Source organism: Paenibacillus sp. MAH-35 (assembly GCF_058135425.1).
Genome location: NZ_JBYUPU010000003.1, coordinates 1 through 57,671, shown reverse-complemented (window position 1 = coordinate 57,671; position 57,671 = coordinate 1). Strand labels below are relative to the sequence as shown.

The 57,671-nt window shown below is 56.0% G+C and carries 43 protein-coding genes, 1 pseudogene and 2 other annotated features; of the genes and pseudogenes, 40 read left to right on the top strand and 4 right to left on the bottom strand.

Annotated elements, in window-relative coordinates:
• Window positions 1-478 precede the first annotated feature (478 nt).
• The 5 genes from AC3Y2E_RS03805 (at window position 479) to leuS (ending at window position 12,016) form a co-directional block, all read left to right on the top strand.
• Window positions 479-1,828 carry an ABC transporter substrate-binding protein gene (locus AC3Y2E_RS03805; RefSeq protein WP_379207315.1) on the top strand — a complete coding sequence of 450 codons (1,350 nt, stop codon included), beginning with the start codon at window positions 479-481 and terminating at the stop codon, window positions 1,826-1,828.
• A gap of 111 nt (window positions 1,829-1,939) precedes the next feature.
• Window positions 1,940-7,201 (top strand): OmpL47-type beta-barrel domain-containing protein, encoded by a 5,262-nt coding sequence (locus AC3Y2E_RS03800; protein ID WP_379207313.1) that lies wholly within the window; start codon window positions 1,940-1,942, stop codon window positions 7,199-7,201.
• 313 nt (window positions 7,202-7,514) lie between these two features.
• Complete coding sequence (locus AC3Y2E_RS03795) at window positions 7,515-8,261, top strand: hypothetical protein (RefSeq protein ID WP_379207311.1); 747 nt, start codon at window positions 7,515-7,517, stop codon at window positions 8,259-8,261.
• Window positions 8,262-8,555: 294 nt separating this feature from the next.
• Complete coding sequence (locus tag AC3Y2E_RS03790; RefSeq protein ID WP_379207309.1) at window positions 8,556-8,798, top strand: hypothetical protein; 243 nt, start codon at window positions 8,556-8,558, stop codon at window positions 8,796-8,798.
• A 354-nt stretch (window positions 8,799-9,152) separates the two neighbouring features.
• Window positions 9,153-9,417 (top strand) — a binding site (T-box leader).
• A gap of 136 nt (window positions 9,418-9,553) precedes the next feature.
• The gene (gene leuS, locus AC3Y2E_RS03785) at window positions 9,554-12,016 is read left to right on the top strand and encodes a leucine--tRNA ligase (protein WP_379207307.1); all 2,463 of its coding nucleotides are present in this window, start codon (window positions 9,554-9,556) and stop codon (window positions 12,014-12,016) included.
• An 86-nt stretch (window positions 12,017-12,102) separates the two neighbouring features.
• Here leuS and comER read toward each other — a convergent pair whose 3' ends face one another.
• Entirely contained in the window at window positions 12,103-12,936 is an 834-nt protein-coding gene (gene comER / locus AC3Y2E_RS03780) for a late competence protein ComER (RefSeq protein ID WP_379207304.1), read from the bottom strand.
• A 209-nt stretch (window positions 12,937-13,145) separates the two neighbouring features.
• Between comER and AC3Y2E_RS03775 the strand changes: the two genes are divergently transcribed.
• The 9 genes from AC3Y2E_RS03775 to holA all read left to right on the top strand — a co-directional run bounded on the left by AC3Y2E_RS03775 (window position 13,146) and on the right by holA (window position 26,754).
• Window positions 13,146-13,706 carry a ComEA family DNA-binding protein gene (locus AC3Y2E_RS03775; RefSeq protein WP_379207302.1) on the top strand — a complete coding sequence of 187 codons (561 nt, stop codon included), beginning with the start codon at window positions 13,146-13,148 and terminating at the stop codon, window positions 13,704-13,706.
• A 272-nt stretch (window positions 13,707-13,978) separates the two neighbouring features.
• Complete coding sequence (locus AC3Y2E_RS03770; protein WP_379207300.1) at window positions 13,979-15,271, top strand: homocysteine synthase; 1,293 nt, start codon at window positions 13,979-13,981, stop codon at window positions 15,269-15,271.
• A 16-nt stretch (window positions 15,272-15,287) separates the two neighbouring features.
• Entirely contained in the window at window positions 15,288-15,800 is a 513-nt protein-coding gene (locus AC3Y2E_RS03765) for a deoxycytidylate deaminase (protein ID WP_190929499.1), read from the top strand.
• A gap of 104 nt (window positions 15,801-15,904) precedes the next feature.
• On the top strand, window positions 15,905-18,520 hold the full coding sequence (locus AC3Y2E_RS03760) for a DNA internalization-related competence protein ComEC/Rec2 (protein ID WP_379207297.1): 2,616 nt from the start codon (window positions 15,905-15,907) through the stop codon (window positions 18,518-18,520).
• A gap of 1,007 nt (window positions 18,521-19,527) precedes the next feature.
• Window positions 19,528-19,759: a binding site (T-box leader), on the top strand.
• A 116-nt stretch (window positions 19,760-19,875) separates the two neighbouring features.
• Window positions 19,876-21,147: a tyrosine--tRNA ligase gene (gene tyrS / locus AC3Y2E_RS03755; RefSeq protein WP_379207760.1), complete on the top strand. Its 1,272-nt coding sequence runs from the start codon at window positions 19,876-19,878 to the stop codon at window positions 21,145-21,147.
• Between the two features lie 423 nt (window positions 21,148-21,570).
• Window positions 21,571-22,653: a VanZ family protein gene (locus AC3Y2E_RS03750; protein WP_379207295.1), complete on the top strand. Its 1,083-nt coding sequence runs from the start codon at window positions 21,571-21,573 to the stop codon at window positions 22,651-22,653.
• Between the two features lie 973 nt (window positions 22,654-23,626).
• Window positions 23,627-24,175 carry an RNA polymerase sigma factor gene (locus tag AC3Y2E_RS03745; protein WP_190929503.1) on the top strand — a complete coding sequence of 183 codons (549 nt, stop codon included), beginning with the start codon at window positions 23,627-23,629 and terminating at the stop codon, window positions 24,173-24,175.
• Window positions 24,172-25,470 (top strand): zf-HC2 domain-containing protein, encoded by a 1,299-nt coding sequence (locus AC3Y2E_RS03740; protein WP_379207292.1) that lies wholly within the window; start codon window positions 24,172-24,174, stop codon window positions 25,468-25,470. Before AC3Y2E_RS03745 ends, AC3Y2E_RS03740 begins: the two co-directional genes overlap by 4 nt.
• A gap of 270 nt (window positions 25,471-25,740) precedes the next feature.
• Window positions 25,741-26,754, top strand: coding sequence for a DNA polymerase III subunit delta (gene holA, locus AC3Y2E_RS03735; RefSeq protein ID WP_379207290.1), 1,014 nt, complete (start codon window positions 25,741-25,743; stop codon window positions 26,752-26,754).
• An 84-nt stretch (window positions 26,755-26,838) separates the two neighbouring features.
• Here holA and rpsT read toward each other — a convergent pair whose 3' ends face one another.
• A complete protein-coding gene (gene rpsT, locus AC3Y2E_RS03730; protein ID WP_190929506.1) occupies window positions 26,839-27,111 on the bottom strand; it encodes a 30S ribosomal protein S20 in 273 nt (90 codons plus the stop codon).
• A 277-nt stretch (window positions 27,112-27,388) separates the two neighbouring features.
• Between rpsT and gpr the strand changes: the two genes are divergently transcribed.
• Window positions 27,389-28,390: a GPR endopeptidase gene (gene gpr, locus AC3Y2E_RS03725; RefSeq protein WP_379207287.1), complete on the top strand. Its 1,002-nt coding sequence runs from the start codon at window positions 27,389-27,391 to the stop codon at window positions 28,388-28,390.
• Window positions 28,391-28,621: 231 nt separating this feature from the next.
• Here the strand turns inward: gpr and AC3Y2E_RS03720 are convergent, their stop codons facing one another.
• Window positions 28,622-29,482, bottom strand: coding sequence for an AraC family transcriptional regulator (locus AC3Y2E_RS03720; RefSeq protein ID WP_379207285.1), 861 nt, complete (start codon window positions 29,480-29,482; stop codon window positions 28,622-28,624).
• Window positions 29,483-29,703: 221 nt separating this feature from the next.
• Here AC3Y2E_RS03720 and AC3Y2E_RS03715 point away from each other — a divergent pair, with 221 nt between their 5' ends.
• The 4 genes from AC3Y2E_RS03715 to AC3Y2E_RS03700 all read left to right on the top strand — a co-directional run bounded on the left by AC3Y2E_RS03715 (window position 29,704) and on the right by AC3Y2E_RS03700 (window position 33,324).
• Window positions 29,704-30,990: a Gfo/Idh/MocA family oxidoreductase gene (locus tag AC3Y2E_RS03715; protein ID WP_379207283.1), complete on the top strand. Its 1,287-nt coding sequence runs from the start codon at window positions 29,704-29,706 to the stop codon at window positions 30,988-30,990.
• A gap of 155 nt (window positions 30,991-31,145) precedes the next feature.
• Window positions 31,146-31,880 carry an SDR family NAD(P)-dependent oxidoreductase gene (locus tag AC3Y2E_RS03710; RefSeq protein WP_379207281.1) on the top strand — a complete coding sequence of 245 codons (735 nt, stop codon included), beginning with the start codon at window positions 31,146-31,148 and terminating at the stop codon, window positions 31,878-31,880.
• Window positions 31,881-31,976: 96 nt separating this feature from the next.
• Window positions 31,977-32,888 (top strand): phosphotransferase family protein, encoded by a 912-nt coding sequence (locus AC3Y2E_RS03705; protein ID WP_379207279.1) that lies wholly within the window; start codon window positions 31,977-31,979, stop codon window positions 32,886-32,888.
• A gap of 70 nt (window positions 32,889-32,958) precedes the next feature.
• Complete coding sequence (locus tag AC3Y2E_RS03700; protein ID WP_379207277.1) at window positions 32,959-33,324, top strand: VOC family protein; 366 nt, start codon at window positions 32,959-32,961, stop codon at window positions 33,322-33,324.
• Window positions 33,325-33,410: 86 nt separating this feature from the next.
• Here the strand turns inward: AC3Y2E_RS03700 and AC3Y2E_RS03695 are convergent, their stop codons facing one another.
• On the bottom strand, window positions 33,411-34,175 hold the full coding sequence (locus AC3Y2E_RS03695; protein ID WP_379207275.1) for a polysaccharide deacetylase family protein: 765 nt from the start codon (window positions 34,173-34,175) through the stop codon (window positions 33,411-33,413).
• Window positions 34,176-34,311: 136 nt separating this feature from the next.
• Here AC3Y2E_RS03695 and AC3Y2E_RS03690 point away from each other — a divergent pair, with 136 nt between their 5' ends.
• The 21 genes and pseudogenes from AC3Y2E_RS03690 to AC3Y2E_RS03590 all read left to right on the top strand — a co-directional run.
• Window positions 34,312-35,481, top strand: coding sequence for a hypothetical protein (locus AC3Y2E_RS03690; RefSeq protein ID WP_379207273.1), 1,170 nt, complete (start codon window positions 34,312-34,314; stop codon window positions 35,479-35,481).
• 152 nt (window positions 35,482-35,633) lie between these two features.
• Window positions 35,634-36,764: a glycosyltransferase family 4 protein gene (locus AC3Y2E_RS03685; protein ID WP_379207271.1), complete on the top strand. Its 1,131-nt coding sequence runs from the start codon at window positions 35,634-35,636 to the stop codon at window positions 36,762-36,764.
• A gap of 4 nt (window positions 36,765-36,768) precedes the next feature.
• Window positions 36,769-37,533, top strand: a complete 765-nt coding sequence (locus tag AC3Y2E_RS03680) for a YheC/YheD family protein (protein WP_190929514.1) — start codon at window positions 36,769-36,771, stop codon at window positions 37,531-37,533.
• A gap of 242 nt (window positions 37,534-37,775) precedes the next feature.
• Complete coding sequence (gene spoIIP, locus AC3Y2E_RS03675) at window positions 37,776-39,017, top strand: stage II sporulation protein P (protein WP_379207269.1); 1,242 nt, start codon at window positions 37,776-37,778, stop codon at window positions 39,015-39,017.
• Window positions 39,014-40,315 (top strand): stage II sporulation protein P, encoded by a 1,302-nt coding sequence (gene spoIIP, locus AC3Y2E_RS03670; protein WP_379207267.1) that lies wholly within the window; start codon window positions 39,014-39,016, stop codon window positions 40,313-40,315. Before spoIIP (AC3Y2E_RS03675) ends, spoIIP (AC3Y2E_RS03670) begins: the two co-directional genes overlap by 4 nt.
• 40 nt (window positions 40,316-40,355) lie before the next feature.
• On the top strand, window positions 40,356-40,739 hold the full coding sequence (locus AC3Y2E_RS03665) for a DUF3679 domain-containing protein (protein WP_379207264.1): 384 nt from the start codon (window positions 40,356-40,358) through the stop codon (window positions 40,737-40,739).
• Window positions 40,740-41,024: 285 nt separating this feature from the next.
• The gene (locus AC3Y2E_RS03660; RefSeq protein ID WP_190929605.1) at window positions 41,025-41,549 is read left to right on the top strand and encodes an ADP-heptose synthase; all 525 of its coding nucleotides are present in this window, start codon (window positions 41,025-41,027) and stop codon (window positions 41,547-41,549) included.
• A 283-nt stretch (window positions 41,550-41,832) separates the two neighbouring features.
• The gene (locus AC3Y2E_RS03655; protein WP_379207262.1) at window positions 41,833-42,507 is read left to right on the top strand and encodes a response regulator transcription factor; all 675 of its coding nucleotides are present in this window, start codon (window positions 41,833-41,835) and stop codon (window positions 42,505-42,507) included.
• Window positions 42,504-43,874, top strand: coding sequence for a HAMP domain-containing sensor histidine kinase (locus tag AC3Y2E_RS03650; RefSeq protein ID WP_379207260.1), 1,371 nt, complete (start codon window positions 42,504-42,506; stop codon window positions 43,872-43,874). Before AC3Y2E_RS03655 ends, AC3Y2E_RS03650 begins: the two co-directional genes overlap by 4 nt.
• Window positions 43,875-43,933: 59 nt before the next feature.
• Complete coding sequence (locus tag AC3Y2E_RS03645; protein WP_379207258.1) at window positions 43,934-44,851, top strand: ABC transporter ATP-binding protein; 918 nt, start codon at window positions 43,934-43,936, stop codon at window positions 44,849-44,851.
• Window positions 44,848-45,546 carry an ABC transporter permease gene (locus AC3Y2E_RS03640; protein WP_379207256.1) on the top strand — a complete coding sequence of 233 codons (699 nt, stop codon included), beginning with the start codon at window positions 44,848-44,850 and terminating at the stop codon, window positions 45,544-45,546. Before AC3Y2E_RS03645 ends, AC3Y2E_RS03640 begins: the two co-directional genes overlap by 4 nt.
• 1 nt (window position 45,547) lies before the next feature.
• A complete protein-coding gene (locus AC3Y2E_RS03635) occupies window positions 45,548-46,282 on the top strand; it encodes an ABC transporter permease (RefSeq protein ID WP_379207254.1) in 735 nt (244 codons plus the stop codon).
• A 77-nt stretch (window positions 46,283-46,359) separates the two neighbouring features.
• Window positions 46,360-48,174 (top strand): translation elongation factor 4, encoded by a 1,815-nt coding sequence (gene lepA / locus AC3Y2E_RS03630; RefSeq protein WP_379207251.1) that lies wholly within the window; start codon window positions 46,360-46,362, stop codon window positions 48,172-48,174.
• Between the two features lie 308 nt (window positions 48,175-48,482).
• Window positions 48,483-49,730, top strand: a complete 1,248-nt coding sequence (gene hemW, locus AC3Y2E_RS03625) for a radical SAM family heme chaperone HemW (protein ID WP_379207249.1) — start codon at window positions 48,483-48,485, stop codon at window positions 49,728-49,730.
• A 106-nt stretch (window positions 49,731-49,836) separates the two neighbouring features.
• Entirely contained in the window at window positions 49,837-50,298 is a 462-nt protein-coding gene (locus AC3Y2E_RS03620; protein WP_190929520.1) for an N-acetyltransferase, read from the top strand.
• A gap of 105 nt (window positions 50,299-50,403) precedes the next feature.
• The gene (gene hrcA / locus AC3Y2E_RS03615) at window positions 50,404-51,429 is read left to right on the top strand and encodes a heat-inducible transcriptional repressor HrcA (protein ID WP_379207246.1); all 1,026 of its coding nucleotides are present in this window, start codon (window positions 50,404-50,406) and stop codon (window positions 51,427-51,429) included.
• Between the two features lie 46 nt (window positions 51,430-51,475).
• Window positions 51,476-53,002 (top strand): TCP-1/cpn60 chaperonin family protein, encoded by a 1,527-nt coding sequence (locus AC3Y2E_RS03610; protein ID WP_379207244.1) that lies wholly within the window; start codon window positions 51,476-51,478, stop codon window positions 53,000-53,002.
• Between the two features lie 27 nt (window positions 53,003-53,029).
• Window positions 53,030-53,626 carry a nucleotide exchange factor GrpE gene (gene grpE / locus AC3Y2E_RS03605; RefSeq protein ID WP_190929523.1) on the top strand — a complete coding sequence of 199 codons (597 nt, stop codon included), beginning with the start codon at window positions 53,030-53,032 and terminating at the stop codon, window positions 53,624-53,626.
• A gap of 60 nt (window positions 53,627-53,686) precedes the next feature.
• The gene (gene dnaK / locus AC3Y2E_RS03600) at window positions 53,687-55,534 is read left to right on the top strand and encodes a molecular chaperone DnaK (RefSeq protein ID WP_379207241.1); all 1,848 of its coding nucleotides are present in this window, start codon (window positions 53,687-53,689) and stop codon (window positions 55,532-55,534) included.
• A 128-nt stretch (window positions 55,535-55,662) separates the two neighbouring features.
• Window positions 55,663-56,784 (top strand): molecular chaperone DnaJ, encoded by a 1,122-nt coding sequence (gene dnaJ, locus AC3Y2E_RS03595; RefSeq protein ID WP_379207239.1) that lies wholly within the window; start codon window positions 55,663-55,665, stop codon window positions 56,782-56,784.
• A 688-nt stretch (window positions 56,785-57,472) separates the two neighbouring features.
• Window positions 57,473-57,671 (top strand): annotated as a pseudogene (locus AC3Y2E_RS03590) (hypothetical protein); the annotation flags it as partial.

The window sequence follows — 57,671 nt, the reverse complement described above, 5'->3', positions numbered from 1 at the left end:
TGGCATGAACCCGTAAACGCAGCTAGAGATCGGCATCATCGCTTTGGAACCGGCTTACTGTCGGGACCTTTACTACGCCTGCAACGCCGCTGGCAAGCTCTGCAAATGGGATGCTTATCCGCAGAAAGGCTATTTTTCAAGGAAATGACAACGCTTACATTGTGCGTGGTCTTGAGTTCGCAAGCCAATAAACGAACAACCGGCGAGAGCTCAAATAGGCCGTTCGGGAAGCGAGCGTTCCCCCCCAGAACAGCGGCGGAGAAAGTATGGAGAGGAGGTGAACGAACCCCGGCTCAGGTCATACAGGAAGCAAATGCCTGAACCCGCTTGGGCGGCGATTCAGGGCTTGCGCGGATCGGAAGTTGCGTTCTCTTATTAGACTCAGGGGGTTTTACCGCAGTAACGGATGCCGACTCTTACCGAGGGCGGCCCCTTATGAACAGAAAGCATATTATTCATACCGGGAGGGTTTTCGTTTATGTTCAAGCAGCGTGTTATATCAGGTCTTGCAGTTATTGTCGCCGTTTCTTCGCTGGCAGCGTGCGGAGGGCAGAGTGCTCCGGCCAATCCGGGCAATTCCGGAGACGTCAAGGAAAACGTGCAGCCCAAGCCGAAGGAGCCTGTCGAAATCTCGATCTTCCATTACAACGGAACGTGGACGGAAGAACAGACGGCGAAAGTGTTTGCCGAACCGGTCACGAAAAAATATCCGCATATTAAGGTGAAAGCGATCGGTTACAAAAACGGGAAGCAGCTCGAGGAGATGGTGGTGAGCGGGACGCTGCCGGATCTGATCATGACAACCCCGGGTCCGGGCTTTGAAACGACGATCCGGAAATACGAATCGCAATTTGATTTGACTCCGCTCATCAAACAATATAATTACGACCTGAATCAACTGGACCCGGCCGCACTCGGGGTTGTCCGCAGTCTGTCGACGAAAAACGAAATTTTCAGCCTTCCGATTTACATGGCGCCTAACGTGCTCTACTACAACAAAACGATTTTCGATAAATTCGGCGTCGCTTACCCGAAGGACGGGATGACGTGGGACGACTTGTACGAGATGTCCAAGAAGCTGACCCGCAACGATAACGGAGTCCAGTACCGCGGCTTTCTGGCTTCGTACGTCCATTTGATGAGATTGAATCAAGTTTCGCAGAAACTGTTCGACAACACGGGGGAGAAGGCTGCCTTCGATACGAGCGAATTTAAAAACTACCTGAAAGACATTTTCCGGATCTTCGAGCTCCCCGGCTACGGAAACGATCAGAAGGTGCATGATACCAGCGTGCAGCTGTTCCTCAAAGAGCAAACCGTCGCGATGCTTGAACCGGGCGGCACGCTGCTTGGCGAAGAAACGCTTGCGGGACTCGGCAACAACTGGGATTTTACATCGTTCCCGTCGATGAAAGAGAAGCCGGGCGTCGGCTCCCAGGCGTATCCGTTCATCATCTCGATGTTTAATACGAGCAAGCACAAGGAGGCGGCCTTCGAGGCGATGGCTTATCTGACCTCGGCGGAATTCCAGACGGCGGCCGCGAAGCAAGGGAGCCTGCTGCCGGTCCTTAGCGACAAATCGAGCGTGAAGCTGTTCGGACAGGATTCGGCGTTTTACAAAGGCAAAAACGTCGGCGCCCTGCTGCCGAAACAATTTTCGCCGGTACCGGCGGAGCCGTTCTCGGAATATACCGCCAGCGCCCAGAACGAGCTGTACAACATTTTCAGAAAAGTCGTAACGGGTAAAGCCGACATCAATACGGCGTTCCGCGAAGCGACCGAAGCGGCCAACAAAAAGATCGAAGAGCTGAAAGCGGCAAAAAAATAAGCCAGGACAGTAAAGCGGAAAACGGGACTCGAGGACAGGGGCTTATGTACAGTCGCCTGTCCTTTCTTCTGTATCGATGCCGGATCAAAAAATAGGAATTGAGGTGCCCGCATGTTCTCTACCCATTGGCGCAAAACGATCAGCCTGCTGATCATCGTCTTCCTCCTCGCGGAAATGCTGCCTGTAGTCACATCTGGCGGAAACGGAAACTCCGCCATGGCCGCGCCGCCGGAAGGAAGCGAATTACGGTTCGCCGACGACGGTTCCAGCCTGCAGGCTGCGGGATGGAGCCGAAGAATTCCGCCCGAAGCCGGCGTATACATCATCGACTCGTCCCATTCGCTGGGCAATCCGAACCAGACCCCGACGAAGCCGGTGCAACCGGGGCAATACCTCCTGTACGGCGATCAGACGGCAAGCGCTGCATCGCGGTACACGACGATATCCAAAAAGATGCCGATCGGTCCGGGCGCATGGACGCTGGAGTTCTCGGCCAAGTTCGTCGATCTGATGAAGCCGGGCCAATCCCCTGTCTACCGCGGGATCAGCTTCGAAATTTTCGCAGCCGGCAAAGAGTACAAAATTACATTTAACGATACGAACAAAATTCTCGCGATGACGAATGCGTCGGGCGCGTATCTCCAGCAAGAAGCGGCTATGCCGGAAGATGACGCCTTTCATGGATGGGAGATCGCATACGATGGAAACTATACGGTGACGGTAAAGCTGGACGGACAACCGGTGGCAAGCTTCCCCAATATCGGGTTTCCCGTATCGGGGCGCGAGGACGAACTCGTTATATTGAACGCTCCGCTGAACTGGTTATCCGGTACGAACGAGGTGTACATCGATTCCTTGAATATGTATTCGCACGGACAATCGGTTCCGACCGACCTGTTAATCAACGACGACGCATCGTCCCTGGGCACTGCCGGCTGGTCCAGATCGCTCGCTCCGCTCCAGGGTTTGTACATAACCGATGCCGGGAACTCGCTGGGCAACCCGAACGGTATACAAATGAAAGCGGTTCCTGAAGGGCAGTATTTGTTTTACGGGGATCAGCAAGCGAGCGTTCAAGGGAAATACGTGCGACTATTGAAAACGGTGCCGATCGGCCCCGGACCGTGGACGCTGGAGTTTTCCGCCCGGTTCGTCGATCTGATGAAGCCTTCCGCCAACCATGCGGACCGAGGCATCTATTTTGACATATATGCCGCCGAGAAAAGGTACAAGATTACGTTTAACGATACGGACAAAATTATGGCCAACGCCTCGACCCAGAAACAGGTGCAAATGCCGCAGGACGATGCGTTCCACAAATGGGAAATCGTCTTTAACGGTTCGGATACGGTGTATGTCAAGCTGGACGGAATGATAGTCGCGACCTTCGTGCAGCCTGCGACATCCGCTGCGGGAATCTCCGACCGGATTCAGATCGCCAACGTGCCGCTCAACTGGGTGTCGGGGACAAACGAAATGTATCTCGACTACGTGAAGCTGTACAAGATGGCGATCGGCGACCCCGATCTGCTGATCGAGGACGATGCGTCCGGATTTCCGGCGGCCGGCTGGACGGCCGATCCTCCCGCTGCCGGAGCGTATTTTACCGATCATGAACAAACGAACGGTTCGGTCGAAGGGATGGAACCCGTAGAAGAAGGACGGTATTTATCTTACGCCGATTCGTCCACAGCAGGCGAAGCCCGGTTGTCGCAGGAAGCCGATATCGGGGCGGGGCCGTGGGCGCTCGTATTCGACGCGAGGATCGCTTCGCTCGTCCAGCCGGATACACCGTCAGCCGAACCGGGATTTCAGGCCGAAGTCGTCGCCGGCGGGAAGATATACCGGCTAGTCTTCAACGGCGGCAACAATCTGTATGTAAGCAAAGGCGACGGAACGTATGACCGGATCCAGACGAATTTAGTGTCCGATACGTATTTTGACAACTGGGGGATCGCCTACGATTTGCACGGCCGATTGCTCGTGACGCGCAACGGAAGCAAGCTCGGGATCTGGACCGGTTCCGGCGTGCCCGCTCAAGGGCCGGACCGGGTATCGTTTGTCAATCGGGCGTCGGAAGCCGCCGGGGAGACCACGGTATATCTCGACAGGATCAAGCTGAGCAAAAACAGGCTGCCGGTATGGGGTGAGTTTCAGCCGCTCATCGCAGGCGTGACGGTATTGCCGACATCGGATTCGGCGGAAATATCGGCTTCTGTCTCGATCTTCGACGCCGATCCGTTATGGTTTTCTACGAACAGGCTGACGGTTGAGGCCGAGCTGGTGCAGGACGGACAGGTCATGATGCAGACCGTGCAAGCTGTAAACGACCATACGGTGCCGCTTACGCTCGCAGCCGGCGGCCGGACCGGCTGGATGGATCTGGTGCTGAAACTCAAGGACGGCAACCAGGTGAAGAGTGAAGCTACGCAAAAGCTGGACGTATACTCGTCCGTCTCTCTGCTGCTGCCGGACGAGGAAGCGGAGGCGGTTCCCGGCGAAGTGTACGTATTCGACGATATAGACCAAGCCAAAGACGCGGCCGGTAAGTTCCCCTGGCAGGCCGGCTGGAAGCTGGCGAGTTACCAGTATGAGGGGCTCCCTAGCGGCGGACTGGCGATCGAGAGCACGAACGAAGCCGGGACGCTGGAGCTGCCGGTGAAGCTGAACGGCTGGTATGGCGTATACGTCGGCTATGTGACAGGAACGGAAGGATTGACCGTGTCGGTCGGCACCGGTTCCCGGCCGATCGTTCTGGACGGCGTTACGGCGGGAGAGCCATACGGCAGCAAAGCGATAGCGGAAGTGTTTGCACTTGCGTCGAACTTCAGCGGCGGTACGGTGTCGTTGTCTCCGATATCCGGCAAGCAGGCGAGAATTGCGTATGTGAAGCTGAAGGCGCTCACTCCGGAGGAGATCGCGCTGTATACGAAGCCTGATGAAGGAGCGGCGGGCAAACGTGTCATTTATAACAACGACGGCTACAGCGACTATTTTTCCGGCCAGTACGATACGGAGCAGAGCTTGCTGAACAATGCGGTCAATTTTTTCGAGGATCAGGACGTGAACTCCCTCTATTGGACGCTTGGCACGACGATGCTGATTTTGCGGGACAGCGAAGCGGCGGGCCGCCCGTATGCGAATCTGACTCCGCAGCAGGAGCAGACATTGATGCGCGACGGGGATAAGCGGGTCCGGGACGTCGTGCTCGGTTACATCGACGCGGGAAAAGATCCGCTTGCAATCGTGGCGAACCGGGCGGATGAACTCGGTATGGACGCGTTCGCTTCCTTACGGATGAGCGCTTTTTATAACCAGAATTCGTATCCATGGCTGAACGGGGCGCGGTACGACGAATTTGCCGGGAAAGGATATTTGCAGCGGAAAAGCGACGGCACGCCGGATATCCGGATGAGCTACGCGTACCCGGAGTTCAGGCAGTTCGTGATCGATGTGCTGAAGGAAGCCGCTTCGGTAACCGGCGGAGACGGCCGGAAGCTGGTGAAGGGCGTCGAGCTCGATTACAGCCGATATCCTTACGTGCTTGGCTTTGATCCCGTTCTGACCGATCCTTACTTCCAGCAATATGGCGTAAAACCGCAAGACGAGACGACGCCGGCCGGCCAGACCCGATGGAACCAGTTCAAGGCGGACGTGATGACCGGCTTTATGCGCGATGTGCGCCAGCAGCTGGCGGGCAGCCAAATATCGGTACGCATCCCTTATGACGTCTATTTCCAGTACGGTCTGGACATCGAGACTTGGGTTCAGGAAGATTTGATCGATCGTCTTGTCGTCAGCAATATCGGCCACGAGAACTTTTTTCCGGAGCTGGAGGCGTTCAGGCAGCTGACCGAGGGAACGGGGATCGAGCTGTACGGCAACATTAACGGAACGCTCTCCGGAAGCGATCTGACCCGGCAGCAGGAAGAGCTGATCAAACGCGGCATCCGGGTCGCGACCGGTCACGAGCAGGTGAGCAAGCAGCAGTATATGGAGCGGGCGCACCAATTATACGAGGCGGGTTACGACGGCGTCTATATATTCAACAATTGGAAAGGACGCGCGGCCGGCGGCCAATCGATACGGGGCGAGCTTGGGGACAAAGTGAAGGTGGAGAAATGGCATCAGCTCGCTTATCCCGCCGAGTGGATGCAAAACCTCGTCACCGTGATGCCCGCGGAGCCGCAAGACCGCATACCTCCGGAAATAACGGTTTCGCTGACAACGGGCGACGGCCGTCCCTACGCAAACGATACGTGGACGAACCAAAACGTCACCGCCCATGTGTATGCACAGGATGAGCTTAGCGGACTCGCTTCTCTGGAAGTTTCGCGGGACGGCGGGGTTACATGGAGCGTATACGGCGAGCCGGTCCGCTTCGATCCGAACGGGATTTTCGAGCTGGCCGTACGGGCGGCCGACGAAGCCGGGAATGTGGCGCTGGAGCGGCGGACGATCAAAATTTCCACGAACGGACTGGCGGTGCACGCGCTGCTCCGACAAGCCGACGGCACGCCGTACAACAGCGGCGAATGGACCCGTCATAGCGTAACGGCGGCCGTGTATGCGGAGCATCAGCAAGGACTGCGGGTAACGTCCGTCACTTATTCGCTCGATCAAGGGTTGTCGTGGCAGCCTTACACTGCTTCCAGCCCGCCGGTGTTCCATGAAGACGGGATTCATTCGATCCGGTTCCGGGCCGAGGACGAGGCGGGGAACAGGCTCGTGAATGAGCTGATCATCCGGATCGACCGTACGGCGCCGTCCGTCGAGCTGACCCCGAACGGCAGCGAGTTGTCCACCCGCCTTGCTTCCATAAAAGTGAATGTGACCGATCCGGGCAGCGGGTTGATGCCATCAAGCCTGTCTTACGCCTGGACACGGGACGAGAACGTTCCGGCTGCCGGGTGGAAGAAAGTGAACAACGGCAGGACGATTCGCAAGCTGTTACGGTCGGGCGACTGGTATCTTCATATCCGGGCAACAGACAAGCTGGGCAATCAGGCGGAGGTGCGCTCCAACCGGTTTCGTTTCTCCGAGCCTGTAAGCAGCAACGCGAATTTAAGCGGGATTCGGATTCTGGATAAAAAGGTGGCCGGGTTCAAACCGCAGGACACGAACTATACCGTCCACGTCGGGCGGCACGTCCAGCACATCACCCTAACGCCTGCGGCGCAATCCGGCGAAGCGGTCATCCGCGTGAAGGTCAACGACGGCGGCTACTCGGTCGTCCCGAGCGGAACCGCGAGTATGCCGGCTGCGTTGAAGAACGGGGCGAATCAAGTCACGATCCAGGTTACGGCCGAGGACGGCACGACCCTCAAAACGTACTCCGTGAAAGTGATCAAGGCGGGGCCTTATAGGCGGTGACGGAGCGGGTGTAACCTTAAAAAACTAGTAGGAATAGCAAAGGAGCTTCCCGTTCACAGGAAAGCTCTTTTGCTGCTTATTTAATTGTCTAGAAACCGTGGGGGAAGTTTGAAAAATAGGTCTGAAAACTAAGATGTCCATGCCCGCAGGGTGGCACGGTAGCAGGATGAAATGAACGGCGCTCGAAGTGAGTCAATGCGGCTACTGAAGGATAGTCGTGGCTCTTTGGAGTTTCATCCATCCGGATGCGAACACGGAAAATATAGACTAATTTATATTGTAGAAATAAAGAAATTCAGGGTTAAGTTTATTGTTGTTCGTAGTACTTATTGCATCTATCGTGGGATCAAGTGTTTATGCACAGAATCCAGATAACTCTGTAAAAGTTAATTTTTCTGATGGAAAAGCGATACATAATTACTTGAATGAAATAAGTCGAAATGTTACGTTGGATACAAGAAACATAGCAACTATAGATAAGAATGCAGCTAAAAAAGCAGGAGTATCAAATGAGGCGATTCTTGTCGCAGAAAAGTACTTCAATGCTCAAAATCAAATTATTATTAGAACTTTAAGCGGCGAGTCAATACTGGATATAGAAATTTCTGAAGAATTCAAAAACTATTTTCTCTCGCTGGCAACTGACAGAACCAACAATCAATCTGAATCTCTCGATTATAGCCCGAGAGGTGGAATTCTTACCTGTAGACCCGGAAATAACGAGGATCCTGACGATTGTCCAGCAAGAGAAGTCATGATTGCCAGCACAGATTTAACTTCAGCACAGAATTTTGCAACAAATAGCGGATATCATAGAACTGCTGCGTATGCGGGAGGAGGCGAAGCTGAAAATCCAGCTAGAGATTTTACAAAGTGTGTTGAATTTAAGGATTGTTTAAATTGTGTATTTAGAAATCAGATGGTAATTGCAACTAATACTGATGATACCTATAGGGTCATACGTCAAGAAAATGAGCCAAATCCTGAAATACATGCCTATTTCTGGCCGCATCCAGGTTGGGCTTTATATGTTGCCTGGTGGCATCAATACTATTGCTAATCAATCCCCCACCGAATCTGTGCGTGATACAAATTCCGCCCCCTTCGGTGGGGGAGTCCAACTATTTTAGAGGTGATCAGAATCTATCGGCTACTTGGGATTTTGCTAGTTTCCGTGCTGCTATTTGGCTGCACCGACTCCTCGCCACTAAAGTCGAAAACTGAACAAACATTGAATCGCGTCTTCCATACCCAGTTCGATTATTTGGATCTAGTTGAACTCTACAAAATTAACGATATTACTGGAGAAAGAGAGTTACGATACCAAACCACTGATTTGGAGAAGATTCAGAATATGATTGATGAACTGTCCATAGCTCAAGCAGATCCGAGCGATAAAGCAGAAATGCCAACGAAATATTGTCTAGTTTTTTTAACATCGGCAGAAGGGATGCCGTATAACAACAGGCAAAAGCGTGCGGAAATGAAAATACAGCAAGAAACAACGGAAGGAACAATCCTCGTTTACGAAAATAAAAGGTACTTATTGCCTGCAGATATAATGAAACGCATTATGACTATAATGGAGCCACGGTAACGATGCAGATTCAACAGGATTCGGAACGATCCTTCGGGGAGGCAGACGCGATATCCTACGTGTAAACTCAGTCTTAGTGTTTGAAGGTAAGTTGACGGCTTCTTTCTACTCGCAAGCCGAAGTTGCGTCACAACGAATGTTTCCTGCTAGCCGCTAGAGCCTCAATCGGACAACTCCAACCCTTTGTCCCAGTACTCTCTATTAGGGGAAAGTCAGTTAACCGATTGAAGCTGCAGATGATGTGTAGACATGCAACTGACCTTCGCGAGATGTTCATTCGGTAGGACAGTTCAAATTCGGCGCGCTTGACTTCCCGCACGTTTGCCTTTATAATATTTGAAAGTTCCATATCGATTACAGGCATGGAAGAGGAGCAGTAGTTTGATTCTCATTTTGCGCAGAGAGCCGGTGGTAGAGGTGCAAGCCGGTAAATGGGATGAACGAACTCGCCTCGGAGCCGACGGCATAACCCGGATCGCGCAGTTCCCCGTAACAAGGGTGCGGCGGGAAGGAAAGCCGGAACGTATCCCCGCGTTAAGGGGGAGAGTGGGCAACTGCCGAAGTACGGCAGAGGTCAACTAGGGTGGTACCACGGGAATTACAACCTCTCGTCCCTAGCGATAACGCTAGCGACGGGAGGTTTTTTGGTTTGTATAGGCCGGAGCGGGCAGTTCGGTACAGCAGAACGATCCTGCGTCGCCTACATAAGCGGCCCGGCAACGGTCACAATGAAGCATATCAAGGAGGAAGCGCTGATGACGCAAATCAACGAAACGTCCAATCAAACGCCAACCGGAACGCAAGGCTACAACCCGCTTGCGGTCGAACCGAAATGGCAGCAGTACTGGGATCGCAACAAAACGTTCAAGGTGCTCGAAAGTACGCAAAAGCCGAAGTTTTACGCGCTCGACATGTTCCCTTACCCGTCCGGGGCCGGGCTGCACGTCGGTCATCCGGAAGGGTATACGGCGACGGATATCGTCTCCCGCTACAAGCGGATGAGAGGGTACAACGTGCTCCATCCGATGGGCTGGGACGCGTTCGGTCTTCCTGCCGAGCAGCATGCGCTCGATACGGGCAAACACCCGCGCGACATTACGTTCGTTAATATCGACAACTTCCGCCGGCAGATTAAGTCGCTCGGCTTCTCGTACGACTGGGACCGCGAGCTCAGCACGACCGATCCGGATTATTACAAATGGACGCAGTGGATTTTCATACAATTGTACAAAAAAGGGCTTGCCTATGTAGCGGAAGTGCCGGTGAACTGGTGTCCGGCGCTCGGTACGGTGCTGGCGAACGAGGAAGTCATCGACGGGCTCAGCGAACGCGGCAACCATCCGGTCATCCGCAAGCCGATGCGCCAATGGGTGCTCAAAATTACCGAATACGCCGAACGGCTGCTCGAGGATCTCGAAGAGCTCGACTGGTCGGAAAGCATCAAGGATATGCAGCGCAACTGGATCGGCAAGTCGACCGGAGCCGAGGTAGTTTTCGAGATCGACGGTCATGCGGGCCGCAGCCTGACGGTGTTCACGACGCGTCCGGATACGCTGTTCGGAGCCACCTACTGTGTACTTGCTCCTGAGCATGAGCTGGTCGCTGCGATTATGACTGCGGATCAGTCTGCGGCGGTCAAAGCTTACCAGGACAAAGCGGCAACGAAGAGTGATCTGGAGCGCACCGATCTGGCGAAGGAAAAAACCGGCGTCTTCACGGGCGCGTATGCGATCAATCCGGTGAACGGAGCCAAGGTGCCGGTCTGGATCGCCGATTATGTGCTCGGCGGCTACGGTACCGGTGCGATTATGGCCGTTCCGGGACACGACCAGCGCGACTGGGAGTTCGCCAAGCAGTACGTGCTGCCGGTCATCGAGGTCGTGCAAGGCGGAGACGTATCGAAGGAAGCGTTCGCCGGCGACGGCGCGCATGTGAACTCCGGTCTGCTCGACGGCCTGGACAATGAACAGGCGATCGCCAAGATGATCGGATGGCTGGAAGCCGAAGGCAAAGGACAAGGCAAAGTGACGTACCGTCTGCGCGACTGGCTGTTCAGCCGTCAGCGTTACTGGGGCGAGCCGATTCCGATTCTGCATCTGGAAGACGGCACGATGAAGCCGGTGCCGGAAGATCAATTGCCGCTGCTGCTGCCGGAAGTGGATGAGATCCGTCCGTCCGGTACGGGAGAATCGCCGCTGGCGAACGTCACCGATTGGGTGAATACGGTCGATCCGGAGACGGGCAAACCGGCGAAGCGCGAGACGAACACGATGCCGCAATGGGCGGGAAGCTGCTGGTATTATTTGCGGTTTATCGACCCGCACAACAGCGAGCAGCTGTGTTCGCCGGAGAAGCAGAAGGAATGGCTGCCGGTCGATCTGTATATCGGCGGTGCGGAGCACGCGGTGCTTCATCTGCTGTACGCCCGCTTCTGGCATAAAGTATTGTACGACCTGGGCGTCGTCGCGACGAAGGAGCCGTTCTACAAGCTCGTTAACCAGGGGATGATCCTCGGCGAGAATATGGAGAAAATGAGCAAGTCGCGCGGCAACGTCGTCAATCCAGACGATATCGTCGGTCAATACGGCGCGGATACGCTCCGTCTGTATGAGATGTTCATGGGGCCGCTGGAAGCGACGAAGCCTTGGAACACGAACGGGGTGGAAGGCGCGTACCGGTTCCTGAACCGGATCTGGCGTTTGTTCGTAAACGAGGACGGCAGCCTGAATTCGAAAATCGGCGGTGCGGGAAGCGAGGCGTTCAACCGCACGTGGCACCGGACGATCAAGAAAGTAACCGAGGATTACGATGCGCTGCGCTTCAACACCGCGATCAGCCAGTTGATGATCTTCGTCAACGAAGCGTACAAAGCGGAGTCGCTGCCGGCGGAAGCGATGAACCACTTCGCGCAGATGCTGTCGCCGATCGCGCCGCATCTTGCGGAAGAGCTGTGGGAGCGTCTCGGCCATAACGAATCGATTACGTACGCCGAGTGGCCGGCTTACGACGAAGCGCTGACGGTCGACGACGAGGTCGAAATCGTCGTTCAAGTCAACGGCAAGATCGCCGACCGCGTCAAAATCGCGAGCGGTATCGACGAAGCGGCGATGCAGGAAATTGCATTTGGCCTGGATAAAGTAAAAGAAGCGACAAACGGCAAAACGGTACGCAAAGTGATTGCCGTGAAAGGCAAGCTCGTCAACATCGTTGTCGGCTAACCTCATAGCATAAGGACGGGATCGTGAAACGAACGGCCGGCCTTCGCCAGGGAACAAGCAGTTCCGTCAGGCGTTGGGCCGGCCGTTTAGTCTATGATGCTGCCGAAGAATAGTTGATCGATCTTCTCGACGTCTTCGTCGTATTTGGCATGGGTCGCTTGCAGCAGTCTGACGAAAGTCGTCTCCAGCTCCCGTTCCATCAGCTCGAGTCCCGCTTCGATGATGCCGCCGGGAACCGCTACCCGCTGCCTGAGCGATTCCGGCGTATAGCCGCCCTCGTTCAGCAGCTTGCCGGTGCCGAGCAGCGTCTCGGAGGCGAGCCGGGTCGCTTCTTCCCGGGGCATACCGGCGACCTGGACCGCGGCGTCGATCAGCTTTTGCACGAAATAGGCGAGAAAGGCCGGTCCGCAGCTGGAAATGTCCGAGGTGACGCGGGTATACGATTCGGCTACGCGAATCGGCTTGCTGATCGGGCTGAGCAGCCTTTCGAGAGAGGTGCGATCTTCTCCGTTCATCCGTTCCCCGTATATGCATAAGGCCGCTCCGCTTTGCACTTCATTCGTGATGCTGGGTATCACTTTGGCGACTTTGCAGGGCAGAGCGGATTCCAGATGCTTGAGCAGCACAGGGCTGGTGATGGAGATTACGATCTGGTCAGCCGTTATATAGGGTTTGATTTCGTCGATAACCGATTTGAAGGAGAGCGGCCTGACGCAGAGAAATACGAGATCGCAAGCTGCGGCGACCTCGCCGTTCGATCCGGCGGCCGTCAGTCCGGGGTAACGCGTGGCCAGCCGCACCGCTTTCTCGTGCGATCGGTTTGCCGCAACGACGGCAGACGGCCGGATCGCCCCGGATCGGATAAACGATTCGATTAGAACGGTTCCCATGCTGCCCGTTCCGATAAAACCAACCTTCATGGCGATATCCCTCCCGGAGAAGTAGACATTTCGGGTAAAAAGGCACGTTTCCGTAATAAAAACCGGGTTTCGGCATTTTTGCTTAAGAAGGCGGCCCGGCATACAGACATCTATACACGTTTTTCTATGTGTATGCGCGAGGTGTTGGCATTATGCGTCTCGTTCGGGACGATTTCGAATCCGTTTGAGATTGGAGAGGAGCTGTTTGCATGAACAAGCGTGCGACGAACAGAAACCAGTCGTTTTACGCCGTTGCGGTGGTATGGTCGATCCTGGCGCTGCTGCTGTGGACTGCGGATACGGTCGCGCAAGGACGCGGAATGCATGGAGCGGGCTGGACCGTACGCGGCGCGGAGCTGCTCGCTTTGTTTGCCGCGGTAGACGGAGAGCGGCAGCCCGCCGGAACGGCTCCGGAACCGGGGGGAGGAAAGGCGCAGGCAGGCGGAAGCGGCTCTGCGGCCGGGCACGCGGGCCAAGGCCCAGTCGCTGGCCCCGCCGCTCCGGGTGGGGCCGTTTCAGGCGGCGGGACTGAACCTGCGCCGCCGCCGGTTCCCGTATCCCCGCCCCCCGAGGGTGCGATCGACATCAACCGGGCTTCGGCTGCCGAGCTGCAGCAACTGCCCGGAATTGGTCCGTCCAAGGCGAAGGCGATCATCGACTACCGAACGGCCGGCGGCGGGTTCAAATCCCCGGAAGAACTGATGAAAGTAAAAGGAATCGGCGAGAAAACATTCGAACAGTTAAAGCCTCGTATTCATATAGGTAATTAATCCTGCATGTCCTTTCCATTTGACCAAAAATATGAGACAATATGGACGTTTACTATTAGGGCGAGTTCAAATAGTCCGGTTTTCAGCACCGAGAAGATGGGATGAAGCTAGGAAATGAGGAGCGGAGCGTAGTGAAGCTACGTGAGCACCGGAAGTTCCGGCTGAATTCCATATTCGATGTCGAGTAGGCTTCCTGTATCTGCTTCGTGATCAAAAGTGGACTTTTTGAACAACCTCTACAACCGGAAATCTAAAGGAGGAACCGTTTTCCCATGACTGAACAACGCAAGCTTGCTCTGGAAACGCTGGCCGTCCATGCCGGCCAGGAAATCGATCCGACGACACTATCCCGCGCGGTTCCGATTTATCAGACAACCTCGTACGGCTTCCGTGACACCGATCACGCGGCCAACCTGTTTGCCCTTAAAGAGTTCGGCAACATCTACACCCGTCTGATGAATCCGACTTCGGACGTATTCGAGAAGCGGATCGCAGCCTTGGAAGGCGGCGTCGGCGCCTTGTCGACTTCTTCCGGACAAGCCGCTATCACGTATGCGATTTTCAACATCGCCGGAGCGGGCGACGAGATCGTCTCCGCCAGCAGCCTGTATGGCGGCACGTACAACTTGTTCGCGATCACGCTGCCGAAGCTCGGCATTAACGTCAAGTTCGTCGATCCGAGCGATCCGGAAAACTTCCGCAAGGCGATCACGCCGAAGACGAAAGCGGTTTACGCCGAATCGATCGGCAATCCGAAAGGCGATATTCTCGACATCGAAGCAGTGGCGAAAGTGGCTCACGACAACGGCATTCCTCTTATCATAGACAATACGTTCCCGAGCCCGTACCTGCTTCGCCCGATCGAGCACGGAGCGGATATCGTCGTCCACTCGGCGACGAAGTTTATCGGCGGCCACGGCACATCGATCGGCGGCGTTATCGTCGACGGAGGCAATTTCAACTGGAAGGAAAGCGGCAAGTTCCCGGGCCTTACCGAGCCGGACCCGAGCTACCACGGCGTTGTTTATTGGGACGCGGTAGGACCGATTTCGTATATCATCAAAGCGCGCGTACAGCTGGCGCGGGATATCGGCGCCACAATCTCGCCGTTCAACTCGTTCCTGCTGCTGCAAGGGCTGGAGACGCTGCACCTGCGGATGGAGCGCCACAGCTCGAACGCGCTTGCGGTCGCCAAATTCCTGGAGACGCATCCGGCTGTCGACTGGGTCAGCTATACGGGCCTCGAGAGCCATCCGTCGTACGGCCTCGTATCCAAATATTTGCCGAAAGGCCAAGGCGCGATCCTGACGTTCGGCATCAAGGGCGGCGTGGAAGCCGGTCAGAAAGTCATCAACAACGTGAAGCTGTTCTCGCACCTGGCGAATGTCGGCGATTCCAAGTCGCTGATCATCCATCCGGCGAGCACGACTCACAGCCAGCTGGAAGGCGAAGAGCTGCTGTCGACCGGCGTTACTCCGGGCATGATCCGTCTGTCGGTCGGAACGGAAAATATCGACGACATCCTGTACGATCTGGATCAGGCGATTCGCGCCAGCCAAGCCTGATCGGAGGCGCCGGGCGATGAGCAGACGCAAAGACTGGGACACTTACTTCATGGATATCGCTTATATGGCATCCACCCGTTCGCAATGCAGCCGTAGACGCGTAGGCAGCGTGCTGGTCCAAGGCAAAAAGCTTCTCGGCTCCGCCTATAACGGCGCACCGATGGGAGTACCCGACTGCTCGGAAGCCGGCTGTATGCTGGTCGAAGAGTATGAAGTGAAGGTCGTTGACGGACGCGAGGAGATGGTGAAGAAGCAGCGGTGCATCCGGACGATTCACGCGGAGCAAAATCTGCTGCTGTTCACCGACCGGCACGACCGCGAAGGCTCGACGGTATACGTCACCGACCAGCCGTGCTGGACGTGCGCCAATATGCTCGCGAACAGCGGGATCGTCGAGATCGTGTATCACCGTCCATACCCGAAAGACCGGGAAAAAGTGACGGAGATGATGGTAACCAGAGGAATCCGCTTCCGGCAATTGGCCGACTATACGCCGCCGCCGGGCATTATCGACGAAGTGACGAATTAACGGATACGAATTGAGAGGAAGCACCTCCTTCGGTTTGACTGAGAAGGGGTGCTTTTTCTTATGTATGGAAGTCGAGTTGTTTCGCCTCTGCGGGCGGTGATCGTATGAATCGGCCGCTTACGCTAGTTGCGGTAATGGTAGTGACCGGCGCGGCGATCGGCAGCCGGATGCCGCCGGGAATGCTTTCCTGGAAATGGGCGGTCACCGCTGCCGCTCTGGCCGTTATGACGGTGCTGCTCGCCCTGCCGGGGCGCAGATGGATCGGGCTGCTGCTCGTCGCCGTGGCGGCTGCCGCTTATTATCAAGGCTACGATTCGCGCAATACGACGGCGTTGGCACTTCCTCAGGCCGTTCAAGAAAGCGGACAGACCGGAATGGGAATGGCAGCCGCCAAAGCCGAAGCCGAAGCGGAGTTGGCCGGTACGATCGCTTCCCCGGTCGCCGTCGACGGGGATAAGGTGTCCTTCGTACTTCTTGCGCACCGTGCTGCCGTCGGCGAGGCGGAAACGGTCCGCCTGCGCGAGAAGGTACAGGTGTCGATCCGCCTGCTCCACGCCGATGAGCAGGAGCGGGCGTCCGGATGGGGGCGAGGCGATCCGATCGTCTTGGCCGGGACGATCCAAAAGCCGGGGTCGGCGCGCAATTTCGGCGGATTCGATTACAGCGCCTATTTGTACCGGAAACAGATTCATTGGCAGTTGTCGGTGAAAGGCTTGGATCAGACTCGCACCGGTCCGGAGGCGGACGGGGAGCTGCGGGGCGGAGGCGGACAACCGGGCGGTGAAGCGGCAGAGGGCAGCGATGGACGGACGGGCGGGGGAGCAGACGCCGGCGACGGGGCGATCGCAAAGCTGCCGCTGCCCGACTGGAGCAAGGTGTACCGCTGGAACGACGATCTGCGGAGTTATCTGGGAGGCATTATGGATCGGGCGTTTCCGGACCGGATCGATGCGGGGTATATGAAAAGCCTGGTGCTCGGCTTAACCGACGATATGGACCCGGATACGTATCAGCAGTTTTCGCAGCTCGGCTTGACGCACATCCTGGCGATCTCCGGGCTGCATGTGGCCGTTTTCGTCGGAGGCTGTATGTGGCTGCTGCGGCTGTTCGGCCTTACGCGGGAGCGGATTCTGGTCATCACGATGGTGATCGTGCCCTTTTACGTCGCTCTGACTGGCGGCTCTCCCTCGGCTGTTCGCGCGGGCATTATGGCGATGATCGGGCTGTATGCGGCGAGGCGGGGGCTTTGGAAGGACGCGCTGAACATCATCAGCTTGGCTGCGGTCGCCATGCTGATATGGAATCCTTATTTTTTGTACGACGTCAGCTTCCAATTGTCGTTTCTCGTGACGGTGGGACTAATCGTCGGCGTGCCCCGGTTCTCCAGGCTGCTTCCGGTCCGCTCGCAAGCGCTGAACTCGTTGTTGTCGGTTACGGTCGTAGCTCAGCTGATCTCGTTTCCGATTACCGTGTTTTATTTTAACGGAGTGTCGTTGTTATCGGCGCTGGCTAACTTGCTGCTTGTTCCGTTTATCAGCTTCGCAGTGCTGCCGCTCGGGACGTTCGTGCTGCTGGCCGGGTTGATCTATGAGAGAGCCGCAGGCTGGATCGGTGTGGTCACGTCTTATCTGAACGATGTAACGTTCTGGCTGGTGGACGTCGGGGCGGTGCACGATCCGCTCCGTCTCGTCTGGCCGAAGCCGTCTCTCCTGTGGGTGCTGCTGTACTACGTGCTGCTGGGAGCGGTATATGCAGGCGCCGCCAAATGGAAGGAAAGCGGCAAGCCGGCGTTTGCTATGGCGGCAGTCGCGGTTTTTATGTTATTTCTGTGGCATGGCTACGAGCCGGACCGGTTCGTCCGGGACGGCAAAGTCCATTTCGTCGATGTCGGTCAGGGCGACGCGATTCTCGTACGAACGCCGCAAAGCCGTCATATGCTGATCGACGGGGGAGGGACGGTAACGTTCCGCAAGCCGGGCGAGGAGTGGAAGGAGCGCCGCGATCCGTATGAGGTCGGAAAGAAGCAATTGGTCCCGCTGCTCAAGCAAAGAGGGGTCCATCAACTCGACCTGCTCGTCATCAGTCATCAGGATCAGGACCATATCGGCGGGTTGCAGGCGGTCGTCGAGCAGATCCCGGTGCGCACCGTCGTTATGAACGGGACGTGGAAGGGCAACGCCGGCTCGCGCAAGCTGTTCGAGACGGCGATGAGGCGCGGCGCGGAGATCGTCACGCTGGAGGAGGGGAAAACGGTCGCGCTGGACCGTTATACCGAACTGACTGCGCTCACTGCGTCCGGACCCGAGATGCCAGTCCGGCTTGCGGAGGAGCAAAATAACGAGTCTGTCGTGCTGCTACTGAATATGAGAAACATCCGCTTTTTATTTACCGGGGATATGGAAGCCCGGCAGGAGAAGCTGCTTCTCGAAGCGCTGAACCGGACACGCGGCGATACGCCCTCTTCTTCTCCGGTATCTGTCGACGTTCTGAAAATCGCCCATCACGGCAGCAAAACATCCACGACCGAGGAATGGCTCGCCTTCTGGCAGCCGCGAATGTCCGTCATCTCGGTCGGTCTCAAGAACAGCTACGGCCACCCGAACCCGGGCGTGCTGGAACGTCTTGAGCGATCGGGCACGACGATTTACCGGACGGACCGCGACGGAGAGGTGGTGTTTACGGTAACCGGCCAAGGGGTCCGGGTGGATAAGAAGCTGTAGGTGCTGGAGTTTCTCCAGCTAGGAGAGCGTCTACGAGCGCTGCGGCCGCTTGATCCGGAAACGTTAGTTTCAGAAAGAGTCGGTTTGTTTTCGCAAGTGTTAGCTGAATCATTCTCTCTTGCTAAGTTTGCATAGCCAGGTGTGTAAGGAGAAGTCGAACCAGGGGCACGTGATGGTCCGGCTTCTTATTGACATAAGAGTGTCATTGTGCGTGCTAAAGCAGAAAGGGCCTCTTACTCGTACAGTCAGCAAGTGTTCACAAGTAAGTCAAGTCGCTTTTCGTGGCCGTTTGGCTTTCACAACTACCGCCTATAGCGGGAAAAGAACGGAATAAGAGCGGTTTGTGAGGCTGTCGATTCATTGTGGACAACCAAGTGGAAAGGGAAAAGATTACCTTCTGGCGAGTTTTGTCTGGAATCCCCTACCTTACAATCCTTATTCAATCTAGGGATTCCGGACAACCTGTCTGAGCAGAAGAAGGTAACTTTTCACTTGGAACGGCCTACTAACACTTCTACACAATGAATCGACAGTCTCGTTTGTAATGTTCTATTTTCTCCAAAACCCGCTTGGATCGGGGAATAAGAGTGGTTTGAGACCGCTAATATCCGCGAAATGGGCACAGTCCCTCCTAGTTGCTTGAAATAAGGGGTGCAAACTGCCTTTATTCGTCTCTGTCCTGCGAATATGCTGAAAATAGAGGGTGCAAAAGACCCATATTTGACGAACGTGAACCAACCCCTTGTTCGTTATATGTCTTCTCAAACGGTGCAGCGGATATAGCGCAATGCAGGAGATTCTAACTCCGAATCTCCCAGCCCGGAAGCGAGAGAGCTCCCGCAAGTCCCCGTCGATGCTCCATGAAGTCCGCTCGATACAGAAACACGTTTTCACAGCTGGAATCGGTCGCGATTGACAACTCCACGCCAAAATGGTATAAAATGTACGTGCAATCCCCATATCAGTGTGACGATGGGAACTTCCTTGCTGGGCGGACTTGGTGGAAGAAACAAGCCGCGTACAAGGATCAGTAGCGCTTCAATATCGAGTCCCAGAGAGCCGGCGGTTGGTGCGAGCCGGTACGCGAATGAACGCGAAGTACGTCCCGGAGCATCCGAACCGAACCCGTTTCTTGCAAACGGAAGGGGAGGACGGACAATCGGCCGTTAACCGATCGAGTGGAGCATGCCGCGAACGGCACGTTCAATTAGGGTGGTACCGCGATGACTCGTCCCTGTAATCTGCAGAGGGGCGGGTCTTTTTTGTTGTACTGGAGATGAATGCCGGGAGCTCCCCGCTTATGGGGATCTTCATTTACACGACACAAGGAGAGATCGACAATGAGTGAAGCTCGTATGACGGATCAACAATTGCTGGAGGATTTGGAGTACCGGGGGCTGGTGTACCAGGTGACCGACCGGGAAGGGCTGAAGAAAAAACTCGAGAGCGAACGGGTCGTGCTGTATTGCGGATTTGACCCGACGGCGGACAGTCTGCATATCGGAAGCTTGCTGCCAATTTTGTGCCTTCGCCGGTTCCAGTTGGCCGGCCATATCTCGATGGCGCTCGTAGGCGGCGGCACCGGACTGATCGGCGACCCGAGCGGCCGCTCGTCGGAACGTTCGCTGAATACGGCCGACACGGTGGCGCAGTGGACGGAAAGCTTGAAGCGCCAGCTGTCGCGGTTTCTCGACTTCGACCTTCCGGACAATGCGGCAAGGCTCGTCAGCAACTACGATTGGCTGTCGACGCTGGACACGATCTCATTCCTGCGCGATGTTGGCAAAAATTTTACCGTCAACTACATGCTGGCCAAAGATTCGGTCGATTCACGGCTCGCTAACGGCATTTCGTTTACCGAATTCAGTTACATGATTCTGCAAGCCTACGATTTCCATAAGCTGCATCAGGATTTAGGGTGCTCGCTTCAGCTCGGCGGCAGCGATCAATGGGGCAATATTACGGCAGGGCTCGACCTGATCGGCAAGATGGGCGGCGGCGAAGCTTACGGCATGACGATGCCGCTGGTCACGAAAAGTGACGGCAAAAAGTTCGGCAAATCGGAAAGCGGCGCGATCTGGCTCGACCGCAACAAGACGAGCGCTTACCAGTTTTATCAGTTCTGGATCAATACCGACGATAACGACGTCATCAAGTTTTTGAAATATTTTACGTTCCTGACGCGCGAGCAAATCGCGGCGCTGGAGACGGAGCTCGGCGAGCGGCCGGAACAACGCGCCGCCCAGCGGGAGCTGGCCCGGGAAGTGACCCGGATCGTGCACGGTGACGAAGCGGTGGAGAGTGCCGAAAATATTACGCAGGCGTTATTCTCGGGAGACTTCGCCCGGCTGAGCGAAACGGAGCTCGTCGAAGCGCTTCAGGATATGCCGACGACGGTACTGAGCGGACAGCAGGAGACCGGACTGATCGACCTGTTGGTGGAAGCCAAGGCCGCCCCGTCCCGCCGTCAAGCCAAGCAGGATATCGAGAGCGGCGCCGTCTATGTCAACGGAGAGCGTATGAGCGGGATCGACAGCATGATCGGGGAACAACACCGTTTGCATGGCAAATACGTTGTCTTGCGGCGCGGCAAAAAAAATTATTATCTGATTAAGGTTGAAGCGTAAGGAAATAAATTTCTGAAAGCTAGGGGAGCTGGCGTTCGGCCGGCTTCCTTTTTGTTGTCCCCTAAGCCGAAGCGAAGCCGGAGGCATCGACGTGACAATGTTGCAAGACTGAACCGCCAAGGCGTAAGAAACGTCGATGGAAAGAAGGAACCGCCGGCGGTATACTGACCATTGAGCTTGTAACGAAACGAAGCCGCAAGCGTCTTTTTAAGAGTAATCATAAGAAGATGTTTCATTATCGTTACTAAAATATTTATTCGTTAAAGTGGTAGAGCTTAAAAGCGTTACATTACTTCGAAAACGAATTGCGGGTTGTTGTACCAAGAAGATCTGCCGTTTTAGCAGGGTCATATAACGCGGCAAAGACTTCGTTTAAAAGCTTTTGTTACTTGACACCTAATTTAATGTGGAGGAATACCGCCCTTGTTCGAAGCTTACCTGATTCCGATCCGATATGCGATCCTGACGTTTCCGATTGCGGCATTCGTCATCACGCTTCCGTTTCTGATCGTCCAATACCGCAAGTACGGATACTTGCACAAATTTCGCGCGGTGATCATCTACTCGCTGCTCTTGTATTTGATGACCGCACTATACCTGGTTATATTGCCGCTTCCCGCTACGCGGAATACTTGTGCGGCCGTTCAGGGAGCGATGGCGTCCTTCGTCCCGTTCCGGTTCGTGTACGATTTCTGGAAAGAAACCGGAGTCCATTTCGCGCAGCCGTCCACTTATGTGCAGCTGTTCAAGGAAAGAGCGTTTTGGCAGGCGGCTTTTAACGTGCTGCTGCTCGTACCGCTCGGGGCGTACTTGAAGTATTATTTCCGCTTTCGGCTGCCGGCGGCGGCTGTGTCGGCATTCGGGCTGTCGCTGTTTTTCGAGGTGACGCAGGTGACCGGGCTGTACGGCATCTACGATTGTCCGTACCGGCTGTTCGACGTAGACGATTTACTGCTGAATACGTCCGGCGGCGTGATCGGGTATTTGACGGCTCCGCTTCTGATGAAGCTGCTCCCCCGGATCGAGGGACTCGATGAAAACGTCGATTTGAAGTCCGAACGGGTCGGGCTGACCCGGCGGCTGATTGCCGTCCAGCTTGATGCGATGCTGCTGTTTCCGCTCGTTGTTTTCTTTATGAAAAGCGCGGATCTGCGGATTTATTTTATTACCAGCTTCCTGTATTTCATCGCGCTGCCTTATGCGACCAACGGTTGGACGTTCGGCAAATATATCGTCCGGATCCGGGTGAAGGGACAGGGCGAACGCATCCGGCTGAAAGAGCTGCTGATCCGTTACGGCAGCCTGTACGGAATCGTCGGCGGACTTAACGCCGTCATTCTGAGCCAAACCGTTCAAAAGCTGCCTCCGATCTTGTTCGCCCTGTGCGCGATGATCGTCCTTGTGGTGAATCTCGTTTTCGCCGTGCATGTCGGCTTGCGGCTGTTCCGCAAAGACAAAACGCTGATCTACGAAAAATGGAGCGGTACCGGGCACGAAGTGGTGTAACTCCCGGACCGACCGCACCTGCAAGCAAGCCGTCCCGTACTTCGGGGCGGCTTTTATTTCATCTGCCAGAACGTTTAAGTTCATACCGTGTTCTGATGAGTAAGGAATCGGATCGTGCTTATGGCTGAAAACCGACGTTATTCCAGACGTAACGAATCCGGGAATCGTTATCGAACCGAAAGTGGAAAAAAACGATCCGATTTGCGGGAATAACCATACAAGAGTTCGTTACAAATTCAAACGCCCGGATTCGGCTCTGATAACGAATGTTGGGAGACTGTCGATTAAATGTGTAGAAGTGTTATCTGGCCGTTCCAAGTAAAAAGTTGCCTTCTTCTGCTCAGACAGGTTGTCCGGAATCCCTTTATTTTAATGGAATTTAAGGTTTGGGATTCCAGACAAAACTCGCCAGAAGGTAATCTTTTCACTTTCCACTCGGTTGTTCATAATGAATCGACAGTCTCGTTGGATTCGTTAGCCATACCACCGCATGAAGACCACACGCCTGAGGGCGAGCGGCTGGAGCGAAGGTATCTATTCCTTTCCAACGTACAAACAAACGTATGGGTTTACACGTCAAAGGACCATCCGGACAGCTTTTCTTATTTACCAGAACGTATCGTGGGAGTGGCTCTAAATCACGGTAAACGCCAGCGTCAAAAGACGCGGTAGGCATTTATCCTTGGAGTGTGCGGATAGCGGCCCCCCAAAGCATGGGCATCTGTGCGTTTCCCGCCTTCGACCGAACTTTCTCCCCGGGTTCCCCGTCTTCTTAACCGAACGGCCTAAAACTTGACAGAGCTTGCGGACAGCAGCGCGATATGCGTATGCGAAGGCGCCCGGAGAGCGGTATACCGCATCCAAATTTTCTGTTATTCTAGTAATTGACCGGCGTGCCGGAATTTTTTTTATGGTTGGTGCAACTTTTTTTTCGACAATCCCGTTTAAAAGGTTGCAAGAGAGGGGGATCCTTGTGGTAGCGCTGGAGTTAATCAAAGCTGCCCAATCGGGCGATCGCGACGCTCTAATTACCCTATTGCGAGAAATCGAGACACATGTGTATCGTACCGCTTATTACATTCTTGGAAACGAGCAAGACGCTAAAGATGCCGCGCAAGAAGCGCTGATCCGGATATATACGAAAATCAATTCCTACGAAGAAAAAGCGCAGTTTAAAACGTGGGTGCAGCGGATCGTCACGAACATCTGCATCGACAAGTTTCGCCGGACGAAAGCGACGGTATCGATCGAGGAGCACAACATGACGTTTACATCCCACAATAACGTGGAAGACGAGCTGATATCGACGTATGTCGCCAAAGATATTCAGGAGGCGATCGAACGCCTTCCCGAGCATCATCGTACCGTGGTCGTGCTCCGCTACCTGCAAGATTTCTCTTATAACGAAATCGCCGATTCTCTGGACTTGCCGCTGAACACGGTGAAATCGTACTTGTTCCGGGCGAGGCAGCAGCTGCAGTCGTTACTCCAAGAATACCAGAAAGGTGGTGTGCGGGGATGAATTGTCAAGAGGTGATGGAACTGATGCAGCGAGATCTGGATCGGGATTTGAACGACTCGGAGCATGAGGCTATGACAGCCCATTTGCAGCAGTGTCCGGATTGTGCGGAAATGTATTCCAGGCTGCGGCAATTGTCCCAAGAGCTCGCCAGCTTGCCCAAAGTCGCGCCTCCCTTCAGTCTGGTGGATTCCATCCTGCCGCAGCTTGCGGAGATCGATCGGCAGGGCGACGGACTGGCCGCAACGGCTACGGCGACTGCGGGGGCCGCTTCCGTGTCCGTACCGGCTCCCGTAACAGCAATCCCGGCCCCGATCGAACGTCCCCGCCGGACGAGAGGGATCTGGTCGATCGCGGCCACGGGCGGCATCGTAGCGGCAGGGCTGCTGATGGCTTTGTTTATAAACGATATGAACGGCACCAATAAAGTAGCTGACGAAGGCTTATTGTACAGCAGCGCGGAGTCTACGGCGGCTCCGCAAAGCGCCGGACAGCTAAGACGTGAATCCGGCGGCGCTTCCGCTATGGATACGAAGTCGGATACCTCCGATGCTGACGGTTCGGCCGGCAATATGGAGAAGAAGCTGCCACTAGGGACAGCCATCACGAATCAAAGCGGAGGCTCGGAGGCTCCTCCTCCCGATAAAGAAACGGCCGAGCGGGCGGACCCGGCCGTACAGCCGCGTTTCCAGCCGGCGAAGCCGTCCGAACAGGCGAATGCCGGACAAGAAGCGGGAGCGCAAGAAATCGGCGAACGCAGCGGCATAAATACGTATACGGCTCCGGATGACGCCAAGAAGCCGGAGACGAATGCAGAGGCCGGCGGCGGTTCCCCGGCGGCGGATATCGCTCCTCCGAGTATGGAGATTACGGCACCGGCGTTAGGCGACAGCTCGGGCGACCGGACGACAGACCCTGCCATTACCGACAAAAATAAAATTACAGCTGATAAAGGTCGGGAGGCACAACCGGAATCGACTAGTTCCGATTCGGCGAAGAGCGGCAGACCGGACGCCATGGGGTTAATGGCCAAACCGGACCCCGAGCTGCTGTCGGAGGACGGCGTGCTGGTTGCCGTGGCCGACCAGGCCAGCCGTTCGATCGTCATCCGTACGACCGACGGTAAAGAGACCCATATGTACACGTCGCCCCAGTGGTCGGCGAACGAACAAGTCCGGCTTCTGAAATGGAGCGGCAGCTCGAAGCTGACCTACTCGCTAACGACGGAGAGCGGCGTCACGAAACGGATCGAAATCGACGTAGCCCAGCGGAAGGAAACGAATATACAGCAGCCGTAAGCGTCCGCGCTTACGGCTTTTTTTCAAAAATAGGCCCGTTTCCGCCGCACCTTTTCGCCGCCGCCGCGTATGTTATAGTAACAACCGAGAAGTTCGAAGTCCTGCCGCGTATGACCATTCGGCACCGGCGCCTGGGAGCCTAGGCCGGATGTTTATATAGATGTGCTGGGACAAAGGGATGATGTCAAAGTCTATTGATTTTGACGTGATCCCTTTGTTTTTGTTAAGATGAAGATCAAGTTACAGCAGACTCGTCAAGAGGTGGGGAACGTGGATTACAAATCGGCGGCGAGGGAGATCGGCAAAGGAAACGTGTCGCCCGTTTATGTGTGCTACGGCTCGGAAACTTATTTGCTTCGGGAATTTACCGGTTATTTGATCCAGAAGCTGATCGAGCCGGAGTACCGGGAGTTTGCCATCAGCAAATACGATCTGGCGGAGACCAGCCTCGATATCGTGCTCGAGGATGCGCAGACACTGCCTTTTATGGCGCCCAAGAAGATTATATTGGCGGATAACGCCCAGTTTTTTACCGGAGCGAAAGAAAGCGGCAAGGTGGAGCATCACCCGGAGAAGCTGCTGGAGTATATGAAGGCTGCCGCGGAATTTAGCGTTATCGTATTTATCGTGAATGCGGACAAGCTGGACGAACGTAAAAAAATCGTAAAATCGCTAAAGGATACGACGATTCCGTTCGTGCCGATGAATGCGGAGGAATTGCTGCAATGGGTCAAGAAACAGGCGGTCCGGCAGTCGTTCACGTTCGCGGAAGGTGCGGACGATCAGCTTATTTTGTATACCGGGGGTGGGCTTCAGGCACTTTCGGCGGAGATGGAGAAGCTGTCTTTGTTCGTGGGGGAGGGCGGAACCGTAACCGGAGATATTGTAGACCGTCTCGTTACGCGAAGCACCGAACAAAACGTCTTTATTCTGATCGACGATATCGTCCGGCTGCGGCTGAACCGGGCGTTCTCGATCATGTACGACCTGCTCAAGCAGAAGGAAGAGCCGGTGAAGATCGTGCTGCTCATCGCACGCCAGTTCCGGATCGTGCTCCAGGTCAAGGAGCTGTCCAAGCTCGGTTATTCGCAGCAGCAGATGGCCGGCCAGATCGGACTTCATCCGTACGCGGTCAAGGTGGCTGCTGAGCAGGGGCAGAAGTATACGCCGGACAAGCTGGAGACGATTCTCGCGGAGTTGGCTGAGCTCGATTACAGACTGAAGACGGGGAAGGTAGACAAGGTGCTGGGGCTGGAAATGTTCCTGATGCGGCTTGCTTCGTGAGAACGACTCGTATGGTACGGAGACAACGGTAAACGGTCTGAAAACAATAAAGAAGTCCTTGCCGATGTGCAAGGACTTTTTCGCTTAACCTTGTGCGGAAAGCGCGTTGAGTTGTTTCGCCAGGCGAGACTTTTTGCGGGCAGCCGCATTTTTATGAATCAAGCCTTTGGAAACGGCTTTATCCAGCTTTTTGGACGCAGTAATCAGGGCATCTTTAGCCGATTCAACGTTTTTAGAAGCTGTTGCAGTTTCGAACGTTTTGACTGCCGTACGCAGGGCCGATCTTTGCGAAGCGTTTTGAAGGCGACGCTTGTCGTTCGTCTTCACGCGCTTGATGGCGGATTTGATGTTAGGCACGATCGTTCACCTCCTTAAACCGAAAACGTGCACGCGACTGTGTCAGGGACAACCGTACGTCGCGTATCATGTCTGTCGACAACTTTATACATTCTACCACGGTACAAGCCAAATTGCAATAACAGCAGAACGCCTCCGCCGGGGTCTAACCCAATACCGATCTGCTCCTCCGAAGACGTTGTCCGTACGCCGCCGAACCGCCTCCCGCCTGCCGCATAATCGCAGCGAAAAGCTCACAAACTACAAAGCAGGTTGGAATGGAAAGGAGAACAAACAAATGGACCTCGATTTGAGCCCGTATTCGGTTCGCACCGATCTTGCGCTGGAAGCGAAGGAACTGGCGTCAAGCCGGCACGGGGACACCATCCCCGGCGTACATACGGAAACGGCGGAAGACGATGACATGGTCATTACGAAAATGCATATTGAAAACGAGCAGGGCTCCCGAGCGGTAGGCAAGCTGATAGGAAACTATATTACGCTCGAGATTCCGAGACTGAGGGAGAAAGATTCGGATCTGCAGGACAAGGTGGCTACCCGGCTGGCCCAGGAGTTTTCTACATTTCTGCAGCGGATCGGCATCACGAAGGACGCCAAGGTGCTTATTATCGGACTCGGCAACTACAACGTGACGCCGGATGCACTTGGTCCTTTGGTTGTGGAAAACGTGATGGTCACGCGGCACTTTTTCGAGCTGATGCCGGATCAGGTCAGTCCCGGATACCGTCAAGTCAGCGCGGTGGCGCCCGGGGTGCTCGGTACGACCGGAATCGAAACGAGCGAGATCGTGCAGGGCATCGTGGAACGCTCGAAGCCCGATCTGGTCATCGCGATCGACGCGCTGGCTTCCAGAGCGCTGGAGCGGGTCAACACGACGATCCAGATCGCCGATACCGGCATTCATCCGGGGTCGGGCGTAGGCAATAAACGCAAGGGGCTCACGCGTGAATTTCTCGGTGTGCCCGTCATCGCCATCGGCGTGCCTACCGTGGTGTATGCGTCTACGATCGTGAACAGTACGATGGATATGATGATCGATCATTTTAAGCAGCAGACGACCAATACGAGCCAGATTTTCGGCCTGCTCGACGGCATGAACGAAAACGAACGGCTGCAGCTGGTCAAGGAAGTGCTCGATCCGGTCGGTCACAACCTTCTCGTAACGCCGAAGGATATCGACCAGTTTATCGAAGACATGGCCAACATTATCGCCAGCGGGCTGAACGCCGCCCTGCATGACGCGATCGATCAGGACAATGTTGCGGCTTATACGCACTAATCTGCTGACGCACTGACGTGCCGGCCGGCTTCAACCGGGCAAGGAACCAAATAAGAGCGGTTTGTCCCCGCAAACCGCAAATCCTCATCAACGAGCGGCGGCTGGAGCGAAGGTACTCATGTTCACCCACACAAAAGTATGGAAATTTAGCACGTCAAAAACCGTCCGGATGCTATTTTTACCGGACGGTTTTTCTATATGCACAAACCGCACGCAAATCATTGGCTCCATTCAGGAGCCGTCATGCCGGGCCGATTTCCGATAGTCCAGCGGATTCGTCCGCGTCAGCTCCTTGAAGACACGGCCGAAGTGGCCGATATTTTCATACCCGACATTCTCGGCGATCCGCGTCACTTTCAGGCCGGTTTCCCGGAGCTGCCTTTGCGCCTCGCGGATCCGGACCGTGTTGACATATTCCACGAACGAAAATCCGGTTATTTTCTTGAATGTCCGGCTCAGATGATAGGGACTTACGTAATGCGCCTTCGCCACTGATTCCAGCGACAGCGGCGAAGCATACGTTTCGTTAATATATTCGACGATCTCGGACATTTTTTTGTGAGCCGGGCTTTCGTGCTCGTACGGTTCCCGTTCCTGCTCCTGCCGGTCCAGCTTGCGTCCGCACCAGAGAAGCAGCGTAGCGAGCTGGGCTTGCAGACACGTCTCGCTTCCCGGCAGCGCCTCCGTATCCTCTCTCAGCATATCCTGGAGCAGTCGCTCGATCCACTCCCTCTCCTGGAGATTAAGCGACAGCCGTCTTATTTTGCGGCGGAACGGCTCGAACAGCAGCGGTTCGTTGAACGTGTCGAGAAACCGTTTATTAAAGTTAATAAGCATCCGCTCGTGATTCGGCACGCCGACGTCGGCCGTTTTGTGCAGCTCGTTTTGATCGATGAAGACGACGTCGCCTTTGCGGACGCGGTACGTATTGTCTTTTATGAAATAGTTGCGCTCGCCCGACATCAAATAATAGATTTCGTACGGTTCATGAAAATGATTGGTCGGCATCGAATGGTGGCCCGATATTTTATTTTGATGAATGTAAAACGGCTCCCGCACTTGCGCGGCCCCCTTCATTCCGTTCTTCTTCATGGCGATCTCCTTGAGCTTGTTGGTAAAAGTGTACATCCATTTGGGTAGACGGACAAGTAGCGTTAGCGCGTTTGGAGCGGACACAGCCTGCCCGAGAATCGAAGTTGAGGTTGCGCAAGATATGCAAAGAATGAGCGGAAATCCGCAATAAATCCGGAGAATCCGTTGATATGTTGCGTTAAAATGAAAGCGAATGAACAACGAGTAAGGGGAGAATACCGATGACACGGAGAAAATATGCACTGGTCGGAACCGGAGGCAGAGCCGAGTTTTTTTACGGTGCCTTGGCCAAAAGCTACCGGGACCGCTGCGAACTGGTCGCTTTTTGCGATGTGAACCGCACCCGTCTGGAATACGCCAACCGTCTGCTGCGGGAGAAGTACGATTACCCGGAGGCGAAGCTGTACGCTTCCGATCAATTCGACGAGATGATCCGAAGCGAGAAGCCGGATACTGTTATCGTCACCTCGATGGACCGCACGCATCATACGTACATTATCCGCGCTATGGAACTGTGCTGCGACGTGATCACGGAGAAACCGATGACCGTGGACGAAGAGAAGTGCCAGGAGATTATCGATGCGGTCAAGCGGACGGGACGCGACCTGCGCGTTGCCTTTAACTACCGGTACGCTCCGCATAATACGAAGATTCGCGAACTGATCATGGACGGCGCCATCGGAGATGTTCATTCCGTTCATTTCGAATGGCTGCTGAATACGCTGCACGGAGCCGACTATTTCCGCAGATGGCACCGGGACAAACGCAACAGCGGGGGACTGCTGGTCCACAAGTCGACTCATCATTTCGACCTCGTCAACTTCTGGCTGGGCACGGCGCCGGAGACGGTGTATGCGATGGGCGGGCTGATGTTCTACGGCCGGGAAAATGCCGAGCGCCGCGGCGTGACGAAGTTTTACCAGCGGGCCCACGGAAGCGAAGCGGCGAAGGACGATCCGTTCGCCATCCATATGGAGAACAATAAACATCTGAAGGCGCTGTATCTGGACGCGGAGAAAGACGACGGCTATCAGCGCGACCAGAGCGTATTCGGCGACGGCATCAGTATCGAGGATACGCTCGGCGTGATGGTTCGTTACAAAAATAAAGCGATACTGACTTACTCCTTGAACGCTTACTTGCCTTGGGAAGGCTACAACGTCGTATTTAACGGCAGTAAAGGGCGGATGGAGATGAAAGTCGTCGAGCGGGCGTATGTGAACTCCGGCGGCAAGAAGGAGGAAGAAGGGGCGCTTTCGTACAAAAAGCTGACCGTTCAGCCGATGTTTGAGCGTCCGTATGAAGTGGCGATCGAAGAACGGGCCGGCGGACACGGCGGCGGGGACCCGCTCCTGCTGAACGATCTGTTCGGCGACCGGACCGAGGACCGTTTCGAGCGGGCCGCTTCCCATGTGGACGGAGCCGTATCGATCCTGACCGGAATCGCCGGCAACATCTCGATGAAAACCGGACAGCCGGTCCGTATCGGCGATCTGGTCCAGTTTTAACCAGAGAAACCTCTGCCCCCGCCCAGCGCGGGGAGCGGGGGTTTTATTGTTTGTTCATAAAAAAAACGCGCCCGTCGATTTGACAGCTTCCAAGAAGTGGGGATATATTAGTATCAGGTACTAATATCAGATACTTAAAAATGGAGGCGGACGAGATGAAAGTTTTCATTATTACCGGTACATCCAGAGGACTGGGACAAGCAATAGCGGAGCAGCTTATGGCTCCCGATCATTTGCTGTTATGCATTTCCCGGAATCGAAACGAAGACCAGCTCTCCCAAAGCGACAATGTTCGTTTTATCCCGTTTGATCTGAACGAAACCGACAGGATCGAAAGTCTCATGCAAACGGTGTTTGATTGCTTGGACCGATCGAAGCTGGAAGGCATTTATTTGATCAACAATGCCGGCGTCGCAGCTCCGCTGAGTAACGTCGAGTCCGGAGATCCGGTCGCGATTGCGGCTAATATCCATATTAATCTGCTTGCCCCTGTTCTGCTTGCTTCTCTATTTATCCGGCATACCAAGGAGATGCAGATCGACAAACGCATTATAAATATTTCATCGGGCTCCGCTCAAAATCTGCTGCCGGGCATGAGCGTGTATAGCGCGTCCAAGGCCGGCTTGGACGTATTTACGAGAAGCGTCGGTATAGAGCAGGGAGAAGGGCTAGGAGCCGTCAAGATTGCCTCGGTATGGCCCGGAATGGTCGACACCGCCCTGCAGCAGGAAGCGAGAACCCGTGATTCGAGCCAGTTCGCCGCTGCGGAGCTGTTTCATAAGGCCAAGGAGAACGGTATGCTCACTTCTCCGGAGCGGATGGCGGGCAAGGTGATCCAGCTGCTTTTCGGGGAGATGGAGCAAGGCTCGGTTGTGGATTTATTCGGGTAAACCGTGACAAACGCTCCGCATTCGTTTTACAATGATTTCTAGATGGACTAGAAGGCTGGAAGTCTAACAGTTCCGGCAGACGGGAGGTGGGCTTCGATGATAGAGTTGCCGAACCGGGCGCTGGAATGGGTAGTAGACTCGGTACGTCCCGGCGCCAAGGTAACGTCCGTGTCCAGGCTTCTGGGAGGGACGTCGTCGCTTATCCACAGCATTAAGCTCCAAACCGGACGGGAAGAAGCCGACTATGTGCTCCGGCTTATCAACAATGAGGAATGGCTGCAGGAGGAACCCGACGCCGCTTGGCACGAAGCGGAAAGTCTCCTCTTCGCATCCGGCAGCGGCTTGCCGGCGCCCCGGCTCGTTGCTTGCGACCAGTCGGGAGAATCATGCGGAATGCCTGCCGTACTGATGACTAAGATAAGCGGGTCCGTCGTGCTGCGTCCCGAGAATCTGGACAGATGGCTGGGAGGATTGGCGGATACGCTGACCCGGATTCATGCAGTCCCGGCGGACGGCTTCGCTTGGCAATATGCGGCCTACATCGATCTGGAGACGCTCGAAGCGCCGGAGTGGTCCGGCTTGTCAAGCGAGTGGAGCAGAGCAATCGCATATGCAAGAGACAGGCGTCCCGCAGCTAAGATGTGCTTCATTCACCGGGACTACCACCCGGCCAACGTATTGTGGACCGGCGGCTCGGTTAGCGGCGTCGTCGATTGGATTAACGGCTGCCGGGGACCGGCCGGCATCGATGTCGGGCAGTGCCGGTCCGACCTGGCCCAGTTGTACGACGTCGCGACGGCCGACGCTTTCCTGTCCGCCTATGAGGCCGCAGCCGGCAAGCAATTTGCTTACGACCCTTATTGGGATCTGGTAGCGCTTATCGATACGCTGTTCGGTCCGCCGGCCGTATTCAGCGGCTGGAAAGCTTTGGGCGTTACCGGACTTACGGACGGGATGATGGCCGAGCGGGTGGATGCCTATATGCTTAGTTTGCTTAAACGGATTTGAATACAACGCACGATTGCAGCCGGGACGGACGGCGGATTCCGCGGCGACTTTTATGAACGGAGGGAACAGGATGCAGGCGATCAAGCTAAAACCTTTTGTCCCGTCGGGCGAGGACTACGGGCTGGCTCAGCGGTTTTTCGAGGAGCTGGGATTCGAGAAAATATATGCGGACAACGGAATTACGATCTTCCGGCTGGACGAGCTGGAATTTTATTTGCAAAACTTTCATAACCGGGAACTTCAGGATAACTTTATGGTGGAGCTGGTCGTGTCCGATCTGGACGGCTGGTGGACGCATATCCGGCGGATTGCGGAAAGCGGTGAATATCCGGTCCGCTGCAAGGAACCGACCTTGTATCCGTGGGGCAAGCGGGAAGTTCATCTGATCGATCCCGCCGGCGTCTGCTGGCATTTATCCGAAGCGAAGCGTCAGTAAAGGGGCAGATAGGCATCCGGCAGTTCCTGAAGGCGTATAACGCTTCAGGACTGCCGGATGGATGGGATGGGGCGGGCAGTTAGCGCTCAGCCCGCATCGTCGACCGGATGTCCGTGCCTTTTCCGCTCGCCCAGCAGTTCCGTGACCGTTACGAACCGAAACCCTCTCGTTTTCAACTCCGGCAATATTTTCGTAAGCGCCTGTACGGTTTGCGATGCTCCTTCCCCATGGTCGTGAAACAGGACGATATCCCCGTTTCTCGCGTTGTTCAACACTTTATTCGTAATTTTCGCCACGCCGGGGGCGCGCCAATCCTCGGTATCCTGATGCCAGGACCATAGGACGACCGTATAACCGTGCTGCTTGGCTGCGGCGACGATCGATTCGTTATAGTGGCCCCCGGGCGGACGGAACCAGGGCGCGTCGGTCAAACCTGCCGCCCTTATCGCTTCTTTGGCTTTGCGGATTTCCGTATCGATCGTCTTCTCCGGCGTTCCGCGGCGAAAGTACGAGTGCTTCATCGTATGATTGCCCAGCTCATGGCCATCCGCAACAAGCTTGCGCGCCGTGTCCGGGAACCTCGCCGTCCGCTCCCCGGTTACGAAAAACGTAGCTTTCGCCTCGTATTGTTTCAGCAGCTCCGCGATTTGCGGCGTGTACACCGGATCGGGACCGTCGTCGAACGTCAGTGCGATCCATTTCTCCTCCATCGGCACTTCCCACACAATTTCCCCGCGCGTCTCATAATATTCCCTCGACTTCGGCTTGGCGCCGGCAGCCTGGCCCGCTGCGGGGATCAGACAGCATAACAGCGCCGCGCATGCGACAGGCCGCATCCATTTTAATCTCATGGTTCGTTTTTCGCCTCTCTGTTCGTTATAGAGTAAGGACTCGTCTATAGTTTTCCCAAACCTGAAGTTTATTCCACATAATTTGCCGAGGCTGGCGAACAATACGGAAGTGATTCTTGATGGAGGAGGCTAGCCTGTGGCCTACAGAATGACTGTTCTGCTTCTTGCCTTTGCAACTGCGCTTGCGCTTGTTATGCCGGGGCCGGTATCGGCCGCTCCTCGCGAGGCGGCTGCCAAAGCGGCGACCGTACAATTTATCGTTTCCGTCAAGACGAGTCAGGGCGCGTTATATGAAACACGCAAGTCGTTCGTAAAAAAAGTCTGGAGCCGGGCATGGCCGAAAGCAGCTGCGGCTGCGGATCATGGGGCCGGCGGCCGGGTCCCTTACGGCGATGCTTATATGGAAGTAAAGGAAGGCGGCTCGAGCCGGACGTTCTCACTAAGGGAAGACGGCTCGCTGCTGGAGCCGGATACGGGATCGGTCATCACGATGCCCGCCCCGATTCGCAAGGCATGGGTCCAATACGCCGAATCGCTCCGAACGATCCACTACGGAGAGCTGGTTGCCTGGGACGATGCCAAAACGGGCGTGCCGCTGAAGAGCAAAGTGACGGTCGTGGATCTTGAGACTGGACTGACTTTCCGGGCGCAGAGACGGGCCGGCAATCTTCATGCGGACGTGCAGCCGCTCACCAAGCAAGATACGGCGACGATGAAGCATATCTACGACGGCTCGTGGAGCTGGAAGCGGCGGGCCATTCTCGTCTTGTATGGGGGACGCAAAATAGCGGGCTCGATGCATGGCATGCCGCATGGCGGAGACGGTATTCCGGATAATGATTTCTCCGGACATTTTTGCATTCATTTCCTCGGCAGTTCGACGCATAAGACGGGAGCCGAAGACTACGCCCATCAGCTCATGGTCCATAAGGCGGCGGGCCAGCTGGACGCGCTGCTGGACCGGTCGCCTCCGGCCAAGCTGGCGGAGACGTTTCTGGAGTCGCTCAAGCAGGAGGACGACGCGCTGCTGGTCGCCGCTCTCCGGGGAACCGACCCTGACACGCTGAGCCGGTACCGCAAGCTGCTCCGGTCGGTGGAAAGCGTGCGGTACGAGCTTCCGGCTGCGCAAGATCCGAAGGACGATCTGACCGCGGAGTACAGGGTCAAGGCGCTTGTGGACGGACGCGGCGGCGGGATTCGCGAGCAGACGTTCCGGTTCCGCTTCGCCAGAGAGGCAACCGGTTCGCCTTGGCTGCTGACGGAGGTCGGCATCGAGCTGCAAGGCAACCGGGGGAAACAGCCGTAAAACAAACAATCGCGATAGCAAGCAATGACGTATTACGCTCCCCTTTGGGCTTGGGGGAGTTTTTTTGTTGCATAGGACCCATACCGCCAGTACGCCTAAAGCATACGATGAAAGGGATTGCTACCCATAAAACGAGGAAGTGACCAGAAAGGATGAACATCGCCGTAATCGCTCCCGGAGAAATACCCGTTCCGCCCCGGGTAGGCGGCTCCGTGGAGCATTGCATCGCCGAGATTACGAAACGGCTGTCCACCTCGAACCGCGTGACGGTATACAGCCGCCGCAGTCCCGGTTATCCGGCTTCGTCGCGCCAAGGCGCGCTGTCCCATGTCCGGGTTCCGGGCGGCGGAGCAGGACGGTATCTCGGCCATGTGCTTGGCCGGATGGCGGGCAGGAGCTTCGATTGGATTCAGATCGACAACCGTCCGTCTTATGTGCCGCGCGTCAGGAGCCGGTTTCCGGGAACGCGGATCGCCGTTTTTTTGCATTCGACGACGTTTATCAGCCCGCCCCGGACGACTCTTACCCAAGCGGCCCGCCAGCTTGCAGCCGCCGACCTGGTAGTCGCCAACAGCAAATCGCTGGCCGCGCAGATCCGGTCGCTTTTCCCCGGCGTCCGGCATAAAGTAAAGCATACGCCGCTAGGTGTGGACGTCTCACAATATAAGCTCCCGAGCGCTTCGCAGAGAGCTGCGGCGCGCCGCGAATTCGGCGTAAGCGGCTCGTTCTCCGTCTTGTTTGCCGGGCGTCTGATCCCGAAAAAAGGGGTTCCCGTCCTCATCCGGGCGATGAAGCTCGTGTGCCGTTCGGTCCCCCGGGCGAAGCTGCTCGTCGCCGGCGGCGCGGGTAACGCTTCGTATGTGAGGGGATTGAAGCAGATGGCGGCGAGGTACGGCGTTCCGGCCCGGTTTGCCGGTTATGTGTCGCGCAAACGTATGCCCAGGCTGTATTGGGCCGGGGACTGCTTCGTCTGCCCGTCTCAAGGGCATGAAGCGTTTGGTCTCGTAAATGTGGAGGCGATGGCGTCCGGCACCCCTTGCGTCGCTTCGGCTAACGGCGGCATCCGGGAAATCGTGCGCCACGGCACCACAGGCAGGCTGGTAGCCCGATACCGGAGTCCGGAAGCGTTCGCCGAGCAGATCCAAATCGTAGCGAGGGACGCCAAAGGTTCCGCAGCGATGGCGATTCGCGCCCGGGAAGACGTGGTGCGCCGGTTCGGCTGGTCGTCTACCGCAGCCCGGCTGGCCGGGTTGTACCGCCAATACCGAAAAAGGAGAAACTGAAAGCATGCCTAAAAACATAACCAGAGTGACGAGCAAACTTAGAAAAACAGCCGCTCTGCTGCGGGACGAGAGCTTGAGGGCATACGTACCCGTTACGGCGAGAATGAACCGGCATACGCTTCGGAACATGTTGGATACGCACCGTATGGTTTACGTGAAGCCTAATGTAGGAACGTTCGGCAACGGAGTGATCCGGGTGGAGAAGCGGGGCGAAGGCAAAGACGCTTACTGGTTCCAATCGGGGGCGAAAGCCCGCTCGTTCCGTTCCTTCGCCGCGATGTTCGCCGCTTTGTCGCAGGCAAAGGCGCGCCGTCCTTATTTGGTGCAGAAGGGCATTCATCTGCTCAAGCACAACGGGCGCAGATTCGATCTGCGGGTCATGGTGCAGCACAATTTGCAGCAAAGGTGGGAAACGACCGGGATTATCGGGCGGCTGGCCCATCCGAAGAAGATCGTGACCAATTATCATAACGGCGGAACGCCGATGAAGGCGGAGACGCTGCTTGGAAGCCATATGCCGGCGGCACGCCGCACGAGGATGATGAGCCGGCTGAAGCAGCTTGGGTTATCAACGGCGAGACAAATGAGCCGCTCCTTCCCCGGCGTCAAAGAGATTGGCCTCGATGTGGCGCTGGACCATACGTTGCATCCGTGGATTCTGGAAGTGAATACGAACCCGGACCCGTACATTTTCCGGGTGCTGAAGGATAAGTCGATGTTCCGGAAAGTGATCCGGTATGCCAAAGCTTACGGAAGAATCCGGAAATAACCCCGAACCGGTTGAGAGATTGTGAGAGTGTCCGGACGAATCGTCCCCTATACCCGCAAGCGGCAGGCTGATCGTGCGATAAAATGCCCAGGTATGAACCGGCATCGTAATCGCACGGTCGGTCGGCGCGCGGAGAAAAGGGGACTTTTTTTGCCTGGGATCGTTCTAGCGGACGCGCGGCTTTCATAGATTTGATAACAGATAGACTTGATAGACACACTCACATCCGGGGAGGGATATCGATGAAATGGGTCGTAGCCACGTTTAATGTCAGCGCCGTTACCCGCACGCTGCGGACCGTCCGTTCGGTGAGCCGCCAATTCGCCCTACTGTCGACCGCCTCGCTGCTGCTTTTGTTCGCTACCGGGTTGATCGGTCTCGCGCAAAACAAAGGGTCCAATTCCTCCATTTCTTCGATGAAAAGCGCCGTTGCGACGCTTTCCGTCGCTTTTTTTCTGGACATGCTGGCGATGGAGATGCCTCATCTGCAGAAAGAGATAACCACATCGACCTTTTCGCCGACCAATACCGCGACGTTTCTGATCCGTTCGCTGACCGGCGTTCATCCGCTCGATCCGGCAAGTCTCCTGGCAAGCGAAATTCCCGGCCTGCGCAGTGAGGCGAGCGCGCTGCTGTACTCGGGAACTGCGACGCAAAATGCCGATTCACCGGCTGACTTTACGCCGCCGGCCGATGCGATTCCTACCCAGATCGGCCCCTCGGGCCATACCGGCCCGTCCGATCCGCCTCCGGCTGCATCGGTCACTCCGCCGCCGGCCCATCCGGCAACCGAAGCCGCCCAAGCGCCGCAAGTGTTCATTTACCATTCGCATAACCGCGAATCGTTTCTGCCCGAGCTGAAAAGCAAAGGCATCACCAAGCCGGATCTGGCTTATGATCCCGACATCAATATAACGCTGGTCGGCAAGCGGCTGAAGGAACAGGTGGAGGCGAAGGGGATTCGGGTCATTCAGGAGACGACCGATTACCCGTCCACCGTCAAATCGTTTCAATACGCCAAATCGTACGCGTACTCCGCCCAGACGGTAAAGACCGCGCTGGCCCAAAACGAGAATATCGGCATGATCTTCGACATCCATCGCGACTCGCTGGCAAGAGAAAAAACGACGGTTAAACTGGGCGGAAAAGATTACGCACAAGTGTACTTCGTCGTCGGCAAAAAAAATCCCGGCTGGGAGAAAAATTCCGAGTTCGCCGGAAAATTGAACGCGATGCTGGAGGAGAAAATGCCCGGAATCTCCCGCGGGGTATACGGTAAAGGCTCGAACGGCAACGGGGAGTACAACCAGTCGTTATCCCCGAGCAGCATCCTGATGGAAATCGGCGGACCCTACAATACGCTTGAGGAAATGTACCGGACGGCGGATGTGCTCGCCGACATTATCGCGGAGCTGCAGAAGGATGCGGTGAAAGCGAGCGCACCCGCCGGATCGGCGAAAGGAAAAGGAGGAAGCCTCGGATGATGAAACGAGCCCGTCTAGTAAATATGGTCCGCTCCGTTCGCTCCGATCCGGAGGACGGCGGCATCATGGTGCGGATCTTTATCGCCTACGCCGGAATTGCGCTGCTGCTGTTCGCCCTCGCCGCCGCCGCCGTCTTATGGATGTCCTATGCGAACGTGTCGCCGAAAAGCTCGATGAAGCGGATGGCTTCGGCCGTCTCCGCCGATTTCTTCATCGATATGCTCGGCATGGAAGCCACTTCGATGAAACGTCCCGGCGAAACGACGTTTTCAGGCGGTAAAATCGGGGTGTATTTGGCGGAGCGCATGTTCCACGTCGATCCGTCGGAGCCCAAGTCCCTGCTGGCAAGCGAGCTCCCGGCTTTGCGCAGCGGCCAGCCGGGCGGCGGTCTGATCGCCAAGGGGCCGTCGCCTGCGGACGGTAAGGATGGCACGCCCGCGCTGTCCGGTACGACGGATACCCCGGGAGGGGAGGCGCCGCCGCCGGATCAGGGCGAGCCGCCGCAGACGGGAACCGGAACGGCTCCGGACCCGGCCGCTCCTGCGGGAGGCGGAGGCACCGCAGCGCCGGACCCGATCCCGGTCCATAAACCGACTACCGAAGGACGCAAGGTTGCTTTTGTGTATCATTCGCATCCGAGAGAGTCGTATTTGCCCGAGCTGAATGTAAGCAATGTCAATGAAGCTGAAGATTTGAAGACAAACGTAACGCTGATCGGCAAACGACTGGCGGAAAAGCTGGAGGAGGAAGGCATCGGCAGCGCACATTCGGGCGTCGATTATCCGACGGCGGTCCAAGGATACAACTGGAATTTTTCCTACAAATATTCGATGCAGACGGTTAAGGAAGCGTTTGCCCAGCATAAGGACCTTGCCTTTCTGTTCGATATTCATCGCGACTCGGCGGGACGGGATATCACGACAGCGTCGATCGGCGGCAAAGATTACGCTAAAGTGTACTTTATCGTCGGCAAAAAAAATGAGCGCTGGGAGCAAAACGAGGCGTTCGCCAAACGGATTCACGAGAAGCTGGAAGCCAGCTACCCGGGGCTGTCGAGGGGAATCTGGGATAAGGGAAGCGGCGGACATGCCGAGTACAATCAGTCCGTATCGCCGAACAGCATCCTGATCGAAGTAGGCGGAGCGTACAATTCGCTGGAGGAGTGTTACCGGACGGCGGATGCGCTGGCCAAGACGATTGCCGCTCTATATTGGGAAGCGGAGAAAGTGAACGCGCCGGCCGGCGTCAGCGCGAAAGGGAACGTGTCCGACCAGGCCGCCGTGGCGGTCCATCGGTAAATAACACATCGCATGGCGATGAAGGAAGGGGAGTAACGACATGTCACGCTACTCGGGAATGTTCGTTTGCATCGTACTGATGATGTGCTTCGGCATTTTTTTCGGAATCGAGCTTGCCACCAAAGGCATGGAGCGCATCCACGGGCCGGCCCCGGCTTCGGTGCAGCCGGGCGCCGCCGTTCAGCCGCAGCCGGTTACGCAGGCGCCGCCGCCGGCCGCCGGGAACGGACAAACGCCGGTTAGCGCCAAGGGTCAAGGGGGAGAAAACGCAGCGACGGCCGCCCAACCGAAGCCACAGCCGCAGCCCCTCACCACCGATTCGGGCGTCAACCGGGTCGGCAACCAGATCGGCGATATGCTGCAATCGGTTGCCCATGGCACGATCCGCACTGTCGTTTCTTTGCTGGACAGCATCGTCAATTAACGTACCGCTCGGGTTGCGAAATAAGGAACCGGATAACGGGGAATATACATAAAAGCACATATCCGGGATTCGTTTCAAACGGGCGTTTGAACCGGTCAAACAGCCGCTGGTTTGTCCGCGAAGCAAGTGGTATGATATAGGGGTCAGCAAGCTGGTTACGAAGTTGAACTTTGCTCCGCAAAGTTCGGCGGATGCTTACGAAGTTGAGTTTTACTACGTAAAACTTGGCGGATGCTTACGAAGTTGAACTTTGCTCCGCAAAGTTCTTAAGGAGGAATTGCCATGATGAACCGGCGCTTTGTAATCGAAGCCGTCATGGTTGCCGTGTACGGGCAACTGCTGGTGCCGGGCCGTCCTGTGGAGTATTTGATCCCGTTCTCCACCATTCAGGAGCTGTATGAAATGCGTGACAGCGACGAGCCTGTCATGCCGGAAGCGGACGAAGATGAGCACGTCAAGCAAAAAATCGGAGAACTGATCGCTTTTTTTGAAGAGTCGTTCAACCGCAAAAAGATTGAGCGGGCGCTGCAGATGCCGTGGAAAAAAAGTCCGCCGCTGCTTGTGAACGACGAAGTCACCTTTACGGTCGTGTACGCGATCGACAACGCCCACTACGGCGAGACGTTCGATCCGGTCGAGACGGAGCTGATTTTGACCGCGCTCCACGAGAAAGCGCCGATCGTGACCGATCATCTGGAATTTCTGGACAAAGTGATCGATGGGGAAGTCCCCGTTCAAACATACGATGTCGAGGATTTCGAATATGCGCTGGAAGAACAGCTGACGGAAGAGGACTGGAAGTCGCTCTGACATCGGGCCTGCATGGCAGGAGCGATGGGGCGGATTCCGGCGTTAAACGGCTGTTCACCCGGGGAAGGGTTTCCCGTGTCCTTCAGGACCGGCGGGAGCCCTTTTTGGCGTCTTTGGGCCGCCGGGTGTCTGTTGTTCGCCCGGGCGGGACCGGATATAATGGAAGCGATTAGCGCCAACCGGTGTTCGTTGAAACTAACGCCTACTATCACCGCCGGAATCGCGAATCCCGGCGGTTTTGCCGGTTACGCCAGCACGGAGAAAGAGAGAGGATACAGATCCGATGAGTAAAAAGCTGCTATATATCGAAGACGACGCCGACATCGGCAGGTGGGTGAACGAAGATTTGACCGATCGCGGGTATAAGGTCGTCTGGCTAACCTCGGGGGAAGGTGCGCTTGAACATATGGCTGGTACCGACCTCGTCGTACTGGACGTCATGCTGCCCGGCTTGGACGGATTCACGATCGGTCAACGGCTGAAGAAAGAACATCCGGACACGCCCATCATCATGCTGTCGGCGCGAACCGGGCTGGAGGACAAGCTTCACGGGCTGTTGTTCGCCGACGATTACGTGACGAAGCCGTTCCACCCGGACGAGCTCGCCGCGAGAATCGACGTCCAGTTGCGGCGTTTCGGCAAAATCGTCCCGTCGTTCGTCCAGCTCGGCCATCTGCAAGTCCACCTCGAGCATAACCGGCTGATCGATACCCGCACGGACGAGGACATCGTGCTGACCGGCAAACAGTTTCAAATCTTTATGTTTTTGCTTCGCCATCCGAACCAGATTTTAACGAAGGAACAAATCTACGAGTCGGTGTGGGGCGAGCCGTATTTGGACGGGGATAAGACGCTTATGGTACACATCCGCCATCTTCGCGAGAAGCTCGAGCGCGACCCTGGATGTCCGGATATTATCGAAACGGTGCGCGGCATCGGCTACAGGGTCCGGTTATGAAGTTCCGCAATTCGCTGCTGGCCAAATATTTCATTATCGTGTTTATCGCCTTGCTGATCTGGCCGATCGTGTTTCCCGCGATCGCTCTCGTCGCTTATATAAGAGAAACGCTCTACATGAATGAACAGCTGAAAACGAACATCTACGCGAGCGCCAGAGAGCTGGAGCAGATGTGGCACGAGGAAGCGAAAGCGCTCGACGGAGCGGGGGCGGAGCAGATCGACCGCAGGCTGGGTGAGCTGAAGGAGGCTTATCCGCGGGCATCGATGTTCTGGGTCGACGGCGGCGGGACGACGCGACTGCAGCTGCCGCGGCAGGACAACCTCCCTGGCAGATGGAACTATGCGGACAGCATTCAGTTTATGAAAATCAGCTACGGCGGGGACCCGTTTACCGTAGTCGCTTTTCTCGGCGGGCAGCCGGGGCAAGGGTTTATGACGCTGCAAGTTCCGCGTTCGATTATGGCGGAGAATGTGCTTAACCGAATGGACGAGCGGATCTCGGCAGCGGTCGTTTTGAGCCTGTTTGCCGTTTTCCTGTTCGCTTCGTGGCTGTTCTTCTACCGGATTCGCAAACGTCTCGTGTATTTGCAGGAAGCGATGACCGAATCGGACCCTACGGGCATCCCCAGACCGATCGCCATTCATAAGAAGGATGAGATCGGACAGCTGGAGCTGGCGTTTAACCGGATGGTGGAGCAGTTGATCGCCAGCCGGGGGCGGGAGCGGGAGGAGGAGCATTTGCGCAAGCAACTGATCGCCAATTTGTCGCACGACCTGCGCACGCCCCTAACGACCATTCGCGGTCATGCCTATACGCTTCACAAAGAAACATTAACCGAAAAAGGGAAGCAGTCGCTCGGCATTATGGAAGCGAAAGTGGACGATATGGCCCAGCTTATCGATAATTTGCTGTCATACACGCTGCTGTCGGCCGGCAAATATCCGCTGAAGACGACCGGGACGGACGTCCTGCGGCTTGTGCGCACTTCGGCGGCCAGCTGGTTTCCGGTTCTGGAGAGGGAAGGGTTCGAGATCGATGTCGATTTGCCGGAACAAGCGCTTCTGTGGCAGGTCGATCCGCAATGGTTCACCCGCATTCTCGATAATCTGCTGCAAAATGCGGTGCGCCATGCGAAAACCGGAAAATACATCGGAATCCGCACAGAGCCCAGGCACGGTACGACCACCCTGCTGATCGAGGACCGCGGGCCTGGACTAGAAGCGGCATCGGCGGAGTCTGGCGCCGGGATCGGACTGACGATCGTGTCCTTGATGGTGAAAGAGATGGAGATGGGCTGGGAGACGGTCAGTTCGCCGCAAGGAACGGCGGTTTATTTGTATATGAAAAATTTAAACGAAATTTAAACGAACGCTTTTCTTTGTTTTAACCTTGGGGCGCTACGATATACCCGAGGTGATCGAAGGTGAACGAACCTGTCATACAGACGAACGGTTTAACGAAAACATACGGCTCGAGAAGAGCGGTGAATCAAGTTCAACTGGAAATCGGAAAAGGCGATATTTATGGCTTCCTCGGGCCGAACGGCGCGGGCAAAACGACGACGATCCGCATGCTGCTCGGACTGATTAAGCCGACCCAGGGAACGATCCGGATATTCGGCAAAGAGCTGCGGAAGGAAAAGCTCGCCATTCTCCGCAAAGTAGGCTCCTTGGTGGAATCGCCGTCCTATTACGCGCATTTGTCGGCTTACGAGAATCTCGAGGCGATCCGCCGCATACTGGACGTGCCCCAATCAAGCATCGGCGAAGTGCTGGACATCGTGCGGCTGACGAAGGAGGCGAAACGCCCGGTAAAAGGGTATTCGCTCGGCATGAAGCAAAGACTGGGCATCGCGGCGGCGCTGCTCGGCAGCCCGGAGCTGCTCATACTGGACGAGCCGACGAACGGACTCGATCCGTCCGGCATTCTGGAAATCCGCGAGCTGATCAAAAGCTTGCCCAAGGAACGGGGAATAACAGTGCTCGTCTCCAGTCACCTGCTCAGCGAGATCGAACAGATGGCGACCCGCGTCGGTATTATCCAGCAGGGCACGATGCTGTTCCAGGACTCGATCGGGGCGCTTCACCGGCAAGCGCAGAGCAGGATTCGGATCATCGCTTCCGAGCCGGAATCCGCGCTTCGCCGGGTCATAGCGGCAGGCTGCAAGGCGGAGCTGGCCGGCTCGGCGCTGCTGCTGGAGCATCTGGACGACGGCAAAGTGGCGGCTCTCGTGGAGACGCTGGTTACGGCGGGCCATTCGATCTTCCGGGTGGAGGAGAGCAAGAAGTCGCTCGAAGACGTGTTCCTCGAACTGACCGGTGAAGGGAATTCGAGCTTATGATGATGGGGAAACTGCTGGCCGCCGATTTTTTGAAAATCCGCAAAAAGATGATCTGGTTTCTTATCTTTCTCGCTCCCGTCGGCGTCGTTTCGCTTCAAGCCGTCAATTACGGCCTGCGCTACGACTATCTAATGAAAACGACGGAAGCCGACCGGTGGGGAGGGCTGCTCGGCGGCATTCATTTTCTGCTTACCCCGGCCCTACTGCTCGGCATAGCGATCATCGCTTCGATGGTGGCGAATATCGAGCACCAGATGAATGCATGGAAGCAGCTGCTCGCCCTGCCGATCCCGAGAACGAGCGTGTACGCTGCGAAATTCGCTCTTGTCGCCCTGCTGCTGTCCGTCTCGTGCGTGCTGCTCGGGATTGGAACGGTCCTGCTCGGCACAGTGCTCGATCTTGGGGATAAGGTGCCTTTGACCGAAGTGGTGAAGCTGGCGTTGTATCCGTTCGCCGCGTCGCTGCCGGTGCTGGCCTTGCAGCTATGGCTGTCGTTGACCATCCACAATCAGGCGATACCGCTGACGGTTGGAATAGCCGGATCGATCGTGTCGATGTTCGTCAGCCCTTCGGCGTGGGTCGTCTGGTCTTGGCCGACGGGCAAGCCCGAATACTCGGCAGGGGCGGGACTTGCCGTCGGAATCGGCTTGCTGCTGCTCGGGATGATCGACTTTACGCGACGGGATGTGAACTAGGATGAAGACATGGATCAATGTGCTGCGCTCCGAATGGCTGAAGATGCGCAAATCGAACATATGGCTGCTCGTATTCGTCAGTCCCCTGCTGGCCTCGCTCATCGGGATCGGGGAAAGCTCCGGCGAAGCCGGGCCGCAGTGGGAATATACGTACGCGATGATGGCAATGCTGCATGCCATGCTTTTTTTACCGCTGCTTACCGGCGTGTTCGCCGCTTTCGTATGCCGCTACGAGCACGCCGGCGGAGGCTGGAAGCAGTTGCTTGCGCTGCCTGTCTCGCGCTCGTCGCTGTACATGGCCAAGTTTACGATTGTCCTTGCGCTACTTGCAGTCACTCAGCTGCTGTTCGTGGCCGGGCTGCTGATCGTAGGGAGGATCAAAGGATTCGAAGCTGCGGTTCCTTGGGAGTTGATACTCCGCGGTGTGTTCGGGGGTTGGGTCGCCGCCGTGCCGCTCGCCGCTCTGCAGCTGGCCGTATCGGTCGCTTGGGCGAGCTTCGCGGCCCCGCTGGCGCTTAACGTGATCTTCACCCTTCCGAATATGCTTGTCGCCCAATCCGAGCAGTATGGCCCGTATTATCCGTGGGCCCAGCCGATGCTGTCGATGCTGCTGCCTCCGGAGGGCGGCTTCGGGGCGTTTAACGTGCCTTTGGAGACGCTGGTGTTTGTAATCGCAGGTAGCTTCGCTCTGTTTTTCGCCGCCGGGCTTTCGTATTTTATTCGTAAAGAAATATAGGCCGTTTACCCCCGATTGCTGCCGGCCCCGGTAGTTTGGTATAATGGAGTGTATGCGCGAAAATCGGGAGGGTCAACATGTCGCAAAGTATGGACAGGCAAAGCATGATTCGTAACTTTAGTATCATTGCTCATATCGATCACGGCAAATCAACGCTGGCGGATCGGATTTTGGAATATACCGGAGCTCTGACCACACGCGAAATGCAGGATCAGGTGCTCGACAATATGGATCTGGAGCGGGAACGCGGGATCACCATTAAGCTGCAGACGGTTCGCCTCGCCTACCGGGCGGACGACGGCCTCGAGTATATATTGAACCTGATCGACACGCCGGGACACGTCGACTTCACTTATGAAGTGTCCCGCAGCCTTGCCGCCTGCGAAGGCGCGCTTCTCGTCGTCGATGCGGCGCAAGGGATCGAGGCGCAGACGCTGGCGAACGTATATTTGGCGCTCGACAATAACCTGGAAATATTGCCGGTTATTAACAAGATCGATTTGCCGAGTGCGGAACCGGAACGGGTCAAACAGGAAATCGAGGACGTCATCGGGCTCGACGCAAGCGAAGCGGTTCTCGCCTCCGCCAAAGCGGGCATCGGGATTAAGGAGATCTTGGAGCAGATTGTACAAAAGGTGCCTGCCCCTAACGGGGACCCGAATAAGCCGCTAAAGGCGCTTATCTTTGACTCGTATTATGATGCGTACAAGGGCGTTATCGTGTACGTGCGGGTTATCGACGGTACGATCCGCAAAGGGACTCCGATCCGCTTTATGGCGACCGGAGCCGAGTTCGACGTGATCGAGGTCGGGGCGTTTAAGCCGCGCATGACCGCGGTGGACGAACTGACAGTAGGCGATGTCGGATTCGTCGTGGCCGGGATTAAAAACGTGAAGGATACCCGAGTCGGCGATACGATTACCGATTCGAGAAATCCCGCTGCCGAGGTGCTGCCCGGCTACCGGAAAATCAATCCGATGGTTTACTGCGGTCTGTATCCGATCGATACGGCCGATTACAACGATTTGCGCGAAGCGCTCGAGAAGCTGGAGCTGAACGACGCTTCCTTGCGGTACGAGCCGGAGACGTCGACGGCGCTGGGCTTCGGCTTCCGCTGCGGCTTTCTCGGACTGCTGCACATGGAGATTATTCAGGAGCGGATCGAGCGGGAGTTCAACATTCCGCTGATTACGACGGCGCCGAGCGTTATTTTCCGCGTTACGCTGACGAGCGGGGACGTGCTGCTGATCGACAATCCGTCGAACTACCCGGAGACGGGGCGGATCGACTTCGTCGAGGAACCGTACGTGAAATCTTCGATTATCGTACCGAAAGATTACGTCGGGGCGATCATGGAGCTTTGCCAAGGCAAACGCGGCGAATTCATCAATATGGAATACTTGGATACGACCCGGGTTACGCTCATTTACGATATGCCGCTGTCGGAGATCGTGTATGACTTCTTCGATCAGTTGAAGTCCAGCACCAAAGGTTACGCTTCGTTCGATTACGAGGTGTCGGGCTACCGCCAGTCGAATCTGGTCAAGATGGACATCCTGCTTAACGGCGAGCAGGTGGACGCGCTGTCGTTCATCGTTCACCGGGAACGCGCCTACAACCGTGGACGCATCATTTGCGAGAAGCTCAAAGATATTATTCCTCGTCAAATGTTCGAAGTGCCGATCCAAGCGGCAGTCGGGCAGAAGGTGGTCGCTCGCGAGACGATCAAGGCGATGCGCAAAAACGTTCTGGCCAAATGTTACGGCGGCGACATCTCGCGGAAGCGGAAGCTGCTTGAGAAGCAGAAGGAAGGCAAAAAGCGGATGAAGCAGGTCGGTAACGTCGAGGTTCCTCAGGAAGCGTTTATGGCGGTGCTGAAAATCGACGAATAGCGTAAAGCGAATAACCGAAGCGAAAACGGAAAAGAGATGAAGTGTCCGAGGCAAGAGGCTGGAATATGCGCTCCACCCGCTCGTTGAACTCGTGTCCCTTAGGATTGGATAGCAGGTAGGGACACGAGTTCAAATGCGGGCCTGGTGTGATTTTGGCGAGTTCATGCCAAATTCACACTCAAACTTTGCGCCGCATATTTCCATCCTCTTTCGGTGTTTCAGGATCTCTTTTCCGTTTTCAAGGTTATTCGGATTTAATTGCTATTCGTCGATTCGGGGTGGAGTAGGAAGGAAAGGAGTGTGACAGCATGACACAGAAGCAAACATCGGATACTGCCCATGTACCAGCAACCGGACAGATCATCGATTTGGCGCGGGATGACCAGGGGATCGAGCGGAACGAGTACGTTCAGGCGCCGCCCCGGGCGGTATATATCCATATCCCGTTCTGCACGAACAAGTGCCACTATTGCGATTTTAACTCGTATGTTGTGCAAGGCCAGCCGGTGATGGACTATTTGTACGCGCTGGAGCGGGAGATGGAGCTTACGGTGAAGCGTCTGCCCGCCGAGCGGATCGAGTCGATCTTCGTAGGCGGCGGGACGCCGACGGTGCTGACTCCGGAGCAGATGAGATTTTTCCTTCGTACGGTTAACACTTATTTCGCCGACCGGACGGCGGATTGCGAGATTACGATGGAAGCGAATCCCGGGACGACCGATCCGGACAAGCTGGCGGCGATGCGCGAAGGCGGTGTGAACCGGATCAGCTTCGGCGTACAGTCGTTCGACAACGCTCTGTTGTCGGCGATCGGACGGATTCATAATACGGACGACGTGTACCGGAGCATCGAAAATGCCCGCGGCGCCGGGTTTGACAATCTGTCGATCGATCTGATGCTCGGCCTTCCGAACCAGACGACGGCGAAGATGAACGCGACGCTGGACGAGGCGCTGAAGCTTGATCTGGAGCATTACTCCGCCTACAGCTTGAAGATTGAAGAAAATACGCTGTTTCACAAGCTGTACCATGCCAACAAGCTGCCGCTGCCGGACGAGGACGACGAGCTTGAGATGTATGAAACGGTCATGAAACGAATGAAGCAAGCGGGCTATGGGCAATACGAGATCAGCAATTTTGCCAAGCCGGGACGGGAAAGCCGGCATAACCGGACGTATTGGCGCAACCTCGCCTACTACGGACTGGGCGCGGGCGCCCACGGATACGCGCAGAGGCAGAGACACGTCAACATCAAGGGCGTTCAGGCTTATATCGACGCCTGCAAGGACGGTTTGCCCGTGAAGGAGCGTCACGCGGTCAGCCGGCAGGAGGCGATGGAAGACTTTATGATGGTCGGCCTGCGGCTGCTGTCCGGCGTGTGCAATACGGAGTTTCACCGGATGTTCGGCATCCGGATGGAGGAGCGGTTCGGAGAGAAGCTCGGCTCGCTTGTGGAACGCGGGCTGCTCTTGGCGGAAGCTGGCGGCTACCGGTTATCGGAGCGGGGAATTTTGTTCGGCAACGACGTATTCGGATCGTTTCTGGAAGACGAATAAACCCGGAGCAAAAGATCTGCATCGCTGGACAAAATTTATATTGCATAAATCCGTAGCTGAATGTATATTTATTCATATTAACGTTCAGCAACAGGTGGGAAGCGTCATGACCGTATCATGCAGAAGAGCGACGACGGACGATGTCGGGTCGCTATACGACATTATTCAATCCTACGCGGAAAAAGGGATTATGCTCCCCCGCTCCAAAGAAGCGCTCGCTCGTCAGATCGACACGTTCGTCATCGCCGAGTACGAGGGGCAGTTCGTAGGCTGCGGCTCCTTGTTCCGACTTGGACAAGACCTGGTCGAGATTCGTTCGCTCGGCGTAACGGACGGCTACAAAGGCCAGGGCATCGGCCGCAAGCTCGTCACATTTTTGACGGACGAAGCCCGGGAGCAGCGGATTCCGAAGATTATGGCTTTGACTTACGAGGTCGCTTTTTTCGAGAAAATCGGGTTTACCGTCGTGCCGAAAGAGATTTTTCCGGAGAAAGTTTGGACCGACTGCGTCAATTGCAAAAAACAAAATAATTGCGACGAAATAGCAGTGCTGAAGCGCCTTGACTGACTTGACAAGGTGCTTTTCTTTTTGGTAACTTAGTTATAGGTTTAGCACTCCTTTCGATTGAGTGCTAACGACAGACGCTTTGCTTGGAAAGGGAGGTCCCGCGTCATGTTATCGGAACGCCAGAAATTGATTTTGAGCGCCATTGTCGATGATTACATCCGTTCGGCCGAGCCTGTCGGGTCACGTACCATCTCCAAGCGGGGCGATGTCGGATTTAGCCCGGCGACGATCCGCAACGATATGTCGGATCTGGAGGAGCTCGGCTATTTGGAGCAGCCTCATACGTCGGCAGGCCGCATCCCTTCCCAGAAGGGATATCGGTATTACGTCGATCATCTGATCAAGCGCGGGCATTTGCCGGCTGCGGATCTGGATATGATGAAGCTGTTTTTCGCAGAAAAATTGCAGGAAATGGAACAGATGATCCAGCATGTCGCGGTCGTCTTGTCGGGAATGACCAACTATACGTCCATCGTGCTGGGACCCGAACTGCTGACTACGACGCTGAAGCATCTGCAGATCGTACCGCTGAACGAGTCGTCGGCCGTTGCGATTATCGTAACCAATACCGGGCATGTGGAGAACAAGATTATCACGATCCCCGAAGGGATGCCGGTTCACGAAATCGAACGCATCGTCAATATGCTCAATTCGCGATTGTCCGGGGTGCCGCTGTTTCATTTCAAAACCCGGCTGTACAATGAGATCAGCACGGAGATGGGACGTTACGTGTCCAAGTATGAAGAGCTGATCCGGATGATCGAAAGCGTGCTGCAAAGCGACGAGGACGACCGGATCTTCGTCAGCGGATCGACCAATATGCTCACCCAGCCGGAGTTTAAAGACGTAGACAAGGTGAAGGGCATCCTAGATCTGTTCGACGAATCCCATACGCTGGTCCGGATGTTTTCGGGCGCCTCGCCCGGCATACAGGTGAAGATCGGCGCGGAGAACAGCCTTGAAGCGATTAATAACTGCAGTTTGATTACGGCATCCTATTCGATAGACGGGCAACTGCTCGGAACGATCGGACTGCTGGGACCGACCCGTATGGAATATGGCAAGGTGATCAGCCTGCTGGACCATCTGTCGAAAGATATGGCCGTCGTGCTGGCCCGCTGGTATAGATGATCTGCGGATCGGGCGGCACTCCGGCCTCCGGAGAGGATCAGGAACGATGAAACAGCCGAACCATGAAGGAGAAGAGCGTCACGCGGCGCTGCTCAATAACGCCGCTGCCATACGAGCGATCTGCTCCGCCGTGGAAGGCACGCTCGGTCCGAAGGGGCTGGATACGATGCTCGTCGGACCTTCCGGGGACGTTCTCGTCACCAATGACGGTGCGACCATCCTGGAGAAGATGGACGTTACCCACCCGGCGGCCCGTATGCTGGTGCAGGTAGCCCGCTCACAGCAGGAGCAGATCGGAGACGGGACGACGACGGCCACGGTGCTGGCCGGCGCGCTTGTCTCCGAGGGCGTCGCCCAAGTAACCCGGGGAGTGCCTGTCGCCAAAGTGGTGCAGGGGATTCAGGAAGGGGTCCGATTCGCCGCAGAGCGGATGCATGCTCGTTCGCGGGCGGTGAACGGTCCCGACGATCCGATCCTGTACCAGATCGCTTACGTGGCCGGGCGGGAGCAAAGCGATATCGCCGAGCTTGTCGTCGAGGCCGCTAGGAAGCTGGGCGGGGGCCGATTGTCGGAGGACGGGTTCCGGTTCGCCGATCTCGTCAGTTCCCACGAACGCCGGCACAACGAAGTGTGGCCGGGGCTGCTGCTGGAGCAGAAGCCGTATCAGGCTCACCAATTCGAGACCGAATATGCCGGCTGCTCGGTTCTCGTCCTGTACGATGCACTGGAGCCTGATAAGCTGGAGGAAGAAGCGCTCGTAACGGAATCCGGATTCCAGACGTTTATGAAGCTGAAGGAACGGTTCGCCGAACATTTGCGCAAGCTGCTTGCCTTGAATATCCGGCTCGTCGCGACGGATCGGAGCGCCGATCCGGAAGCGGAGCAATTTTGCTCCGATCACGGGATCATGCTGCTGCAACGGACACCGAAACGGGAGCTGGAGCGGCTCTGCGAGTTTACCGGGGCGAAGCCGGCCAGACGGTCGGCGCTCGGCAAGCCGGAGGACGAACTGTTCTCGTATATCGGGCGCTGCGCCGCGTTGTCCTACGACGGGCGCATCCGCAGAGTCCGGGTGTCAGGCGGAGCCGGGAAGCCGACCGCCACGGTGCTCGTCGGGGCCAGTACCCGCGAAGTCGTCGGCGAGCGGGCGCGCATCGCCAAAGATGCGGCGGCGGCCGTTCAGGCCGCCATTCGCGGAGGTTACTTGCCCGGCGGCGGTTCCGTTGAGCTGGCGGTCGCCCACGAGCTGGAGCGATATCGCGAGACGGCTACCGGGCTGGAAGCGTTCGGCCTGGAAGCGGCCGCTCACGCGCTGCGCAAGCCGCTGGCGCAAATTGCTCTGAACGCCGGATTTAATCCGCTGGAGAAAGTAGAGGCGGTCAAAGCCGCACAGCTTGCGGAGCAGTCCGACTGCCACGGCATCGATTGCGATACCGGATCGGTCACGGACTGCCTGGCGGCGGGGGTCGTCGATCCCGCGCCCGTCAAGATGCATGCGCTGCGGGCAGCCGGAGAAGTTGCGGCTGCGGTGCTGCGCATACATACCGTAATTAAAATGAGATCCGATGAATGACGTCGGGATTGACAGGAGGAAGTTGCAGTGACGGAACAAGAGAAGCAGGCTACGCTCGATCAGGAGGAACTAGTAACGGAAACGGCGGCCGAAACCGGGCAAGAAGAGACCGGTACTGCCAGCGCGTCGGCAGAGGCCGGAGCGGAGGACGGCGTCAAGGAGCTGTCGGAAGCGGAGCGCCAACTGGAGGAACAGCGGAAGCTGGCGGATGAGCATTATCAGCGGTATTTGAGAACCCAGGCCGATTTCGACAATTTCCGGCGGCGTTCCCGTCAGGAGAAGGAAGACTTCGCCAAATACGCTTCCGTTAAGCTGATCGAGCAGTTGATTCCGGTTATCGATAATTTCGAACGCGCCATCACTGCCTCGAAGGATAACACCGATCATGAAGCTCTGTTAAAGGGCGTTGATATGATATATCGCCAGTTGGATCAGGTGCTGGTCCAGGAAGGGCTGCAGCGGATCGAAGCGGTCGGCCGGCCGTTTAATCCGGAGTTCCATCAAGCCGTAATGCAGGTAGAATCGGAGGAGCACGAAGAAGGCACGGTTGTCGAAGAGCTCCAAACCGGGTATATGTTAAAAGATAAAGTCATTCGCCCGTCGATGGTTAAAGTTAGCGGTTAATTTTCTCGCTTGCGATAGTCGGCGTCTAATCTATAGGAGACAATTAAGGAGGAACATCAGATGAGCAAAGTGATTGGTATTGACCTTGGTACAACGAACTCTTGCGTGGCTGTTATGGAGGGCGGAGAAGCCGTCGTTATCCCTAACGTTGAAGGCAATCGTACAACCCCTTCGGTCGTAGGTTTCAAGAAGGACGGCGAGCGCGTCGTCGGCGAGACGGCCAAACGCCAGGCGATTACGAACCCGGATCGCACTATTATTTCGATCAAGCGTCACATGGGTACGAATCATAAAGAAAAAATCGACACCACCGACTATTCGCCGCAAGAAATTTCCGCAATGATTCTGCAAAAGCTGAAAGCCGACGCCGAGGCTTACTTGGGTACGTCGGTAACACAAGCGGTCATTACCGTTCCGGCGTATTTCAACGACTCCCAGCGTCAAGCTACGAAGGATGCCGGTAAGATTGCCGGTCTGGAAGTGCTCCGGATCGTCAACGAGCCTACGGCCGCGGCGCTTGCTTACGGTCTCGACAAGCAGGAAACGAACCAGACGATTCTGGTATACGACCTTGGGGGCGGAACGTTCGACGTGTCCATCCTCGAGCTCGGCGACGGAATCTTCGAAGTGAAAGCGACCAGCGGCGACAACCGTCTCGGCGGCGACGACTTCGACCAAGTGATTATCGACTATTTGGCAGCCGAGTTCAAAAAAGAGCACGGTATCGACCTGAGCAAAGATAAAGCGGCGGTTCAACGTTTGAAGGATGCAGCCGAGAAAGCCAAAAAAGAGCTGTCTTCCGTTCTGACCACGACGATTTCCCTTCCGTTTATTACGGTAGTGGACGGTGTTCCTCAGCACTTGGAAGTAAACCTTAGCCGCGCCAAATTCGAAGAAATTTCCGCTCCGCTCGTCGAGCGTACGCTTGGACCTACTCGTCAGGCGCTCAGCGATTCCGGCTTGTCGCCAAGCGAGATTCACCGGGTTGTCCTGGTCGGCGGATCGACACGGATTCCGGCCGTACAAGAAGCGATCAAGAAGCTGATCGGCAAAGAGCCCCATAAAGGTGTTAACCCGGACGAAGTCGTTGCTCTCGGCGCTGCAATCCAGGCGGGCGTACTGACAGGCGATGTCAAGGATGTCGTACTGCTCGACGTAACTCCGTTGTCGCTCGGGATCGAGACGGCTGGCGGCGTATTTACGAAAATGATCGACCGCAACACGACGATTCCTACAAGCAAATCGCAAGTATATTCGACGTATGCGGACAACCAGACCAGTGTTGAAATTCACGTGCTGCAAGGCGAGCGCGCGATGGCTTCGGACAATAAGACGCTGGGCCGGTTTATGCTCGGCGATATTCCTCCGGCGCCACGCGGCATTCCGCAAATCGAGGTTACGTTTGATATCGATGCCAACGGGATCGTAAACGTATCGGCTCTCGATAAAGGAACGGGCAAAAGCCAAAAAATTACGATTACTTCGTCCAGCGGTTTGAGCGACGATGAGATCGATAAGATGATGAAAGATGCGGAGGCTCACGCCGAGGAAGACCGCAAGCGCAAAGAAATGGTCGAAGCCCGCAACGAAGCGGACCAATTGGTCTACTCCGTCGACAAAACGATCAAAGATTTGGGCGACAAAGCCGATCCGGCGGAAGTCGAGAAAGCGAATGCCGCTAAGGAAGAACTCAAAAAAGCGCTCGAAGGCAGCGATCTCGAGCAAATCAAAAAAGCGACCGAAGCTTTGACCGAAGTCGTGCAGCAGTTGTCCGTCAAGCTGTATGAGCAGGCTACTCAGGCACAAGCCGCTCAAGAAGGCGGTGCGGCAGGCGGCGCTGGCGCCGAAGGAGCCAAGCGCGACAACGTCGTGGACGCGGACTACGAAGTCGTAGACGACAAAAAATAAGCGGGCGCAGGACGAACGATCGTCGGAGTCAAAGCCGGGGGACCCTCGGCTTTGACTTTCGTTTTGCGAGTGGAATAAGCTACAGAGGATAACTTCACTTTTTGGGGTATTTTGGGGGTGGTGAAACGGTGAGCAAACGCGATTTTTACGAAGTGCTTGGGGTTAGCAAGGAAGCGTCCGAGGACGAGATCAAGAAAGCGTACCGCGGGTTGGCGCGCAAGTATCATCCGGACGTCAACAAAGCCGCCGACGCGGAGGAGAAGTTCAAGGAAGCGAAAGACGCCTATGAGGTGCTGAGTGACAGCCAGAAGCGGGCGAACTACGACCGTTTCGGACACGCCGACCCAAACCAGGGAATGGGCGGCGGCTTTGGCGGGCAAGATTTCGGCGGCTTCGGCGATATTTTCGATATGTTTTTCGGCGGAGGCGGGGGGCAGCGGCGTAATCCGAACGCTCCTCAGCGCGGCTCCGATTTGCAATATACGATGCAGATCGAATTTAAGGAAGCCGTATTCGGCAAAGAAATGGATATCCAAATCCCGCGCACCGAGTCGTGCGATACGTGCCACGGCTCCGGAGCGAAGCCGGGGACAAAACCGGAAACTTGCAGCACCTGCCGCGGCAGCGGGCAGCAGGAAGTGGTGCAAAACACCGCATTCGGCCGGATCGTCAACCGTCGGGTATGTTCGACCTGTAACGGCCAAGGCACGACGATCAAAGAGAAATGCTCGTCGTGTCACGGCGCAGGGAAAGTGAAGCGCCAACGCAAGATCAACGTGAAAATCCCGGCGGGCGTCGACGATGGGGCGCAGCTGCGCGTATCCGGCGAAGGAGAAGGCGGGACGAGAGGCGGTCCTCCGGGAGACTTGTACATCGTGATCCGCGTCAAGTCTCACGACTTCTTCGAGCGGGAAGGCGACGATATTTTCTGCGAAGTGCCGTTAACGTTCGTTCAAGCGGCGCTCGGCGACGAGATCGAGATTCCTACGCTAACCGAGAAGGTCAAGCTGAAGATCCCGGCCGGTACGCAGACGGGGACCTATTTCCGCCTGAAAGGCAAAGGCGTTCCCAGACTTCGCGGTTACGGACAAGGCGATCAGCAGGTGCGGGTCGTCGTCGTAACGCCGACGAATTTGAACGAGCAGCAGAAAGACCTGCTCCGCGATTTTGCCAAAGAAAACGGCGAGCATACGCATGAGCATAACGAGTCGATTTTCGAACGGATGAAAAAAGCGTTTCGGGGCGAATAGTTCCCGCATCTATAGCCATTCGATCAGCTAACAGGCTGGTGGAATGGCTTTTCGTGCGCTTGGCAGCGCTTCGACTAAGGAGTGAAAGTCTCCTCTACACCGCGTGGCGGCGGAAGTAGTAGCTGACGCATAGTGCTCAGTCCGTGAGGATGGGTGCGGAGGTAGCGAAGGCAAACCCCGGAACAGGCGGCAAACCATGATGGCTGACGGAGTCGGATAACCTTGCGAAAAGTGGGAATGTCCAATACCGCTACAGACCCCGTAAGTTAGGAGGACTGGATTCGGGTGAAAGTCGAATGACGTGACCCAAGGAGAGTTCATCGTTTCCACCGCAAGGTGGTAAACCCTGATCAAAGCCGAGAAGGACAAGACAGGACTATGGATGGTGAGCAGTCAGACGTAGGGATAGTAGCGAATAAGCTTACCTGAAAGGCCGCAAGGGTAAGTGAAGCGGCGCTAAGTCGCCGCTGCAAGCTTTGACCCAAAAGGCGGAGACTTGTGCGAAGCCCGAAACCAGGGAAGAAGAACGATTGAGGGAAACCATGTGCCAGGCAGGAGCCGGGGAGCCACGAAGAGCGTAGAGCCGGGGAATGAACGTAAGGAGAAGCCGTCTGGGGCGAGTACCGATGGGGAATCGGAGATTGCCGTAAGGCTACAAACCGAAATCCGAAAGGGAAGGAAAACGAGCATGGGGAACCAGGAGAAGGACAATCGATCTCGTGAGGGAGTAAAGATACAAGAAGGACGAAAGTGGTATAGCCTCATCGATAAGATATGGGCGAAGCCAAACATGGAGGAAGCCTTCCGAGAGGTGAAACGGAACCGAGGTGCAGCAGGGATCGATCAAGTGACCATTAAGGCATACGAGTCAGAGTTGGAGCACCATC

Coding starts and splice junctions, on each gene's coding strand:
- AC3Y2E_RS03805 (WP_379207315.1), top strand. CDS start 479: ATGTTCAAGCAGCGTGTTATATCAGGTCTTGCAGTTATTGTCGCCGTT.
- AC3Y2E_RS03800 (WP_379207313.1), top strand. CDS start 1,940: ATGTTCTCTACCCATTGGCGCAAAACGATCAGCCTGCTGATCATCGTC.
- AC3Y2E_RS03790 (WP_379207309.1), top strand. CDS start 8,556: ATGATTGATGAACTGTCCATAGCTCAAGCAGATCCGAGCGATAAAGCA.
- leuS (WP_379207307.1), top strand. CDS start 9,554: ATGACGCAAATCAACGAAACGTCCAATCAAACGCCAACCGGAACGCAA.
- comER (WP_379207304.1), bottom strand. CDS start 12,936: ATGAAGGTTGGTTTTATCGGAACGGGCAGCATGGGAACCGTTCTAATC.
- AC3Y2E_RS03775 (WP_379207302.1), top strand. CDS start 13,146: ATGAACAAGCGTGCGACGAACAGAAACCAGTCGTTTTACGCCGTTGCG.
- AC3Y2E_RS03770 (WP_379207300.1), top strand. CDS start 13,979: ATGACTGAACAACGCAAGCTTGCTCTGGAAACGCTGGCCGTCCATGCC.
- AC3Y2E_RS03765 (WP_190929499.1), top strand. CDS start 15,288: ATGAGCAGACGCAAAGACTGGGACACTTACTTCATGGATATCGCTTAT.
- AC3Y2E_RS03760 (WP_379207297.1), top strand. CDS start 15,905: ATGAATCGGCCGCTTACGCTAGTTGCGGTAATGGTAGTGACCGGCGCG.
- tyrS (WP_379207760.1), top strand. CDS start 19,876: ATGACGGATCAACAATTGCTGGAGGATTTGGAGTACCGGGGGCTGGTG.
- AC3Y2E_RS03740 (WP_379207292.1), top strand. CDS start 24,172: ATGAATTGTCAAGAGGTGATGGAACTGATGCAGCGAGATCTGGATCGG.
- gpr (WP_379207287.1), top strand. CDS start 27,389: ATGGACCTCGATTTGAGCCCGTATTCGGTTCGCACCGATCTTGCGCTG.
- AC3Y2E_RS03720 (WP_379207285.1), bottom strand. CDS start 29,482: ATGAAGAAGAACGGAATGAAGGGGGCCGCGCAAGTGCGGGAGCCGTTT.
- AC3Y2E_RS03715 (WP_379207283.1), top strand. CDS start 29,704: ATGACACGGAGAAAATATGCACTGGTCGGAACCGGAGGCAGAGCCGAG.
- AC3Y2E_RS03710 (WP_379207281.1), top strand. CDS start 31,146: ATGAAAGTTTTCATTATTACCGGTACATCCAGAGGACTGGGACAAGCA.
- AC3Y2E_RS03705 (WP_379207279.1), top strand. CDS start 31,977: ATGATAGAGTTGCCGAACCGGGCGCTGGAATGGGTAGTAGACTCGGTA.
- AC3Y2E_RS03700 (WP_379207277.1), top strand. CDS start 32,959: ATGCAGGCGATCAAGCTAAAACCTTTTGTCCCGTCGGGCGAGGACTAC.
- AC3Y2E_RS03695 (WP_379207275.1), bottom strand. CDS start 34,175: ATGAGATTAAAATGGATGCGGCCTGTCGCATGCGCGGCGCTGTTATGC.
- AC3Y2E_RS03685 (WP_379207271.1), top strand. CDS start 35,634: ATGAACATCGCCGTAATCGCTCCCGGAGAAATACCCGTTCCGCCCCGG.
- AC3Y2E_RS03680 (WP_190929514.1), top strand. CDS start 36,769: ATGCCTAAAAACATAACCAGAGTGACGAGCAAACTTAGAAAAACAGCC.
- spoIIP (WP_379207269.1), top strand. CDS start 37,776: ATGAAATGGGTCGTAGCCACGTTTAATGTCAGCGCCGTTACCCGCACG.
- spoIIP (WP_379207267.1), top strand. CDS start 39,014: ATGATGAAACGAGCCCGTCTAGTAAATATGGTCCGCTCCGTTCGCTCC.
- AC3Y2E_RS03665 (WP_379207264.1), top strand. CDS start 40,356: ATGTCACGCTACTCGGGAATGTTCGTTTGCATCGTACTGATGATGTGC.
- AC3Y2E_RS03660 (WP_190929605.1), top strand. CDS start 41,025: ATGAACCGGCGCTTTGTAATCGAAGCCGTCATGGTTGCCGTGTACGGG.
- AC3Y2E_RS03655 (WP_379207262.1), top strand. CDS start 41,833: ATGAGTAAAAAGCTGCTATATATCGAAGACGACGCCGACATCGGCAGG.
- AC3Y2E_RS03650 (WP_379207260.1), top strand. CDS start 42,504: ATGAAGTTCCGCAATTCGCTGCTGGCCAAATATTTCATTATCGTGTTT.
- AC3Y2E_RS03640 (WP_379207256.1), top strand. CDS start 44,848: ATGATGATGGGGAAACTGCTGGCCGCCGATTTTTTGAAAATCCGCAAA.
- AC3Y2E_RS03635 (WP_379207254.1), top strand. CDS start 45,548: ATGAAGACATGGATCAATGTGCTGCGCTCCGAATGGCTGAAGATGCGC.
- lepA (WP_379207251.1), top strand. CDS start 46,360: ATGTCGCAAAGTATGGACAGGCAAAGCATGATTCGTAACTTTAGTATC.
- hemW (WP_379207249.1), top strand. CDS start 48,483: ATGACACAGAAGCAAACATCGGATACTGCCCATGTACCAGCAACCGGA.
- AC3Y2E_RS03620 (WP_190929520.1), top strand. CDS start 49,837: ATGACCGTATCATGCAGAAGAGCGACGACGGACGATGTCGGGTCGCTA.
- hrcA (WP_379207246.1), top strand. CDS start 50,404: ATGTTATCGGAACGCCAGAAATTGATTTTGAGCGCCATTGTCGATGAT.
- AC3Y2E_RS03610 (WP_379207244.1), top strand. CDS start 51,476: ATGAAACAGCCGAACCATGAAGGAGAAGAGCGTCACGCGGCGCTGCTC.
- dnaK (WP_379207241.1), top strand. CDS start 53,687: ATGAGCAAAGTGATTGGTATTGACCTTGGTACAACGAACTCTTGCGTG.